This is a genomic window from Janibacter sp. UYMM211 (genome assembly GCF_040547045.1).
GTDB classification, from domain to species: Bacteria; Actinomycetota; Actinomycetes; order Actinomycetales; family Dermatophilaceae; genus Marihabitans; species Marihabitans melonis.
Genome location: NZ_JBEPOY010000002.1, coordinates 555657 through 611053, shown reverse-complemented (window position 1 = coordinate 611053; position 55397 = coordinate 555657). Strand labels below are relative to the sequence as shown.

Annotated in this window: 52 protein-coding genes and 4 tRNA genes (2 of these 56 cut by a window edge); 29 read left to right on the top strand and 27 right to left on the bottom strand. The window is 74.0% G+C overall.

The window, feature by feature from the left end; all coding sequences use genetic code 11:
* Positions 1-687 carry the end of a DNA polymerase Y family protein gene (locus ABIB53_RS08035; RefSeq protein ID WP_354587787.1) on the top strand. Its footprint begins 885 nt before the window's first position, so only the last 687 of its 1572 coding nucleotides appear in the window; its start codon lies off the left edge, out of view; its stop codon occupies positions 685-687.
* 21 nt (positions 688-708) lie between these two features.
* The gene (locus tag ABIB53_RS08030; RefSeq protein WP_354587786.1) at positions 709-4194 is read left to right on the top strand and encodes an error-prone DNA polymerase; all 3486 of its coding nucleotides are present in this window, start codon (positions 709-711) and stop codon (positions 4192-4194) included.
* 36 nt (positions 4195-4230) lie between these two features.
* Here the strand turns inward: ABIB53_RS08030 and ABIB53_RS08025 are convergent, their stop codons facing one another.
* Positions 4231-5607: an APC family permease gene (locus ABIB53_RS08025; RefSeq protein WP_354587785.1), complete on the bottom strand. Its 1377-nt coding sequence runs from the start codon at positions 5605-5607 to the stop codon at positions 4231-4233.
* 166 nt (positions 5608-5773) lie between these two features.
* On the opposite strand from ABIB53_RS08025, the gene ABIB53_RS08020 reads away from it, so the two are divergent.
* Positions 5774-6895: an SGNH/GDSL hydrolase family protein gene (locus ABIB53_RS08020; protein WP_354587784.1), complete on the top strand. Its 1122-nt coding sequence runs from the start codon at positions 5774-5776 to the stop codon at positions 6893-6895.
* On the opposite strand, the gene ABIB53_RS08015 is transcribed toward ABIB53_RS08020, so the two are convergent.
* The gene (locus ABIB53_RS08015) at positions 6853-7947 is read right to left on the bottom strand and encodes a sugar diacid recognition domain-containing protein (RefSeq protein WP_354587783.1); all 1095 of its coding nucleotides are present in this window, start codon (positions 7945-7947) and stop codon (positions 6853-6855) included. The two genes, ABIB53_RS08020 and ABIB53_RS08015, sit on opposite strands and share 43 nt — an antisense overlap.
* A 186-nt stretch (positions 7948-8133) precedes the next feature.
* Between ABIB53_RS08015 and ABIB53_RS08010 the strand changes: the two genes are divergently transcribed.
* Both ABIB53_RS08010 and ABIB53_RS08005 read left to right on the top strand, forming a co-directional pair.
* On the top strand, positions 8134-9510 hold the full coding sequence (locus ABIB53_RS08010) for a GntP family permease (RefSeq protein ID WP_191564338.1): 1377 nt from the start codon (positions 8134-8136) through the stop codon (positions 9508-9510).
* A gap of 11 nt (positions 9511-9521) precedes the next feature.
* Positions 9522-10661, top strand: a complete 1140-nt coding sequence (locus tag ABIB53_RS08005; protein WP_354587782.1) for a glycerate kinase — start codon at positions 9522-9524, stop codon at positions 10659-10661.
* 10 nt (positions 10662-10671) lie between these two features.
* On the opposite strand, the gene ABIB53_RS08000 is transcribed toward ABIB53_RS08005, so the two are convergent.
* Positions 10672-11277, bottom strand: coding sequence for a pentapeptide repeat-containing protein (locus ABIB53_RS08000; protein ID WP_354587780.1), 606 nt, complete (start codon positions 11275-11277; stop codon positions 10672-10674).
* Positions 11278-11312: 35 nt separating this feature from the next.
* Between ABIB53_RS08000 and ABIB53_RS07995 the strand changes: the two genes are divergently transcribed.
* Positions 11313-12704, top strand: a complete 1392-nt coding sequence (locus ABIB53_RS07995; RefSeq protein WP_354587779.1) for a DUF1731 domain-containing protein — start codon at positions 11313-11315, stop codon at positions 12702-12704.
* A gap of 77 nt (positions 12705-12781) precedes the next feature.
* Here the strand turns inward: ABIB53_RS07995 and ettA are convergent, their stop codons facing one another.
* From ettA to ABIB53_RS07975, 4 genes are all read right to left on the bottom strand, one after another.
* Positions 12782-14464, bottom strand: a complete 1683-nt coding sequence (ettA, locus tag ABIB53_RS07990; RefSeq protein WP_123090992.1) for an energy-dependent translational throttle protein EttA — start codon at positions 14462-14464, stop codon at positions 12782-12784.
* Positions 14465-14517: 53 nt separating this feature from the next.
* Positions 14518-15054, bottom strand: coding sequence for a single-stranded DNA-binding protein (locus tag ABIB53_RS07985; protein WP_191564333.1), 537 nt, complete (start codon positions 15052-15054; stop codon positions 14518-14520).
* Between the two features lie 122 nt (positions 15055-15176).
* The gene (locus tag ABIB53_RS07980) at positions 15177-16817 is read right to left on the bottom strand and encodes a GTPase (protein WP_354587777.1); all 1641 of its coding nucleotides are present in this window, start codon (positions 16815-16817) and stop codon (positions 15177-15179) included.
* The gene (locus ABIB53_RS07975) at positions 16814-18535 is read right to left on the bottom strand and encodes a dynamin family protein (RefSeq protein WP_354587776.1); all 1722 of its coding nucleotides are present in this window, start codon (positions 18533-18535) and stop codon (positions 16814-16816) included. Before ABIB53_RS07975 ends, ABIB53_RS07980 begins: the two co-directional genes overlap by 4 nt.
* A 188-nt stretch (positions 18536-18723) precedes the next feature.
* Here ABIB53_RS07975 and ABIB53_RS07970 point away from each other — a divergent pair, with 188 nt between their 5' ends.
* A complete protein-coding gene (locus tag ABIB53_RS07970; protein ID WP_354587775.1) occupies positions 18724-19671 on the top strand; it encodes a cold-shock protein in 948 nt (315 codons plus the stop codon).
* A gap of 136 nt (positions 19672-19807) precedes the next feature.
* Here ABIB53_RS07970 and ABIB53_RS07965 read toward each other — a convergent pair.
* Positions 19808-19881: transfer RNA gene (locus ABIB53_RS07965), tRNA-Arg, on the bottom strand.
* Between the two features lie 62 nt (positions 19882-19943).
* Here ABIB53_RS07965 and ABIB53_RS07960 point away from each other — a divergent pair.
* Positions 19944-20624, top strand: a complete 681-nt coding sequence (locus ABIB53_RS07960; protein WP_354587774.1) for a 4'-phosphopantetheinyl transferase family protein — start codon at positions 19944-19946, stop codon at positions 20622-20624.
* 6 nt (positions 20625-20630) lie between these two features.
* Here the strand turns inward: ABIB53_RS07960 and ABIB53_RS07955 are convergent, their stop codons facing one another.
* Positions 20631-22085: a PrsW family intramembrane metalloprotease gene (locus tag ABIB53_RS07955; RefSeq protein WP_225985960.1), complete on the bottom strand. Its 1455-nt coding sequence runs from the start codon at positions 22083-22085 to the stop codon at positions 20631-20633.
* A gap of 69 nt (positions 22086-22154) precedes the next feature.
* Here ABIB53_RS07955 and orn point away from each other — a divergent pair, with 69 nt between their 5' ends.
* Entirely contained in the window at positions 22155-22799 is a 645-nt protein-coding gene (gene orn / locus ABIB53_RS07950) for an oligoribonuclease (protein ID WP_083968574.1), read from the top strand.
* An 86-nt stretch (positions 22800-22885) separates the two neighbouring features.
* Here orn and ABIB53_RS07945 read toward each other — a convergent pair.
* A tRNA-His gene (locus tag ABIB53_RS07945) sits at positions 22886-22961 on the bottom strand.
* Positions 22962-23076: 115 nt separating this feature from the next.
* Between ABIB53_RS07945 and ABIB53_RS07940 the strand changes: the two genes are divergently transcribed.
* The 3 genes from ABIB53_RS07940 (at position 23077) to ABIB53_RS07930 (ending at position 25311) form a co-directional block, all read left to right on the top strand.
* The gene (locus ABIB53_RS07940; protein ID WP_354587773.1) at positions 23077-23931 is read left to right on the top strand and encodes a copper resistance CopC family protein; all 855 of its coding nucleotides are present in this window, start codon (positions 23077-23079) and stop codon (positions 23929-23931) included.
* 67 nt (positions 23932-23998) lie between these two features.
* A tRNA-Lys gene (locus ABIB53_RS07935) sits at positions 23999-24074 on the top strand.
* Between the two features lie 76 nt (positions 24075-24150).
* Positions 24151-25311 (top strand): GDSL-type esterase/lipase family protein, encoded by a 1161-nt coding sequence (locus tag ABIB53_RS07930; protein ID WP_354587771.1) that lies wholly within the window; start codon positions 24151-24153, stop codon positions 25309-25311.
* A gap of 85 nt (positions 25312-25396) precedes the next feature.
* Here ABIB53_RS07930 and ABIB53_RS07925 read toward each other — a convergent pair whose 3' ends face one another.
* Together ABIB53_RS07925 and bcp are read right to left on the bottom strand one after the other, a co-directional pair.
* Positions 25397-25666 (bottom strand): DUF3618 domain-containing protein, encoded by a 270-nt coding sequence (locus ABIB53_RS07925; RefSeq protein ID WP_068273690.1) that lies wholly within the window; start codon positions 25664-25666, stop codon positions 25397-25399.
* A gap of 54 nt (positions 25667-25720) precedes the next feature.
* A complete protein-coding gene (gene bcp, locus ABIB53_RS07920; RefSeq protein ID WP_191565075.1) occupies positions 25721-26197 on the bottom strand; it encodes a thioredoxin-dependent thiol peroxidase in 477 nt (158 codons plus the stop codon).
* Between the two features lie 88 nt (positions 26198-26285).
* On the opposite strand from bcp, the gene ABIB53_RS07915 reads away from it, so the two are divergent.
* Genes ABIB53_RS07915 through ABIB53_RS07900 form a run of 4 tightly spaced genes read left to right on the top strand, consistent with a single transcriptional unit; the run spans position 26286 to position 28860 of the window.
* A complete protein-coding gene (locus ABIB53_RS07915; RefSeq protein ID WP_123091000.1) occupies positions 26286-26987 on the top strand; it encodes an energy-coupling factor ABC transporter permease in 702 nt (233 codons plus the stop codon).
* Positions 26984-27319 carry a PDGLE domain-containing protein gene (locus tag ABIB53_RS07910; RefSeq protein WP_354587769.1) on the top strand — a complete coding sequence of 112 codons (336 nt, stop codon included), beginning with the start codon at positions 26984-26986 and terminating at the stop codon, positions 27317-27319. Before ABIB53_RS07915 ends, ABIB53_RS07910 begins: the two co-directional genes overlap by 4 nt.
* The gene (cbiQ, locus tag ABIB53_RS07905; protein WP_123091002.1) at positions 27320-28099 is read left to right on the top strand and encodes a cobalt ECF transporter T component CbiQ; all 780 of its coding nucleotides are present in this window, start codon (positions 27320-27322) and stop codon (positions 28097-28099) included.
* The gene (locus ABIB53_RS07900) at positions 28096-28860 is read left to right on the top strand and encodes an energy-coupling factor ABC transporter ATP-binding protein (RefSeq protein WP_068274313.1); all 765 of its coding nucleotides are present in this window, start codon (positions 28096-28098) and stop codon (positions 28858-28860) included. Before cbiQ ends, ABIB53_RS07900 begins: the two co-directional genes overlap by 4 nt.
* Before the next feature lie 106 nt (positions 28861-28966).
* Here ABIB53_RS07900 and ABIB53_RS07895 read toward each other — a convergent pair whose 3' ends face one another.
* The gene (locus ABIB53_RS07895; RefSeq protein WP_192826132.1) at positions 28967-29422 is read right to left on the bottom strand and encodes an OsmC family protein; all 456 of its coding nucleotides are present in this window, start codon (positions 29420-29422) and stop codon (positions 28967-28969) included.
* A 37-nt stretch (positions 29423-29459) separates the two neighbouring features.
* On the opposite strand from ABIB53_RS07895, the gene ABIB53_RS07890 reads away from it, so the two are divergent.
* Positions 29460-29541 (top strand) — tRNA-Leu (locus ABIB53_RS07890).
* Positions 29542-29550: 9 nt separating this feature from the next.
* Here ABIB53_RS07890 and rdgB read toward each other — a convergent pair.
* The 6 genes from rdgB to clpS all read right to left on the bottom strand — a co-directional run bounded on the left by rdgB (position 29551) and on the right by clpS (position 33867).
* A complete protein-coding gene (gene rdgB / locus ABIB53_RS07885; protein WP_354587768.1) occupies positions 29551-30183 on the bottom strand; it encodes an RdgB/HAM1 family non-canonical purine NTP pyrophosphatase in 633 nt (210 codons plus the stop codon).
* On the bottom strand, positions 30180-30950 hold the full coding sequence (rph, locus tag ABIB53_RS07880) for a ribonuclease PH (protein ID WP_354587767.1): 771 nt from the start codon (positions 30948-30950) through the stop codon (positions 30180-30182). The genes rdgB and rph overlap by 4 nt, the downstream gene beginning before the upstream one ends.
* Positions 30951-31309: 359 nt before the next feature.
* Positions 31310-32086 carry an MBL fold metallo-hydrolase gene (locus tag ABIB53_RS07875; RefSeq protein WP_354587766.1) on the bottom strand — a complete coding sequence of 259 codons (777 nt, stop codon included), beginning with the start codon at positions 32084-32086 and terminating at the stop codon, positions 31310-31312.
* Positions 32083-32886 (bottom strand): glutamate racemase, encoded by an 804-nt coding sequence (gene murI, locus ABIB53_RS07870; protein WP_068273673.1) that lies wholly within the window; start codon positions 32884-32886, stop codon positions 32083-32085. Before murI ends, ABIB53_RS07875 begins: the two co-directional genes overlap by 4 nt.
* 10 nt (positions 32887-32896) lie before the next feature.
* On the bottom strand, positions 32897-33577 hold the full coding sequence (locus ABIB53_RS07865; protein ID WP_354587764.1) for a DUF2017 domain-containing protein: 681 nt from the start codon (positions 33575-33577) through the stop codon (positions 32897-32899).
* Complete coding sequence (gene clpS, locus ABIB53_RS07860) at positions 33577-33867, bottom strand: ATP-dependent Clp protease adapter ClpS (RefSeq protein ID WP_224767016.1); 291 nt, start codon at positions 33865-33867, stop codon at positions 33577-33579. The genes ABIB53_RS07865 and clpS overlap by 1 nt, the downstream gene beginning before the upstream one ends.
* A gap of 23 nt (positions 33868-33890) precedes the next feature.
* Here clpS and ABIB53_RS07855 point away from each other — a divergent pair, with 23 nt between their 5' ends.
* The 9 genes from ABIB53_RS07855 (at position 33891) to ABIB53_RS07815 (ending at position 45927) form a co-directional block, all read left to right on the top strand.
* Positions 33891-35216, top strand: coding sequence for a nicotinate phosphoribosyltransferase (locus ABIB53_RS07855; RefSeq protein ID WP_354587763.1), 1326 nt, complete (start codon positions 33891-33893; stop codon positions 35214-35216).
* A gap of 22 nt (positions 35217-35238) precedes the next feature.
* A complete protein-coding gene (locus ABIB53_RS07850; RefSeq protein WP_354587762.1) occupies positions 35239-35811 on the top strand; it encodes an isochorismatase family protein in 573 nt (190 codons plus the stop codon).
* Positions 35812-36000: 189 nt separating this feature from the next.
* Entirely contained in the window at positions 36001-37380 is a 1380-nt protein-coding gene (locus ABIB53_RS07845; RefSeq protein WP_354587761.1) for an MFS transporter, read from the top strand.
* A 1-nt stretch (position 37381) separates the two neighbouring features.
* Positions 37382-39568: a molybdopterin oxidoreductase family protein gene (locus ABIB53_RS07840; RefSeq protein WP_354587760.1), complete on the top strand. Its 2187-nt coding sequence runs from the start codon at positions 37382-37384 to the stop codon at positions 39566-39568.
* Positions 39565-41025: an FAD-dependent oxidoreductase gene (locus tag ABIB53_RS07835; protein WP_354587759.1), complete on the top strand. Its 1461-nt coding sequence runs from the start codon at positions 39565-39567 to the stop codon at positions 41023-41025. The genes ABIB53_RS07840 and ABIB53_RS07835 overlap by 4 nt, the downstream gene beginning before the upstream one ends.
* 67 nt (positions 41026-41092) lie before the next feature.
* Positions 41093-43663 (top strand): nitrite reductase large subunit NirB, encoded by a 2571-nt coding sequence (gene nirB, locus ABIB53_RS07830; protein WP_354587758.1) that lies wholly within the window; start codon positions 41093-41095, stop codon positions 43661-43663.
* A complete protein-coding gene (nirD, locus tag ABIB53_RS07825; protein WP_191564718.1) occupies positions 43660-44046 on the top strand; it encodes a nitrite reductase small subunit NirD in 387 nt (128 codons plus the stop codon). Before nirB ends, nirD begins: the two co-directional genes overlap by 4 nt.
* A 4-nt stretch (positions 44047-44050) precedes the next feature.
* Positions 44051-44812, top strand: coding sequence for a uroporphyrinogen-III C-methyltransferase (cobA, locus tag ABIB53_RS07820; RefSeq protein ID WP_354587757.1), 762 nt, complete (start codon positions 44051-44053; stop codon positions 44810-44812).
* Positions 44809-45927, top strand: coding sequence for a uroporphyrinogen-III synthase (locus ABIB53_RS07815; protein WP_354587756.1), 1119 nt, complete (start codon positions 44809-44811; stop codon positions 45925-45927). Before cobA ends, ABIB53_RS07815 begins: the two co-directional genes overlap by 4 nt.
* Before the next feature lie 24 nt (positions 45928-45951).
* On the opposite strand, the gene ABIB53_RS07810 is transcribed toward ABIB53_RS07815, so the two are convergent.
* Both ABIB53_RS07810 and ABIB53_RS07805 read right to left on the bottom strand, forming a co-directional pair.
* Entirely contained in the window at positions 45952-47190 is a 1239-nt protein-coding gene (locus ABIB53_RS07810) for a homogentisate 1,2-dioxygenase (protein ID WP_191564720.1), read from the bottom strand.
* Between the two features lie 105 nt (positions 47191-47295).
* The gene (locus tag ABIB53_RS07805) at positions 47296-47967 is read right to left on the bottom strand and encodes an IclR family transcriptional regulator (RefSeq protein WP_354587754.1); all 672 of its coding nucleotides are present in this window, start codon (positions 47965-47967) and stop codon (positions 47296-47298) included.
* 117 nt (positions 47968-48084) lie between these two features.
* Between ABIB53_RS07805 and ABIB53_RS07800 the strand changes: the two genes are divergently transcribed.
* A complete protein-coding gene (locus ABIB53_RS07800; RefSeq protein WP_354587753.1) occupies positions 48085-48924 on the top strand; it encodes a hypothetical protein in 840 nt (279 codons plus the stop codon).
* Positions 48921-50120, top strand: coding sequence for a fumarylacetoacetase (gene fahA, locus ABIB53_RS07795; protein WP_354587752.1), 1200 nt, complete (start codon positions 48921-48923; stop codon positions 50118-50120). The genes ABIB53_RS07800 and fahA overlap by 4 nt, the downstream gene beginning before the upstream one ends.
* A gap of 51 nt (positions 50121-50171) precedes the next feature.
* Here fahA and ABIB53_RS07790 read toward each other — a convergent pair whose 3' ends face one another.
* Positions 50172-50960, bottom strand: coding sequence for an RDD family protein (locus tag ABIB53_RS07790; protein WP_354587751.1), 789 nt, complete (start codon positions 50958-50960; stop codon positions 50172-50174).
* Positions 50961-51030: 70 nt separating this feature from the next.
* Between ABIB53_RS07790 and ABIB53_RS07785 the strand changes: the two genes are divergently transcribed.
* On the top strand, positions 51031-52074 hold the full coding sequence (locus ABIB53_RS07785) for a saccharopine dehydrogenase (protein ID WP_354587750.1): 1044 nt from the start codon (positions 51031-51033) through the stop codon (positions 52072-52074).
* A 6-nt stretch (positions 52075-52080) separates the two neighbouring features.
* Here ABIB53_RS07785 and mnhG read toward each other — a convergent pair whose 3' ends face one another.
* The 5 genes in view from mnhG to ABIB53_RS07760 are tightly spaced (each overlapping or abutting the next) and all read right to left on the bottom strand, a layout consistent with a single transcriptional unit that may run on beyond the window.
* Complete coding sequence (gene mnhG / locus ABIB53_RS07780; RefSeq protein ID WP_068273640.1) at positions 52081-52440, bottom strand: monovalent cation/H(+) antiporter subunit G; 360 nt, start codon at positions 52438-52440, stop codon at positions 52081-52083.
* Positions 52437-52802, bottom strand: coding sequence for an MrpF/PhaF family protein (locus ABIB53_RS07775; RefSeq protein ID WP_068273638.1), 366 nt, complete (start codon positions 52800-52802; stop codon positions 52437-52439). The genes mnhG and ABIB53_RS07775 overlap by 4 nt, the downstream gene beginning before the upstream one ends.
* On the bottom strand, positions 52799-53365 hold the full coding sequence (locus tag ABIB53_RS07770) for a Na+/H+ antiporter subunit E (RefSeq protein ID WP_191563042.1): 567 nt from the start codon (positions 53363-53365) through the stop codon (positions 52799-52801). The genes ABIB53_RS07775 and ABIB53_RS07770 overlap by 4 nt, the downstream gene beginning before the upstream one ends.
* The gene (locus ABIB53_RS07765) at positions 53362-55101 is read right to left on the bottom strand and encodes a Na+/H+ antiporter subunit D (RefSeq protein WP_354587748.1); all 1740 of its coding nucleotides are present in this window, start codon (positions 55099-55101) and stop codon (positions 53362-53364) included. The genes ABIB53_RS07770 and ABIB53_RS07765 overlap by 4 nt, the downstream gene beginning before the upstream one ends.
* Positions 55098-55397 carry the 3' portion of a Na(+)/H(+) antiporter subunit C gene (locus ABIB53_RS07760; protein WP_068273633.1) on the bottom strand. The gene runs 204 nt beyond the window's last position, so 300 of the gene's 504 nt are visible here — the last part of the coding sequence; its start codon lies beyond the right edge, outside the window; the stop codon is at positions 55098-55100. The genes ABIB53_RS07765 and ABIB53_RS07760 overlap by 4 nt, the downstream gene beginning before the upstream one ends.

The window sequence follows — 55397 nt, the reverse complement described above, 5'->3', positions numbered from 1 at the left end:
GCGGTGTGGGTCGAGGTCGTCACCGACTCCGGGCGCACGCTCCAGCGACGCTGGGCCCATCCCCGGTTCTTCGACGCCGCGGCGCTGCTCGACCGGCTCGCGTGGACCCTCGACGCCGAGGCCCCCGGCGCCCCGGTGAGCGAGGTGCGTCTCGTGCCCAACGAGACCGCCGACGTCACCGCCGTCGCCGACGGGCTGTGGTCGGACCCGGCCGGCGAGCAGGTGCGCCAGGCCGCCTCGCGCATCCAGTCCGCCCTCGGGCACGACGCCGTCGGTCGGCCCGAGCCCGTCGGCGGGCGGGGGCCGGCCGAGCGGCAGCGGCTCGTCCCGTGGGGCGTGGCCGCGCCACGTGTCGACGACGCGCCCTGGCCCGGGCACCTGCCGGCGCCCGCGCCGGCGAGCGTCTACACCGCCCCCGCCCCCGCCGAGCTGCTCGACCGCGGCGGCCATCTCGTCGGTGTCACCGAGCGCGGGGCCGTGAGCGCCTCGCCCGCCACGGTCCGGGCGACCCCGGGCGGCCCGGCCCGTCCGGTCCAGGGGTGGGCCGGGCCCTGGCCCGCCGACGAGCGCTGGTGGGCGCCCGACGGGCGGCGCACCGCGCGCCTGCAGGTCGTCGACGTCACCGGTCAGGCCTGGCTGCTCCTGCACGCCGACGGGCAGTGGTGGACCGAGGCCCGGTATGACTGACATCTCGCCCGGGATCTCCTGATGGGCTGGCACAACCCCCAGCAGAGCTGGTCGCAGCTCGAGCGGGTCCTCTCCGACACCCGGCTCACCCGCGAGGGCCTGCCGTGGCCCGACGGCGGCGACGCGCCGGGGTGGTCGCGCAAGCGCGAGGCGTACACCCCTCCCCCGCGCATCGACCGGCCCCGTCCCGGGTCGACCCGGCCGTACGCCGAGCTGCACGCGCACTCGCACTTCTCCTTCCTCGACGGCGCGAGCAGCCCCCAGGAGCTCGTCGAGGAGGCGGTGCGGCTCGGGCTCACGGGGCTGGCCGTCACCGACCACGACGGGCTCTACGGCGCGGTGCGCCTCGCCGAGGCCGCCGAGAGCCACGACCTCGGCACGGTCTTCGGCGCCGAGCTCTCCCTCGGGCTGCCCGAGCCGCAGGCCGGGGTCGCCGACCCCGTCGGCGAGCACCTCCTCCTCCTCGCCCGCGGGCCCGAGGGCTACCACCGCCTCTCCGCCACCCTGACGACCGGGCAGCTCGCCGGAGAGAAGGGCCGGCCCGTGCACGACCTGCGCCGGGTCGCCGACGAGCTGGCCGGTCATGTCGTCGTGCTCACCGGCTGTCGCAAGGGCGCGGTGCGCCGGGCCCTCGCCGGACCGGGCGGGGGCGGGTCCCCCGTCGGGCCCCTCGACCTCGACGCCGCCGAGCGGGCGCTGCGCGCCCAGCAGGAGACCTTCGGGCACGACGCCGTGCTCGTCGAGGTGAGCCATCGTGGGCTGCCCGGCGACGACCACCTCGCCGACGCCCTCGCCGAGGTCGCCCGTCGGGCCGGCGCCCCGGTCGTCGCGACGACGGGGGCGCACGTCGCCCGGCCCGACGCCGCCCGGCTCGCCCAGGTCGTCGCCGCGGTGCGCGCCCGGCGCAGCCTCGACGAGCTCGACGGCTGGATCGCCGGCACCGGCGCGGCCCACCTGCGCTCCGGCGAGGAGATGCACCGGCTGCTCGGGCACATCCCCGGCGCGATCGAGCTCACCGTCGACGTCGCCGCAGAGTGCGCCTTCTCGTTGCGCCGGGCCACCCCGCGGCTGCCGCAGCACCACGTGCCCGAGGGCCACACGGCGATGTCGTGGCTGCGCGAGCTCGTCGCCCGGGGCATGCCGCGGCGCTACCCCCACGCGACCGCCGCCCACCACGAGCGGATCGAGCGCGAGCTCTCGGTCATCGAGACCAAGGACTTCGCCGGCTACTTCGTCATCGTCCACGACATCGCCGCCTTCGCCCGCGAGCAGGGGATCCTGCACCAGGGCCGCGGCTCGGCGGCCAACTCCGCGGTCTGCTACGCCCTGGGCATCACGGCGATCGACTCGATCTACTACGACCTGCCCTTCGAGCGCTTCCTCGCGACGACCCGCGACGAGGAGCCCGACATCGACCTCGACCTCGACTCCGACCGCCGCGAGGAGGTCATCCAGTGGGTCTACGCCCGCTACGGCCGGGTCAACGCCGCGCAGGTCGCCAACGTCATCACCTACCGCCCCCGCTCGGCGGTGCGCGACGTCGCCAAGGCGCTCGGCCACTCGACGGGCCAGCAGGACGCGTGGAGCAAGACCATCGACGGGTGGGGTGAGGTCCTCGACGGCCACCACGACATCCCCGCCCCCGTCGTCGAGCTCGCCGAGGAGCTGCTCGGCGCCCCCCGCCACCTCGGCATCCACTCCGGCGGCATGGTGCTCACCGAGCGACCGGTGAGCGAGGTCTGCCCGATCGAGCCGGCCCGGATGGAGGACCGCACCGTCCTGCAGTGGGACAAGGACGACTGCGCGTGGATGGGACTGGTGAAGTTCGACCTGCTCGGGCTGGGGATGCTCGGCTGCATCCAGCACACCTTCGACCACCTGCGTCACCACCTCGGCGAGCAGTGGAGCCTCGAGCGGATCACCAAGGAGGAGGCGGCCGTCTACGACATGCTGTGCCGCGCCGACTCCATCGGCGTCTTCCAGGTCGAGAGCCGGGCGCAGATCGGCACGCTCACCCGGCTGCTGCCGCGCCGCTTCTACGACCTCGTCGTCGAGATCGCGCTCATCCGGCCCGGCCCCATCCAGGGCGGCGCGATCCACCCCTACATCCGCCGGCGCACCGGTGCCGAGCCGGTCACCTACCTCCACCCGAAGCTCGTGCCGGTGCTCGAGCGCACGATGGGCGTCCCGCTCTTCCAGGAGCAGCTCATGCAGATGGCGGTCGCCGTCGGCGGGTGCACCGGTGACGACGCCGACCTGCTGCGCCGGGCGATGGGCTCCAAGCGGGGGGTCGAGAAGATCGCCAGCCTGCGCGAGCGGCTCTACGAGGGCATGGCCGCCAACGGCATCACCGGCGAGGTCGCCGACGACATCTACGCCAAGATCGAGGCCTTCGCGAACTTCGGCTTCGCCGAGAGCCACGCCCTGTCCTTCGGGCTGCTCGTCTACGCGAGCAGCTGGCTCAAGCTGCACTACCCCGCGGCCTTCCTCGCCGGGCTGCTGCGCAGCCAGCCGATGGGCTTCTACTCGCCGCAGACCCTCGTCGCCGACGCCCGCCGGCACGGCGTCGAGGTCGCCCGCCCGTGCCTGCTCGCCTCCTCGGTCCACGCCGATCTCGAGGCGGGCTGCGAGGTGCCCCGGTGGGCGGGTGAGGAGGACCTGCCAGGCGAAGGGGGACCCGCCCCTGCCGGCGGGTACGTCCGCCCGAGCGGGATGGAGAGCTGCCTCGAGCGCGAGCAGCCGGCGATCCCTCCCTTCGACCCCGACGCCCCCGAGCCCGGTGCGGCCCACCGGCGCGACGCCCACCTGCGGGTGCGGCTCGGGCTGAGCGACGTCACGGGCATCGACGTGCCGACGGCGGAGCGGGTCGTCGCCGAGCGCGAGGCGAACGGCCCCTTCGTCTCGCTCGTCGACCTCACCCGGCGGGTCGAGCTCACCGCGCCGCAGGTCGAGGCGCTGGCGACGGCCGGGGCCTTCGACGCGCTCGGGCTGACCCGTCGCCAGGCGCTGTGGGGCGCCGGGGCGGCGGCGCGCGAGCGGCCCGGCCAGCTCGAGGTCGTCACCCCCCACGTCGGGGCGCCGGAGCTGCCGGAGATGAGCGCGCGCGAGAGCACCGTCGCCGACCTGTGGTCGACGGGCATCGCGACGGGCGACCACCCGATCGCGCACGAGCGCGGCTTCCTCGACAGCATGGGGGTGCTCTCCGCGCAGGAGCTGCGCACCGCCGAGAGCGACCAGCGGGTCACGGTCGCCGGTCTCGTCACCCACCGTCAGCGGCCCGCGACCGCGCAGGGCGTGACCTTCCTCAGCCTCGAGGACGAGACGGGGATGATCAACGTCATCTGCTCGGTCGGGGTCTTCCGCCGCTACCGACCGCACTCGCGCACGGCCTCCGCGCTGCTCGTGCGCGGCACGCTCGAGCGGCGCTCCGGCGCGATCAACGTCGTCGCCGACCGGCTCGAGCGCCTGCCGGTCGCAGCAGCCACCCGGTCGCGGGACTTCCGCTGACCGGGTGGCCGGGTGCTGCTCGGAGAGGGCCGGGCCCTAGACGCGGTCCTCCATGGTGCCCTCGGACGCGACCTCACGCTTGCGCGTGGCGCGGGCGGCGAGGAAGAGCACGACGCCGACGACGAGGTAGCCGGCACCGACGAGCCAGACCGTCGACTCCATCTGGGTCAGCAGGAGCAGGCTGGCGAGCAGGGCGAGGACCGGCACGACGCTGGGGATGGTGAAGTGGTCGTGGTCGACCGGGTCCTTCTTCTTGAGGACGAGCACCGAGACGTTGGCCGAGATGAAGACGAGGACGAGCAGGAGCACCGTCGTGTCCGCGAGCTGGCTGACGTCGCCGATCATGCTCATGGCCATCGTCGCGCCGCCCACCACGAGGATCGCGACCCAGGGGGTGCGACGGCCCTCGAGCACCTCGCCGAAGACGCTCGGCAGCAGGCCCACCTCGGCGAGCCCGTAGGTCGCGCGGCTGGCCATGACCATGAAGAGCAGAGCGCCGTTCGTGATCGCGACGAGCGCGATCGCCGAGAACAGCCAGGACGGGACGCCGATGCCCGATGCCTTGACGACCTCGAGCAGCGGTCCGGTCGACTCCGCCATCGTCGTGGGGTCGACGACGATCGCCGCTCCGAGCGCGATGAGCAGGTAGACCGTGGCGGCGGTGAGGATCGCGCCGAAGAGGGCCCTCGGGTAGGCCCGGGTCGGCTCCTTGACCTCCTCGGCCATGTTGGCGGCGGCCTCGAAGCCGAGGAAGGAGAAGAAGGCGGTGATCGACGCCGCGAAGGCCCCGCTCAGCAGCGGCGTGTCCGAGGCCGGGGTGAGGATGCGGCTGGGGTCGCCGTCGCCGCTGCCGAAGACGATCGCGGCGAGCACGATGACGAGGACGAGCCCGGAGACCTCGATGCAGGTGAAGACGACGTTGGCCGACAGCGACTCGCGCACCCCGCGCAGGTTGACCGCGATGAGGACAGCGAGGAAGACCAGCCGCACCGGGATGGCGACCGACGAGGGCAGGCTCTCGTCGCCGAAGAACGAGGCGAGGTAGTCGCCGGCGAAGGCGTTGGCCAGCGCCGCCGACGTCGTGATGCCCGAGGACAGCATGAGGAAGCCGATGATGAAGGTGACGAAGGGCTTGTCGAAGGCCCGGTCGGCGTACCGCGAGGCTCCTCCGGCGTGGGGGTACTTCGTGATGAGCTCGGCGTACGTGCCAGCCGTGAGCAGCGCCAGCACGAGCGCGATGACGAGCGGGAGCCAGAGCATCCCGCCGACATCGGTGGCCATCGTGCCCACGAGCGTGTAGATGCCGGCACCGAGGGTGTCACCGACGATGAAGAAGAAGAGCAGCGTCGTCGTGATGCTGCGACTGAGCCTGGTGTCGTGCTCGGAGCTGCCCGGGGCTGTCGTCGTCGCCATCGGGCGAGCATGGCAGAGCGGAGCGCCCTGATCCGGGTCGCGAAGGGGGGTCGACGAGGTCACGGTATGGGGCCGGTCACGACTTCACCCGGACTTGGCAAGGGCTCGACCGCAGCCGCCGGGGCTGCCCTACGGTGCGACGGAACCCCGCGTCGAAGGAGATGCCGTGCGCCCTGTCCGTACCCTCGCCACGCTGGCCAGCCTCACCCTCGTGAGCACCCTGGCCGTCACCGACGCCGGGGCCGCGGCCACCGGTGGCTACGTCGCCCTCGGCGACTCCTACTCCTCGGGCACCGGCACGCGCGACTACCTCGCCGACGGCACGTCGTGCCAGCGCTCGGCCCGGGCCTACCCCTCGCTCATCGCCTCGGCGCGCGGTCTCGACCTCAACTTCCGGGCCTGCTCGGGGGCGACGACGGCGGACGTCACGAGCACCCAGCTCTCCGCGCTCAGCACGACGACGAGCCGGGTGAGCATCTCCGTCGGCGGCAACGACGCGGGCTTCGCCGACGTGCTCACCGAGTGCGCGCTGCCGGCCTGGGCGAGCAGCTGCAACGCCGCGATCGACAAGGCGACGACCTTCATCAACGGCACCCTGCCCGGCCGGCTCAGCACGCTCTACGGCTCGATCCGCGCCAAGGCCCCCGACGCCACCGTCGTCGTCGTGGGCTATCCCCGGATCTTCATGGGCGAGGACTGCAACGCCCTCACGTGGTTCTCCCCCACCGAGCAGAGCCGCCTCAACGCGACCGCCGACCTGCTCAACTCGCGCATCCGCACGGCGGCGAGCGCGCGGGGCTTCGCCTTCGCCAACCCCACGAGCGCCTTCACCGGTCACGCCGTGTGCGACGACGTCGAGTGGCTCAACGGGCTCTCCAGCCCGATCAGCGAGAGCTACCACCCGAACGTCGCGGGCCACCGCAGCGGGTACACCCCGCTCGTCAGCACGCCGCTCACCGGCACGACGGTGCGCGCCACCAGCACGACCGTGCAGCGCGCCGACTCCCTCGCCGGCGAGCAGGCGCAGCGCCAGCGCGGCTATGCCGAGCAGGACCGCACGATCACCCCGAAGCGGATGCGGCTGCCCGACCTCGACTCGCCGAGGGTGCGCCGGGCCGCCGAGCGCGCCGGTGTCGACCTGGGCTCGCGGCGCAGCATCGACGCCGCCGACCGGACGTGGTCGGCGCGGCAGTCCGCAGCGCTCTGCGCCGCTGACCGCTCCGGTCCAGGTCGAGACCACGCCCCTCAGCTCGAGACGGGTCCCTCGTCGAGCAGCGGACCGAGGTAGAGCTGGAGCAGCGACGGCACGCGCCGCACGTCGAGCCCCGTGATCGTCTCCACGCGGGACAGCCGCAGGCGCAGGGTGTTGCGGTGCACGTGGAGGTCCGCCGCGCACCGGGCGACGTCGAGGTCGTGCGCGAGCCACGAGCGCACCGTGCGCTGCAGCTCGCCGTGGCGGTCGTGCTCGACGAGGCGTCGCCACGGCGCGGCGACACCCGCGCCGCGCCAGTCGCCCCGCAGCCCGACGAGCAGGGCGAGGAGGGCGAGGTCCTGGGGGTCGTAGCCCCCGCCCGGCAGGGTGGTCACCCGCAGGGACTCGTGCGCGGAGACGAAGGCGCGGTGCACCCCTTCGCCACCGCTGTGCTCCTCGCCCGTCACGACGGCGGTGCCCGGCAGCGCCCCGAGGGCCGCTACCGGTGACGGACCCGCCGGCCACCACACCGCGAGCTCCTGGTCACCGACGGCGCCGACCCGCGCCGCGCCCGCCTGCTCCGGGAGCAGACCGGCGACCCTGCGCTGGAGCGCCAGGAGGTCGACGTGGGCCTCGCCCGTGGGCCGCAGGACGGTGCACCTGCGGGGCAGGGCGAGGTCCCAGCCGAGCGTCTCGGCCATCTCGGTCGTCGCGTCCTCGTCGAGCAGGCCGCCCGCGGCCGCGACGAGGAAGTCCTCCCGCCGTCGCTCGCGCCACCGACCGACCTCGAGCGCCGCGGCCTGCTCGACCATCAGCTCGGCGGTGACGCGGATGAGGTCGCCGAGGACCTCGACCTCCTGGGGCGGCCCGGAGATGCCGACGACCCCGACGACGGCGCCGCGGTGGTGCAGGGGCAGGTTGACCCCCGGCTGCACCCCGCGGAGCAAGAGCTCGTGGACGTCGTCGATGACGACCGTGCGGTCCTGCTCGGCGGCGAGCAGCGCGCCCTCGTGCCGGGTGTGCACCCGGTCGGGCTGCCCGCTCGCGAGGATGACGCCCCGCTCGTCCATGACGTTGACGTTGCGGGCGACGACCGCCATCGTCCGCTCGACGATCCGGGCGGCGAGGGCCGCGGTCAGCGTGGTCACGAGGAGACGCTAGCCGTCCGGTGTGCAGATGCATCGCGAAGGGGTCATCAGGTCACCGATCCCTGTGCAGTCGACCATGGTCGACGCGAGCGGTGTCCGCCACGCTGTCCGGGTCCGGTCACCCGGACGTCCCGACGCCCGCCGTGCCCCACGGCCCGGGCGCGACTCAAGGCAAGGAGGCCTCCCATGGTCGACGTCGTCATCCTCGTCGGCGTGGTCGTCGCGCTCGTCGTGGCCGCCAGCGTGCTCAAGCTCCACCCCTTCCTCGCGCTGCTCCTCGCGGCCCTGCTCGGCGGGCTCGCCTTCACGCTGCCGCTCCTGCCCGTCGGCGAGGACCCCGGGCTCATCGGGATCATCAGCACCGGCTTCGGCACGACCCTGGGCAACATCGGTCTCGTCATCGCCCTCGGCACGATCATCGGGGTCGTCCTCGACAAGTCGGGCGCCGCCATCACGATGGCCGACCTCGTCGTGCGCAAGATCGGCGAGAAGCACCCGACGATCACCGTCTCGGTCATCGGCTACATCGTCTCGATCCCCGTCTTCTGCGACTCCGGGTACGTCATCCTCAACTCGCTCAAGGAGTCGATCGCCACCCGGGCGCGCACCTCGCCGGTCGCCATGTCCGTCGCCCTGGCCACCGGCCTGTACGCGACGCACACCCTCGTGCCGCCGACCCCCGGACCGATCGCCGCGGCCGGCAACCTCGGTCTCGAGAGCCAGCTCGGGCTCGTCATCCTCGTCGGCCTGCCCATCGCCGCGGTCTCGGCCGTCGCGGGCAACCTGTGGGCGACCCGCTTCCGCCACGAGACCCCGGACGGCGTGAGCTCGGCCGAGGTCGAGGAGAAGATCCGCGAGTTCGAGAGCATGCGGGAGTCCGCCGGACGGCTGCCCAGCCCCGGCGCGGCCTTCGCCCCGATCTTCGTCCCGCTCGTGCTCATCATGGTCGGGTCGATCGCCGCACTGCCGAGCGCGCCGCTCGGCAGCTCCACCGCCACCGAGGTCCTGCGCTTCGTCGGCCTGCCGGTCGTCGCCCTCCTCATCGGGCTCGTGTGCTCCCTCGCCCTGCTGCCGCGGCGCGGCTTCATGGCGGCCTTCGAGGAGCGCGTCGGCGAGGGCATCGTCGCCGCCGCCCCGATCCTGCTGATCACCGGTGCGGGCGGCGCCTTCGGCGCTGTCATCACCGCGACCGATGTCGGGACCTACCTCGGCGAGCAGCTCTCCGAGCTCGGCATCGGGGTCCTCGTCCCCTTCCTCGTCGCCGCGGCGCTCAAGACCGCGCAGGGCTCCTCGACCGTCGCCCTCGTGACGACCTCGGCGCTCATGGCGCCGCTCGTCGGCGACCTCGGTCTCGACACCGACCTCGGCCGCGTCCTCGTCGTCATGGCGATCGGCGCCGGCGCGATGACCGTCTCGCACGCCAACGACAGCTACTTCTGGGTGGTCAGCCAGTTCAGCCGGATGAGCGTCAAGCAGGCCTACCGGGCGCAGACGATGGCCACCCTCGTGCAGGGTCTCACCGCCATCGCGGTCGTCTGGGTCCTCTCGCTCGTCGTCGTGTGAGCAGGCGGCCCGTGAGAGTCGTCATCGCCCCTGACTCCTTCAAGGAGAGCCTCGGCAGCCCCGCCGTCGCCGCAGCGCTCGCCCAGGGCTGGCGGGAGGGTGATCCCTCGGCGACCGTCGTCGAGGTCCCCATGGCCGACGGCGGCGAGGGCACCGTCGAGGCGGTGCTCGGCGCCACCGGTGGCACGCGTCGCACGGTCGAGGTGCCCGACCCGCTCGGGCGTCCGGTCGCCGCGACCTACGCGCTGCTGCCCGACGGCCGGACGGCTGTCGTCGAGGTCGCCGCCGCCACCGGCCTCGCGCTCGTCGAGCCCGGGCTGCGCGACGCCGGACGCGCGTCGTCCTACGGCACCGGCGCGCTCCTCGCCCGGGCCCTGGACGACGGCGTGAGCAGCGTCGTGCTGGGGCTGGGCGGGAGCGCGTCGACCGACGGCGGTGCCGGTCTGTGCCAGGCGCTGGGCATCCGGCTGCTCGACGACCGGGGCGAGACGATCCCGCCCGGTGGCGACGGGCTCGCCGAGCTCGCGACCGTCGACCTGTCCGGGGCTCACCCGCGTCTGCGGGAGGTCGACCTCGTCGCCGCGTGCGACGTGGACAACCCGCTGTGCGGGACCCGCGGCGCCGCGGCCGTCTTCGGCCCGCAAAAGGGTGCTGACCCCGCGGACGTCGACCGGCTCGACGACGCCCTGCGTCGTCTGGCCGACGTGGTGCAGCGCCACCACCCTCGCGCCGATCCCGAGGTCGCCGGTGCAGGGGCCGCGGGCGGCATCGGCTTCGCGGTCGTCGCGCTGCTCGGAGGGCGCCTCGCGACCGGAGTCGACCTCGTCGCGCAGGCCGTCGGGCTCGAGGACCATGTGCGTGGCGCCGACCTCGTCGTCACCGGCGAGGGGCGGCTCGACGGGCAGAGCCTGTCCGGCAAGACCCCCGTCGGGGTGCTTCGCGTCGCGCAGCGGCACGGGGTGCCGACGATCGCGGTCGCCGGTCAGCTCGGCCCGGACGTCGACCGGCTCGTGGACGCCGGCGTCACCGCCGTCTTCGCCGCCGCCCCCGGCCCGGTGACCCTGGAGCAGGCGATGGCGGACGCCCCGCAGGACCTGCGTCGGCTCGCCCGCCAGCTCGCCGCGACCTGGGCCGCGGCCAGCAGGTCCTGACCGGGTCGGGTCAGCCCACCTCGATGCCGAAGGGGGTGAGCAGCCCCACCGCGCCGACGAGGTCGACCTGCAGCCCCGCGACCTCGTTGTCGCGCGGGTCGAGGACGTAGCCGTGGCTGCCGCGCAGGTCGGCCTCGCGCAGATCGGCCCGGATGACCCGGGTCCCCCGCAGGTCGCAGTCGTCCAGCCGGGCACCGCGCAGGACCACGCCGTCGAGATCGGCCTCGACGAGCGAGCAGCGCTCGAACCGGGCGCCGGTGAGGTCCGCGCCACCGAAGGAGCCGAGGTCGAGCCGGCAGCCGGTCCACGTGCTCGGGTCCGGCGGGATGGTCGGGCGGGCCAAGGAGCTCCAGGCGGCGCCGAGGGCCCGGACGTCGACGAGACGGCAGCCGTCGAGGACGGTGCCCGGCAGACGGGTGCCCGAGAGGTCCACCCCCTCGAAGGTGCAGTCCTCGAAGCGGCACCGCGCGACGACCGCGTGCGCCCAGACCGAGCCGGTGATGGTGCACCCGACGAAGGTCACCCCTTCGAGCCGCTCCTGCTCCGCGAGGTCCCCACGGAGCTCCTCGTCCTCGACGAGGTCCCGTCCTGCCAGCAACTCGTGCAGCCCGCTCATGCCGGCCACGCTACGGCGTGGGACAGGATGGCCGCATGGCGTGGACCCGGACGACCTCAGCCCAGCTCGACCTCCCCCCGGCCCAGGTCTGGTCGGTGATCTCGGACCTCTCGCGCTGGTCTCGGTGGCAGCCGGCGGTGTCCGGGGCCAGGCTCGACGGGCCCGTCGCCGTGGGTGCCACCGGCTCGTACTCCCTGAGCAGCCGGGCCTTCCGCGCCCTGCACGAGCGCACCGCGCCGCCGCTGCAGGTCACCGCGCACGAGGAGGGCCGCGTCCTCGAGATCAGCCAGCCCAACCCGACCGGGGAGATGCGGGTGCGCTGGACCCTCGACGCGGTCGACGACGCGACCCGGCTCGAGCAGGTCGTCTCGGTGCACGGGGCGATGACCCCGGCCGTCGTGCTCGGCGTCGCCGGCGCGCTGGCGCAGGACTTCTCGACGACCGCCGCCCGCCTCGCCCTCGAGTGCGGCCTCTCCCCCGACCCGTCGCGGGTGAAGGTCGTCGTCGCGGGCGGGTCCGGGGCGCTCGGCCGGCTCCTCGCCGGCGACCTGCTGCGCCACCGGCACGAGGTCGTCCTGCTCACCCGGTCGCCCGACGCCTCCCTCCCGTACCGGCAGGTGCAGTGGGACGGCCGCACCGTCGGTGCCTGGGCCGACGAGCTCGAGGCGACCGCAGATGCCGGCGTGGCGCTCGTCAACCTCGCCGGTCGTCTCGTCGACGTGCGTCCCTCCCCTGCGAACATCGCCTCCTTGCGCACCTCCCGCGTCGAGCCGACCCACGCCCTCGTGAGCGCCAGCCAGCAGCTCCAGCGCCCGCTCGTCAGCTGGCTGCAGGCCTCGACGACCGCCATCTGGTCCGACAGCGGCGAGGAGCGCATCACCGAGACCACCCCGCTGCCCGCCGACGGCGGCCTGCCCCAGATGACCGGGGTGGCCCAGCCGTGGGAGGCAGCCGTCGACGGAGCGCGCGCCGAGCACGTGCACCTGCTGCGCACCTCGATCGTCCTCGACCGCGACGCCCCGGCGCTGCAGGTCCTCGCCCGCCTCACGCGGGCCGGTCTCGGCGGCAGGGTCGGGTCCGGGCGGCAGTGGTTCAGCTGGATCCACCGCGACGACTGGGTGCGGGTCGCCCGGGCCGCGCTCGGCCTCGAGCCCGACACGACGCTGCCCGACGGGCCGGTCGTCGCCGCCGCGCCGGAGCCGGTGCGCAACGCCGAGCTCATGGCCGCCCTGCGCCGGGTGCTGCGCCGGCCGGCGGCTCCCCCGACCCCGGCCGCCCTGCTGCGCGTCGGGGCGGTCGCCCTCCGCTCCGACCCGGCGCTGGCCCTCACCGGTCGGCACTGCACCTCGCAGGTGCTCGCCGACGCCGGTTTCGTCTTCGAGCACCCGCATCTCGACGACGCCCTCGCCGAGCTCTACCGGGGCTGACGCCCCTCACCCCGCCGCACGACGACGGCCGCCGCTGCCCGGGTGGGCGGCGGCGGCCGTCGTCGTCGTGAGGCGGGTCAGTCGCGCGTCAGTCGACGGTAGGTGACCCGGTGCGGGCGGGCCGCGTCCTCGCCGAGGCGCTCGACCTTGTTCTTCTCGTAGGCCTCGAAGTTGCCCTCGAACCAGTACCAGCTCGCCGGCGACTGCTCGGTGCCCTCGTAGGCGAGGATGTGCGTCGCGACGCGGTCGAGGAACCACCGGTCGTGGCTGATGACCACGGCGCAGCCCGGGAACTCGAGCAGGGCGTTCTCGAGCGAGCCGAGGGTCTCGACGTCGAGGTCGTTGGTGGGCTCGTCGAGGAGCAGCAGGTTGCCGCCCTCCTTGAGCGTCAGCGCGAGGTTGAGACGGTTGCGCTCACCACCGGAGAGCACCCCGGCCTTCTTCTGCTGGTCCGGGCCCTTGAAGCCGAACTGGCTGACGTAGGCGCGGCTGGGGATCTCGACCTGGCCGACCTGGATGTGGTCGAGACCGTCGGAGACGACCTCCCACAGCGACTTCTCCGGGTCGATGCCGCCGCGGCTCTGGTCGACGTAGCTGATCTCGACGGTGTCGCCGATGTCGACGGTGCCGGAGTCGGGCTGCTCGAAGCCGACGATGGTCTTGAAGAGCGTCGTCTTGCCCACGCCGTTGGGGCCGATGACGCCGACGATGCCGTTGCGCGGCAGGGTGAAGCTCAGGCCGTCGATGAGGACGCGGTCGCCGAAGCCCTTCGTGAGGTCGTGGACCTCGATGACCTTGCTGCCCAGGCGCGGGCCCGGCGGGATCTGGATCTCCTCGAAGTCGAGCTTGCGGGTGCGCTCGGCCTCCGCAGCCATCTCCTCGTAGCGCTGGAGACGGGCCTTGCTCTTCGTCTGCCGCGCCTTGGCGTTGGAGCGGACCCACTCGAGCTCGGAGGCGAGGCGCTTGGCGAGTTTCGCGTCCTTCTTGCCCTGGACCTGCAGACGCTCCTGCTTCTTCTCCAGGTAGGTCGAGTAGTTGCCCTCGTAGGGGTAGAGCCGGCCGCGGTCGACCTCGGCGATCCACTGCGCGACGTTGTCCATGAAGTACCGGTCGTGCGTCACGGCGACGACGGCGCCGGGGTAGGCGGCGAGGTGCTGCTCGAGCCACAGGACCGACTCGGCGTCGAGGTGGTTGGTGGGCTCGTCGAGGAGCAGCAGGTCGGGCTTGGAGAGCAGCAGCTTGCACAGCGCGACGCGACGGCGCTCACCACCGGACAGGACGGTGACGTCGGCGTCCGGCGGCGGGCAGCGCAGCGCGTCCATCGCCTGCTCGAGCTGGGAGTCGAGGTCCCACGCGTCGGCGTGGTCGATCTCCTCCTGCAGCGAGCCCATCTCGGCCATGAGGGCGTCGAAGTCGGCGTCGGGCTCGGTCATCTCCTCGGAGATGGCGTTGTAGCGGTCGAGCTTGGCCTTGATCTCGCCCAGGCCCTCCTCGACGTTGCCGAGGACGGTCTTGTCCTCGGTGAGCGGCGGCTCCTGCAGGAGGATGCCGACGGAGGCACCCTTGGCCAGCTGCGCCTCGCCGTTGCTCGGCTGGTCCAGCCCGGCCATGATCTTGAGGATCGTCGACTTGCCGGCGCCGTTCGGGCCGACCATGCCGATCTTGGCGCCGGGGTAGAACGACATCGTGACGTCGTCGAGGATGACCTTCTCGTTGTGCGCCTTGCGGGCACGGGTCATGGTGTAGATGAACTCGGGCATGGTGCCAGGCTATCGGCCTGGCACCCCGCGCCCGAATCCGCCGACCGCCCCGCTCACGCGCTCTGCGCGACCGGCTCCTCGAGCACCTCCTGCTCGTCCTCGCCCTCGGGCCCGGAGCCCTCGTGCTCGTGCCGCGCCTCGCCGATCTCGCCGCTCAGCCGGTCGACGAGCCCGACGCCGGGGACGGCCTCCTCGCCGCCGAAGCCGGCCTCGACGACATCGCTCTCGTCGCGCACCGGGCGGGAGAAGACCGTCTGGCCCCACAGCAGGTCGTGCCCGACGTGCATCGCCTCGACCTCGACCGAGGTGCCGTAGCTCTCGTCGGAGCGCTGGTACTGACGCACGCGCTGGCGGCCGACGACGACCACCGGCTCGCCCTTGTGCAGCGCCGTGCGCGTGTTGACGCCGAGCGCCCGGTACGCGGCGACGTTGTAGAAGGAGGTCGGCCCGTCCTCGAAGACTCCGTCGCGGGTGCGCCGCCGCTCGCTCGTCGCGAGCCGGAAGGTCGTGAAGACCTGGCCCGCTCGCGTCGTGCGGGTCTCGGGGTCGGCGACGAGCCGGCCGGTGATCGTCACATAGGTCTCGTACATGTCGTGCCCTCACTGCTCGAAGTGGTCCGTGCACGCCCACTGTCCGGCGGTGCACCCGGACGCACCACGGGCCGCCGTCCGGCTGTGGACGGCGGCCCGGGCGAGAGCGGGGCTGTGGACGACTACCGGGCGTGGGCCCGGGCGACCGCCTCGCGAGCGCGGCGGTGGCGGGCGAGCACGGCTCGCACCGGCTCGACGACGACGCGGTCGGCGACCTCGCGGATCGCCTCGCGCAGCCGCTTGTCCGCGGCGGCACCACGCCGTCGGGCCCCGGCCCGGGCCATGACCCGCCCGAGACCGGCGACGAGCAGGCCGCCGATCAGCCCCCCGACGAGCAGGACGAAGGGGGTGGCGAAGGGCCCGATGTCGTAGGTGGGCAGGTCCGGCAGCTGGAGCCAGCCGGCCACCGCGATGACGACGAGCCAGAGCAGCCCGACGACCGCCGCCGCGGCGAGGAGCAGCTGCAGCGCCCCGAGCAGCCCCCACCACAGCGGGTCGCGCCCGCGCAGCGAGGTGCGCAGGACCGACTGGTCGAGCTCGTCGGCGAGACGCTCGTCGTAGGGCGCCGCCGCATCGGCGACGGCGTCGGCCCAGCGCGTCGGCAGGCCCTGCCCGGCGTGCTCGCCGAGCCGGCGAGCAGCGAGGTCGACGGCGGCGCGGGCCGAGCGGGTGGGTGGCGGGATCGAGGAGCGGCCAAGCACGGCGCGCACGTCGGCATCGGTGATGCCGGCCTCGGCGCGGTCGAGGCGTAGCCGCTTCAGCGGCGCGGCCCGCAGGCCCTGCACCCACCGGGTGAGGGGCCAGCCCGTGCGAGCGGCGGACTGCATGAGGTAGTCGCGCTCGACGGCGGCGACGACGGTGGGCACGCCGGCGGCGCGGGCCAGCGCGTCGACGAGCTCGCCGGAGCCGAGCCGGTCGACCTCCACCTCGCGCTCGCCCACCGAGCGGGCGAGACGACGGGCGCTGTCGGCGAGGTCGAGACCGAGGCGGTGGCGGCTCGCGTCGGCCGCGGCGACGGCGACGTGGAGCCGCTCGCCGAGGGCGTCGATGCCCTCACCGGTGCGGGTCGAGGTCGCGATGACCTTCGACCCCGGGATGCCGTCGCGCTCGAGCAGCCGGGCGAGGTCGGCGGTCACCCGGGCGACCCCGTCGCCGCGCAGGCGGTCGGCCTGGTTGAGCACGACGATGGTCACGGCGCCGTACTCGCGCAGCACGGCGACGTACTCGTCGTGGAGCACCGCGTCGGCGTACTTCTGCGGGTCGGTCACCCACACGAAGACGTCGACGAGCTCGAGGACGCGGCGGGCCTCCTCGCGGTTGGCCGACTCCCGCGAGTCGAAGTCGGGCAGGTCGAGCAGCACGAGCCCCTCAAGGTCGTCACGCCCCTGCACCGTGTGCCGGCGGCCGACGCCGAGCCAGTCGAGCAGCTCGCCGACGGGCTCCTCGCCCCAGACCGCCGCGGTCGGCGTCGAGGTCGTCGGGCGGCGCATTCCGGCCTGGGCGACCTCCTCGCCGACGAGCGCGTTGAAGAGCGAAGACTTGCCCGAGCCGGTCGCCCCGGCGAGCGCGACGACGGTGCGACCGCCGACGAGACGGGTGCGCTCGTCGACCTTGTCGCTCACCTCGCGCGCCCGCGCCGACGCCGTCGGGTCGAGGAGGTCTCCCCCTTCGTCCAGCGCCTCGCGCAGGCTCGCCGAGCGGTCGCGCAGCTCCTCGACCGACAGCGCCCTCGCCTTCGACCGGCCCGGCAGCAGCGGGCTCATCGTGCCGCTCGCACGGCCTCGGCGGCCTGGCTCAGCCGGCGGACCTGGCCGTCGGAGATCGTCATCGCGCCGAGCGCCTGCTCGTAGCGCTCGCGCTCGGCGGCGTAGATGCCCTGGACGCGCTCGAGGAGGAGGGTACGAGCCTTCGTCGACATCTCGCGGACCGCCTGGTCGCCGAAGATCGCCTCGAGGACCTTCTGCGCGACGGCGGTCGTCCCGCCGGCGATGGCGACCTCGGGGGCGACGAGGACCCCGCCGGTGTGGGCGAAGCTCACGAGCATGAGGAAGAGCCCGATCCCGTTGACCCCGTAGGCCGCGATCCGGGCGTTGGTGCGACGGTTGCCGCCCTCGGCACGCACGATGTCGAGCACGTCGCCCTGCCAGTCGCGCACCGCCCGCTCGATCTGCTCCTGCAGGTCGGCGGAGGAGCGGGCGAGGTCGGGGCGGGCGTCGAGGAGCGCGGGGCCGGCCTCGGTGCTGCGCCAGCGTCGGGCGACCGTCGCGGCGGCGGCGTCGGCCTCGGCCTGCACGAGGGTGGCGACCCCGTCGTGGAGGGCCTCGTCGAGCGGCTTGGACGGGGCTGGGGCACCGCGGAAGGCGGCGCCGATGCGGTCGCGGACGCGCGAGACGCCGGCCTCGACCTTCTTGAAGAGCTCGCCGGTGCCGACGAACTCCTGCCAGCGCGCGAGGACCTCGCCGCGCAGCAGCTGGCCGTCGCTCATGCCGTCCTTGACCTGCTCCTCGGCCTTGTCGTACGCGGCGAAGGCCGCTCCCTTGAGGTCGAAGACCGCGCTCTGCTGCGTCGACAGGGCGGCCACGAGCTCGCCGGCGCGGGTATCGAGCGAGCGCAGCGCGCCGTCGAGGGTCTGCCTGATGACGATGGTGCGCGCGCGCTGGTCGCCGGCGAGCGCGCCCAGCCACGAGCGCAGGCGCGCGATGTCCGGCTCGGGGATCAGGCCCGCGCGGTCGAGGTCGACCTCGGGCACGGTGAAGACCGGCGAGGTCTGCAGACCCTGCTCCCGCAGCATCTCGACGAGATGGCCACGCACCTCTCCCATCGCAGCCGGGTCGACGCGGTCGAGGACGATCGCGACGGCGGTGCCCCGCTCGGAGGCCTGGCGCAGCAGCTCCCACGGCACGGCGTCGGCATAGCGGGCGGCGGTCGTCACGAAGAGCCAGAGGTCGGCGGCCTGGAGCAGCTGGGTGGCCAGGCTGCGGTTGGCGGCGACGACGGAGTCGATGTCGGGGGCGTCGAGGAGCGCGAGACCCGCCGGGAGGGTGTCGGAGGGGACGAGCCGCACGGTGCCCGGTTGCGGGTCGGAGGGCGAGCCGGTGACCCGGGCGAGCGACGGCAGGACCCGGGCGTCGCGGAACCACCGCTCGTCACCGGGGTGGTGGATGAGCACGGGGCTCGTCGTCGTCGGCCGGATGACGCCGACGGCGCTCACCTCGCGGCGCAGGACGGAGTTGACGAGGGTCGACTTGCCGGCACCCGTCGAGCCTCCGACGACCGCGAGCAGGGGCGCGTCGATCGAGGCCAGTCGCGGGATGACGTAGTCGTCGAGCTGGGCGAGCAGCGCGGCCCGGCCCTCGCGGGCGGCGTCGGTCGAGGGGATGTCGAGGGGGAGCTCGGCGCGCTCCACCTCGTCGCGCAGGACCCTGACCTGAGAGAGGAGGTCGCTGCTCGGGAGCCCCTGCGCAGGGGGTGTGGCGGCCATGGCCCAAACCTAGCCCAGCAGCCCCCCTTCGCCCCGCACGGCACCGTCGCTGACCTGGGCGAAGGGGGGACGCCGCCCGGCGTCTCCCGGCTCACCCCCGCGAGCGGGTGGGCGACGCGGTCGGTCCGGTGCGCCCGCGTCGGGGACACTGGGGTGACAGCAGTGGCAGCACGAAGAAGGAGTCAGCAATGACCGAGGGAACCGTCCGCTGGTTCGACACCGAGCGAGGGTTCGGCTTCATCGCCCTCGCAGACGGGGGCGAGGACCTCTACGTCCACGCCTCCGAGATCGTCGGTGGCGACGGCACGAGGGTGCTCCGAGAGGGGCAGGTCGTCGAGCTCGAGATCGGCGAGGGCGACCGCGGCCCGCAGGCGCGCCGTGTCCGGGTGACCGCAGACCAGGCCGCAGACGCGCTCGGCGTCCTCGGCACCGTGGCCTGGTACGAGCCCGCGAAGGGGTACGGCTTCGTCACGCCCGACGGGGAGAGCACCGAGGTCTTCGTGCACAGCTCGGCCGTCCTCGGGGGCGGCGTGCTTTCCGAGGGCATGCGGGCTGCCTTCTTCGTCGTCGAGGGCGAGAAGGGCCTGCAGGCCGAGAACCTCATCCCCCTGGGGGCGCAGGCCGGCCGCGAGGCCGGGCCGTCCGACGGCGCCGACGGCACGGTGTCCTGGTACGACGACGACAAGGGCTTCGGCTTCATCGAGCCGGACACCGGCGGCGAGGACGTCTTCGCGCACGTCCGGTCGCTGGCCGACGGGCTCCCCGGGCTCGTCGAGGGCGACCGCGTCACCTTCGAGGTCGTCGAGGGCGACCGGGGCCCGCAGGCCCGCGACGTGCGCCTCGTGCGCGAGGCGCCGCGCAGCGCACCCCCGCGCAACGCCCCGCCGTCGCGTGGGCGCTCGGACGGCCGGCGCGGGTCAGACGGTCCCCCGGCACGAGGTGGCGAAGGGGTCGTCGCGCGCTACGACGACGAGCGCGGCTTCGGCTTCATCACCCCCGACGCGGGAGGCGCGGACCTCTTCGTGCACGTCTCGGTGATCCGTGGCGCCGACCCGCTGCGCCCCGGTGACCGGGTGCGCTACCAGGTGCGCCAGAGCGACCGCGGGCCTCAGGCCGACCGCGTCGAGCTGCTCTGACCCGAGGGTCGTGCTGGGCGCAGCCCGCGGAGCGGGCTTGCGCCCAGCGCCCCCGCGGCGCTCCCACTCCGTTCGAGCACCTGTTTGCTTCTGCCCCGCGCGCTGGGCGCAGCCCGCGGAGCGGGCTTGCGCCCAGCGCCCCCGGCAGGACTCGAACCTGCGACCTCGGGATTAGAAGGCCCTTGCTCTGTCCAGCTGAGCTACGGGGGCTCGCGGGCGTGCCCGCGCGAGGGTCAGTGTACGAGCGCGGACGACCTGCCATGATGCGAGCCATGGTCCTGCGTGTGAGCCTCGCCGAGACGGAGGTCGTCGACGACCCCGCCCTGCGGGACCTCCTCGACGACGCCGAGCGCGCGCGGGCCGACCGCAAGCGCGCGCCCTCCCCCTTCGTCACCGCCCACGCGCACGTGCGGCGCGTCCTCGGCGACCTGCTCGGCGTCGACCCGGCGTCCCTCGCCTTCGACCGCCACTGCCCGACGTGCGGCTCGACCCAGCACGGCAAGCCGACGATCGTCGGCCACCCGCAGTGGTCGTACTCCTTGTCCTACACGGACGCCCTGGCCGTCGTCGCGGTGGCCCAGGGGCCCGAGCTCGGCGTCGACGTCGAGCACGTGACGGAGGCCGACTTCGGGGGCTTCGCCCAGGTGACGCTCGCACCGGAGGAGGCCGACGGCTTCGCCGGGCACGAGGGCGAGGCGCTCCTCGCCGCCCGCGCCCAGGTCTGGGCGCGCAAGGAGGCGATCCTCAAGGCCACCGGTCACGGTCTCGTCGTCGACCCCACCGAGGTCGTCGTCACCGGGCCGGACGAGGCCCCGGCGCTCGTCGACTGGCGGGCCCGCGAGGAGCGCCCCACGGCCGTGACGCTCGCCGACGTCGTCCTGCGCTGCCCGGACCACCGGGCGAGCGTCGCCGCGCTCACCGACGAGCCCGTCGAGGTCGTCACCCTCCGCTGACCGAGATCAGCGGATCGACATCCCGGCGAACTCGCGACGGCGGGCCGTCATCGAGTCAAGGAGCACGCGCTCCTTCGAGATCGACGCGTCGTCGACCCGGTGGTTGTGCATCCGGGCGCGCAGCAGCGCCAGCTCGGAGGCGGTGTCCTGGAAGGCGCGCATCGAGCTCAGGCTCTGCGGACCGCCGTTGAGCTTGGCCCACGTGCGCGCCTCGCGCCGCTGACGCATCGAGGACAGCATCGTCACCTCGCCGGGGGCGAGCCAGCCGGTCTGCACGTAGGGCTGGAGGAAGTGACCGATGATCCGGCCCTCACGGCCGCGCGCCCACACGATGAAGATGATGAAGGCGATGAGCAGCAGGAAGCCGACGCCGTAGCCGAGGACGAAGCCGATGAGCCCGTTGCTCGCCGAGAGGTTCCACCCGGCGTGGAGGAGCACCGCGGCGCACCAGCCGACGAAGGGGGCGACGACCTTGACGGCCGTGCTGCGGGTCGACGCGGCCAGGCCGACGCCGATGCCGGTCATCGCCGTGAACATCGGGTGGCAGAAGGGGGACATGACCCCGCGCAGCACGAAGATCGTCGCGAAGGCCTCGCCGCCCATCTCCGAGTAACCACGGGCGAGGTAGAGGATGTTCTCGGTGAAGGCGAAGCCGGCCGCGCACAGCCCGGCGTAGGTCACGCCGTCGGCCAGGCCGTTGAGCTGGTTGCGCCGGAAGAGCAGCATGACGACGAGGAAGAGCCCCTTGAAGGTCTCCTCGACGAGGGGTGCGACGACGACGGCGCCGACCGTGTTGGCCGAGGTCGCGTCGAGGGAGGACGCGACGACGACGGTGGCCGCCGTGTTGAGGACGATGGAGGGCAGCGTGGCGGCGAGCGCCCCCCAGAGGAAGGCGACGAGCAGGTAGCGCCACGGCTCGGCCTCGAAGCGGTCGAGCCACAAGAAGATCGGGATGACGATGCCGAGCGGGATGATCGCGAAGAGCAGGCCGAGCAGGGTCGCGATGACCCCGAAGCTCAGCGAGAAGTACGCGGCGAACATCAGCGCGATGACCGAGAAGGCGGTCGCGATCAGCCCGCCGATGACCCAGCGGCGCACGCCCGGGCGCACAGTCGGGTTGTGCTGGGCCTGCGCGGTGACGTACTGCGGGTCGTAGTGCTGCTGCACGGGCTGCTGGTGGCCGCGCTGCTCGTAGCCCCACGCCTCCTTGAGCGGCTTGCTCCAGTGCTCCTGGGGCTCGGAGTACGGCTCGACCCAGTCGTGCTGGCCGTGCTGGGGCGCGGGCGGGCCCGGGCGCGACGACACCGGCGCGGGGGGACCGCTGCGGGCGGGCGGGCCGCTCGGAGCGGGCGGGCCGGAGGGCGCGGGCGGTCCGCTGCGGGCGGGGGCGCCGGGGGCCGGGGGCTGCCCGGTGGGGGGCTGGGGGTGCCCGCCCGACGGGGGCTGCTGCGGCCAACTCATGCGCGAAGGGTAGTCGAGCCCGCCGACGGCGCCCCGGGCCGCGCCGACCCCAGTGGCTAGAGTCGTCGCGTGACCTCTGATACGCCCGCCCCGTCCGCCCGGTCGACGAACGACCGCATCGTCTGGATCGACTGCGAGATGACCGGGCTGTCTCTCGAGCACGACGCGCTCGTCGAGGTGGCGGCGCTCGTCACCGACTACGAGCTCACGGTGCTCGGCGAGGGTGTCGACGTCGTGGTCCGCCCGCCGGAGGCGGCCCTGGCCCAGATGGGCGACTTCGTGCGCGAGATGCACACGAGCTCGGGCCTGCTCGACCAGCTCGCCGAGGGCACGACCCTGCAGGACGCCCAGGAGCAGGTCCTCGCCTACGTCCGCGAGCACGCGCCCGAGGCCCGCAAGGCCCCGCTCGGCGGCAACACCGTCGCGACCGACCGCGGCTTCCTCGCCCGCGACATGCCCGAGCTCGACGGGCACCTCCACTACCGGATCATCGACGTCTCCTCGATCAAGGAGCTCGCCCGCCGCTGGTACCCCCGCGCCTACTTCGCCTCCCCCGAGAAGCAGGGCGGCCACCGCGCTCTCGCCGACATCACCGAGTCGATCGCCGAGCTGCGCTACTACCGCGAGGCCGTCTTCGTGCCCCCGCCCGGGCTGGACAGCGAGACCCTTCGCGGCATCGCCGCCCGGCACCAGGTCGGCTCGCCGCAGGCCTGATCGGTCGGCCCCGCCGGCACAGGGACGGGGTCTGCACGAGACGCACGAAGGGGACCCGGTCGGCTCGACCGGGTCCCCTTCGTCATTGGGGTGAGTGACGGGGCTTGAACCCGCGACCCCCGCGACCACAACGCGGTGCTCTACCAGCTGAGCTACACCCACCACGACCTGCTGGACGGAGCGCCCAGCACGACGGCGACGATCCTACCTGCTCGTCAGGGGTGCTCCGACCACCCCCTCGCAGGCGCCTGTCAGGGGCCTCGGGCAGGATGGACACGTGACCTCAGCTCGCGCCGTCATCTCGCCCACCAGCGCCCTGCGCGCCTCCCTCGTCGCCTGCGTCGCCGCGGTGCTCGCCCTCGCCGGCGCGCTGCCCGCCTCGGCCCACGCGGCGCTGGTCCGCTCGAGCCCGACCTCGGGCTCGACGCTCACGGCGGTGCCCCCGGAGGTCGCGCTGACCTTCAACGAGGCGATCGACCCCCAGTTCACCTCGGTGACGGTGAAGTCCGGCAGCACGACCGCGAGCACGGGCAAGCCCACGGTCGAGGGCCCGACCGTCTACCAGTCGCTCGACCCCCGGATGGACGAGGGCACCTACACGGTGTCCTACCGGGTGACGAGCGCCGACGGCCACCCCGTGTCGGGGTCGTACACCTTCACCTACAAGTCCTCGGGCGGCGAGGACCCGGAGCCCTCCGGCAGCTCGACCTCGAAGACCCCCACGACCTCGACGCCCTCGACGTCCTCCACGTCCTCGACGAGCGAGCCCTCCGCCTCCTCGACGAGCCAGCCGTCGAGCAGCTCGACGAGCGAGCCCTCCTCGACCTCGACGACGACCTCCAGCTCGTCCTCCACCAGCTCGACGTCGAGCACGTCCGACACCCCGAGCAGCAGCTCGACGACCACCCCGAGCGAGACGACGACCGAGCCGAGCACGACGAGCTCGAGCCCGTCGACCGACGAGCCCGTCGAGAGCACCGCGGACGGCGCCCAGGACGGCACCCCGTGGTGGGTCTGGCTGCTCGTCGCCCTCGGCGGACTGGCCCTCCTCGGCGCCCTCGTGGCCTACCTGCGAGGTCGCAGCGAGCGCCAGGACGACGAGTACGACTTCCGCGACGACGACCTGCGCTGACCGCGAGGAGGCAGGGCCCGCAGCCGATTTCACCCTCCGCTGCACCGGTGCTACTGTCTCTTCTCGCGCGCCATTAGCTCAATTGGCAGAGCAGCTGACTCTTAATCAGCGGGTTCGGGGTTCGAGTCCCTGATGGCGCACCACCCGAAGGGCCCCGGTCGACGACCGGGGCCCTTTCGTCGTCCCGCCCGACGCGTCCCGCCCCGAGGAGCCCACCCGATGAGCACCGTCACCGCCGTCCCCTTCGCCCCCGGCCTGGTCCGCGGTCACGACCACCTCGAGACGACGTCTCGCGGGCTGCGCCCGCACCGCCTGCCCGAGGACGTCACGACGCGCTTCCCCGACCCGCAGCTGCTCTCGATGCAGGCGCAGCCGAGCGGGGTCCGGGTGGCGATGACGACGACCGCCGGCGTCGTCGAGCTCGTCACCCACCCGACGCGGACCGCCTACCGCGGGCTGCCGCGCCCGCGCGGTCAGGTCGACCTCGTCGTCGACGGCGCTCTCGTCGCCTCGGACGAGCTCACCGGCGGCGACACCGTGCTCGTCGACCTCGCGACGCGCAGCACGCAGACGAGCGCGGGCGAGGCGCACGTGTCGCGCTTCGAGGGTCTGCCGGCCGGGGAGAAGCGCGTCGAGCTCTGGCTCCCCCACAACGAGGTCGTCGACCTCGTCGAGCTGCGCGCCGACGCCCCGGTCGCCCCGGCCGAGCCCGTCGGGCCGCGCTGGCTGCACCACGGCAGCTCGATCAGCCAGGGGTCGAACGCGACCTCCCCCGCGCGGACCTGGCCCTCGCTCGTCGCCCGCGGCGCCGGGGTCGAGCTGCGCAACCTCGGCCTGGGCGGCAGCGCCCTCGTCGACCCCTTCATGGCCCGCGTCATGCGGGACACCCCGGCCGACCTCCTCAGCGTCGCGCTCGGCATCAACGTCGTGAACGGCGACGTCATGCGGCTGCGCTCCTTCGTGCCCGCCGTGCACGGCTTCCTCGACACGATCCGCGACGGCCACCCCACGACGCCGCTCGTGCTCGTCACCCCGATCCACTGCGCGATCCACGAGGACACGTCCGGCCCGGGTGCCTTCGACGTCGAGCGGCTGCAGCGTGGTGAGGTGGGCTTCGTCGCCACCGGTCCGGTCGGCGGCGACGAGCTCGGCCGGCTCACCCTGCGCCGCGTGCGCGAGGCCCTCGCCGAGGTCGTCACCCGCCGGGGCGACCCCCACCTGCACCTCCTCGACGGGCTCTCGCTCTACGGGGAGCAGGACGAGGCCGAGCACCCGCTCCCCGACGCCCTCCACCCCGACACGCGGACCCACGAGGTCATCGCCACCCGCTTCGCCGAGCGGGTCTTCGGCGAGGACGGCCCCTTCGCGGGCGGTCGCTGATCCGAGCACGACGAAGGGCCCCGGTCGGCTGACCGGGGCCCCTCGTGCTCCCCCTTCGCGCTGGTGGGCGAAGGGGTGAGCGCGCCTACCAGCGGTTGCGGCGGCTCGAGATGATCTTCAGCGCGACGACGCCGACGACGAGGGCGGCGGCGATCGCGACGCGGTCGGTGCGCAGCTGCCCGTCGGGGGTTCGGGTGGCGTTGTAGAACGACGCCTTCGCCGACTCCTTCTGGCGGGCCACGACGTTCTTCGGGGCGGCGCGGTCGGCCAGCTCGTCGATCGAGCGGGCGAGGCGGTCGCGCAGCGCCGAGATGTCGTTCTCCAGGGCCGTCTGGCTCGGGGTGGTGTTGCTCATGTCAGGCTCGTCCGTCCTTCTCGCGGTGACTTGCGGTCAAGTATGGGGGCTGCGTCAGGCGGTCTGGAGCCCGAGGTCACGCTGGATCTTCGCGACGTGACCGGTCGCCTTGACGTTGTACATCGCGTGCGTCACCTCGCCCTGCTCGTCGACGACGACGGTCGAGCGGATGACCCCGGTGACGGTCTTGCCGTACAGCTTCTTCTCGCCGTAGGCGCCGTACCGGGTCATCACCTCGCGGTCGGGGTCGGAGAGCAGCGTGATCCGCAGGTGCTCCTTCTCACGGAAGGTCGCGAGCTTGTCCGGGCTGTCCGGCGAGATGCCGAGGACCGTGTAGCCCTGGTCCTGAAGGACGTCGATGCGATCGGTGAAGTCGCAGGCCTGCGTCGTGCAGCCCGGCGTCATCGCGGCCGGGTAGAAGTAGACGATGACCTTGCGACCGCGCAGGTCGGACAGCGTGACCTGCTTGCCGCGGTCGTCGGTGAGGGTGAAGTCGGGGGCGGTGTCCCCGGGGCTGAGTCGTGCGGCCATCGGCCGTCTCCCTTCGCTAGGTGCAACAGAACTGCAATAAGATCTCGAGGTCCACCTGCCAACGTACCCAACGCGACGGAGCGACCCTGTGCACGTCCCCGACGGCTTCCTCGACATCCCGACCTCGGTCGGGACCGCAGCGGTCGCGGCCGGCGCGATCGCCCTCTCGCTCGCCCGGTCCCGGCGCGAGCTCGACGACCGCGCCGCCCCGCTCGCCGGGCTCGTCGCGGTCTTCGTCTTCGCCGCGCAGATGCTCAACTTCCCCGTCGGCGTCGGGGTGAGCGGGCACCTCCTCGGCGGCGCCCTCGCCGCCGTGCTCGTGGGGCCCTGGGTGGCGACGCTCGCCGTGACGGTCGTCCTCGTCGTGCAGGCGCTCGTCTTCGCCGACGGCGGCATCACCGCGCTCGGCACCAACGTCCTGCTCATGGCCGTCGCCGGCGTGTGGATCGGCTGGACGGTCTTCGTCGCCGTGCGCTCGGTCCTCCCCCGCCGCCTGGCCATGGTCACCCCCGCGGCCGCCGTCGCCGCGGCCGTCTCCGTGCCGGCGACCGCCCTCGTCTTCACCCTGCTCTTCGCCGTCGGCGGTCAGGCTCCGGTCGACCTCTCCACGATGGTCGGGCTCATGGTGACCTGGCACGCCGTCATCGGCATCGGCGAGGCGGTCATCACCGCGCTCGTCGTCTCCGCCGTGCTCGCCACGCGGCCCGACCTCGTGCGCGGCGCCGTGCCCGCGCTCGCGCGGCAGCGCGAGCAGCGCCTCGCCCCGACGACCCCGGAGGCCACCCGATGACCCGTCCCGCCGTGCAGACCCAGGGCACCAGTCGCCGGGTCTCGACCCGCACCCTCGTCGTCGTCGGCCTCCTCGTCTCGCTCCTGCTCGCCGGGGTCGTCTCCGGCTGGGCCTCCTCGCACCCCGACGGCCTCGAGCACGTCGCGAGCCAGGTCGGCTTCGGCGACACCGCGCAGGAGAGCCCGACCGCCGACTCCCCCATGGCCGAGTACGAGACCCGCGGCGTCGAGGGACGGCTCGGCGGCGCGCTCGCCGGCGTCGTCGGCGTCGGGCTCACCGCGGTCCTCATGGGCGGGCTGCTGCTCCTGCTGCGCCGCCGGCGGGAGGAGTAGGTGGGCGGCCCCCACGGCCACACCCTGCACTTCCACGGCCACTCCCTCCTGCACCGCGCCCCCGCGCACGTCAAGGTCGTCGCCACCCTCGGCTTCGTGCTCGCCGTCGTCGGCACGCCGCGCGAGGCGGTCTGGGCCTTCGCGGTCCACCTCGCGCTGCTCGTCGGCGTCGCCGTCGTCTCGACGGTCCCTCCGCGCTACCTCGCCCGACGGCTCGTCGTCGAGATCCCCTTCGTGCTGCTCGCCGTGACGATGCCCTTCATCGCCACGGGTCCGACGGTGCCGGTCGGCCCCCTCGAGCTCTCGCAGGCCGGCCTGTGGGCCGGGTGGGGGCTCTTCGCGAAGGGGTCGCTCGGCGCCCTCGCCGCGGTCCTGCTCGCCGCGACGACCGAGGCCGGCGACCTCGTGAGCGGGCTGGCCCGGTTGCGCGTCCCGCGCCAGCTCGTGCTCGTCCTGTCCTTCATGATCCGCTACCTCGACGTCGTGAGCGGCGAGATGCGCCGGATGCGCGTCGCCCGCGAGAGCCGCGGCTTCCGCACCGGCGGGCTGCGGTCCTGGCCCGTCCTCGGCTCGACGGCGGGCGCGCTCTTCGTGCGCAGCTACGAGCGCGGCGAGCGCGTGCACCTCGCGATGCTCTCGCGGGGCTTCCAGGGCCGGGTCGACCTCGACGACGGCGTCGCCGTGCGGGCGACGACCTGGTCCGCAGCACTCGTCGTGCCCGCCGCGGCCGTCGTCGTCGCGACGACCGCGTGGGCGCTCACCGGCGGGGGCGTGCGATGAGCGCGCCGGTGCTCGACCTCAGCGGGGTGCACCACGCCTATCCCGACGGCCACCACGCGTTGCGCGGCGTCGACCTGCACGTCCACGCCGGCGAGCGGGTGGCCCTCCTCGGCCCGAACGGCGCCGGCAAGACGACCCTCGTGCTCCACCTCAACGGCATCCTCGTGCCCGAGGCGGGCAGCGTGCGCGTCTCCGGGCTGCCCGTCGACGGCGAGCACATGCTCGAGGTCCGTCGCCGCGTCGGCGTCGTCTTCCAGGACCCCGACGACCAGCTCTTCATGCCGACGGTGCGCCAGGACGTCGCCTTCGGCCCGCGCAACCTCGGCCTGCGCGGCGACGCGCTCGACGCCCGGGTGCACGCGGCGCTCGAGGCGGTCGACATGGGCGACCACGCCGACCGCGCGCCCCACCACCTCTCCTTCGGGCAGCGCCGGCGCGTCGCGGTGGCGACGGTGCTCGCGATGGAGCCGGAGATCCTCGTGCTCGACGAGCCGAGCAGCAACCTCGACCCGGCGTCGCGGCGCGAGCTCGCCGAGATCGTCGACGCGCTCGACGTCACCGTGCTCATGGTCACCCACGACCTCCCGTACGCCCTGCAGCTGTGCGAGCGATCCGTCGTCCTCGCCGCGGGCCAGGTCGTCGCGGACGGCGCGACGGCGCAGGTGCTCGGCGACGACGCGCTGATGACGCGTCACCGTCTCGAGCTGCCCTACGGCTTCGACCCCTCGTCGGTCCCTGCCCGCACCCGTCGGGCCGGCTGACTCCCCCTTCGCCCCCCTTCGCCCCTGCCCGACGGCCACGCCGCGGCCCCCGCTACCACGCAGTACTGGTCGTGATCACGACCAGTACTGCGTCGTAGCGGGCGGTCTAGGTGGCACGGACGACGGTCGCCTCGATGACGACCTCGCTCGTCAGCGAGCGGGCGACGAAGCACTCGCGGTGGGCCACCTCGAGCAGGTGGTGGATGCGGGAGTCGGGCACGTCGCCGCGCACCGTCACCTCGGGGCGAAGGGTGATCCGCCCGACGCGAAGGGGTGGGTCGGCCTCGTCCATGACGGCCTGCGCCGCGTCGCGGTAGCCGACGACGTCGAGCCGCGCCCGCGCGGCGACGGCGAGGAAGGACAGCAGCTGGCAGCTGCTCGCCGCCGCGAGCAGCAGCTGCTCGGGGTTGAGCCGCGCCGGGTCACCGCCGAAGGAGGGGTCGGCGCTCAGCTCGAGCTGCTCACCGCCGACCCCGGCGGCGTGGCCGCGGTCGTAGTGCTCGTAGCCGAGCGCCGTGGATCCCTCCCAGACGAGGGTCGCGGTGTAGTCGTGGGTCGTCACCCCCATAGACTCCCACCGCGCCCACGACGGGCGTCGCGCCGAAGTGGTGGAACTGGCAGACACGCGAGATTTAGGTTCTCGTGCCCTCGGGTGTGCGGGTTCAAGTCCCGCCTTCGGCACCGGTGAGATCAGGCGAGGTGCTCGCGCAGCAGCGGCACCATCGCGCGGAAGGCCGCGCCGCGGTGGCTGATCGCGTTCTTCTCCTCGTCGGAGTGCTCGGCGAGCGTGCGGGTCCCGCCGTCGGGCACGAAGACCGGGTCGTACCCGAAGCCGTTCTCCCCCACGGGCTCCCGCACGACGACGCCCTCGACCCGGCCCTCGGTCGACACGACGTCCTCGGCACCGGGCAGGGCGAGGACCGCGGCGCAGCGGAAGGCCGCCCGGCGGTGCTCGTCGGGCACGTCGGCGAGCTGGTCGAGGAGCAGCTGGAGGTTGCGGCGGTCGCGCTCGGCGCGGCGCAGGTCCTCGCCGCCGTGCAGACCGGACCAGCGCGCGGAGAAGACCCCCGGAGAGCCGCCGAGCACGTCGACGCTGAGGCCGGAGTCGTCGGCGAGAGCCGGCAGACCGGTCGCGGCAGCCACCGCGCGCGCCTTGAGCGTGGCGTTGCCGACGAAGGTCACCTCGGTCTCGGGCACCTCGCCGACCTCGGGGTAGGCGGCCATCGAGACGACCTCGAGACCGAGGTCGCCGAGCGGGCCGGAGAGGATCTGCTGCAGCTCCTCGACCTTGTGCTCGTTGTGCGTGGCGAGGACGACCCTCATCGCACGCGCTCGCGCGCCGGGGTCTCGAGGGCCTGCTGCTGCAGGACGGTGAGCTGGGCGCAGCCGGCCGCGCCGAGGTCGAGCAGCTGGTCGAGGAGCGCGCGGTCGAAGGGGGCGCCCTCGGCCGTGCCCTGCACCTCGACGAAGTCGCCGGTACCGGTCATGACGACGTTCATGTCGGTCTGCGCGGTCGAGTCCTCGGGGTAGTCGAGGTCGCACACGGCGCGGCCGTCGACGACGCCCACCGAGACAGCGGCGAGCGAGCCGGTGAGCGGCTGGGCGGAGGCGGGGATAAGACCGCGGGCGCGGGCGTCGGCCACCGCGTCGGCGAGGGCGACATACGCGCCGGTGATCGCCGCGGTGCGGGTACCGCCGTCGGCCTGGAGCACGTCGCAGTCGACGACGACGGTGTTCTCGCCGAGCGCCGAGGTGTCGATGACGGCGCGCAGGCTGCGCCCGATGAGCCGGCTGATCTCGTGGGTGCGGCCGCCGACCTTGCCGCGGCGCGACTCGCGGTCGCTGCGCGTGTTCGTCGAGCGGGGCAGCATCTCGTACTCGGCGGTGACCCAGCCGGTGCCGCGGCCCTTGAGCCAGCGCGGCACCCCTTCGGTGAAGCTCGCGGCGACGAGCACGCGGGTGCGCCCGAACTCGACGAGCACCGAGCCCTCGGCGTGGTCGAGCCAGTTGCGGGTGATGCGGACCTCGCGGAGGTCGCCGGGGGCGCGGCCGTCGTGGCGCGCAGGTGCTGCGGAGGTGGCGTCGGTCATGCCGTCCAGGCTAAGGGTCCCGTGAGGCTGGACGTGACCCGCCGTGGGCAGCCCCACCGCCCCCTTCGCCCCCTGAGCGACGCCCCACGAACCACAAGTTTCTCGGGTCACCCGATAAACCCCGGGTCAGCATGGGTAAGAGACTCATGCTGAGCAGGGGTAAGTCTTGCTGAGCACCGCCCGCACCGACGCGGCGTCACATGCGTCACAAGATTCTCGGGTGACCCGATAAACGAGGGGTTGGTGTGACGTGCCGAGCGGGGGTGACTCGACGTGCCTGGGCTCGTGCTCGTGCTCGTGCTCGTGCGACTCGAGGCGGGCCGGTGCGGCTCGTCCCCTGGACCCGCCCGAAGGGGGGCTCAGACCTCGTAGGTCGCGTCGGGCTCGGCGAGCTCGACCTCGCGGCCCTCGCCGCACCACACCGCGGCGGCCTGGGCGCGGCAGACCTCGGGGTCGTTCCACGCGGGGATGTGGGTGAGCACGAGGCGCCCCACTCCCCCGGCGTCGACCGCGGCCTGCGCGGCTCGGGACCCCGAGAGGTGGACGTCGGGGATCTGGTCGCGCCCGTCGACGAAGGCGGAGTCGGCGAGCACGAGGTCGGCGTCGCGCATGAGCCGCGACAGCGCCGGGCACGCGTCGGTGTCGCCCGTGTACGCGAGCACCCGCCCACCGCTCTCGACGCGGAAGCCGTACGCCTCGACCGGGTGGTTGACGCGGTACGGGGTGATGACGAAGGGGCCGATGTGCACGGGGATCGTGTCGGAGAGCCGCCGGAAGTCGAGCTCGCGCGTCATCCCGACGTCGTCGATGCCCTCGTACGCCGCGGCGAGGCGGTCGGCCGTGCCGGCGGGGCCGTACACGGGCAGGCGGGTCGGCAGCGGCCCCTGCGGGCGGTAGCGCCGGGTGACGTACAGACCGGTGACGTCCATGCAGTGGTCGGGGTGCAAGTGGGTGAGCAGCAGCGCGTCGAGCGAGGCGGGGTCGACGTGGCGCTGCAGCGCACCGAGCGCGCCGTTGCCGAGGTCGAGCGCGACCCGCCACGTCCGCTGCCCGTCGTCGGCGCTCAGCAGGTAGCACGACGCGGGCGAGGCCGGGCCCGCGAAGGACCCGGAGCACCCGACGACCGTGAGCCTCACGCGACACCTCTCATGTTGCCGAAGACGCTGCCGACCTCGGGCCCGAGGAAGCGACGGGCCAGTCGCCGGAACTCCTCGGCGTCACCGGTCGTGGTGAAGCCGTGCCCCGGCGGCGGGGCGTCGTCGGGTCGCAGCAGGTCCCTATCGGCAAGCACACGGTAGACGTCCTTGGCCGTCTCCTCGGCCGACGAGACGAGCGTCACCCCGTCGCCCATGACGTAGGAGATGACACCGGTGAGCAAGGGGTAGTGCGTGCAGCCGAGCACGAGCGTGTCGACCTCCGCGGCCCGCAGCGGCTCGAGGTACTCGCGGGCGACGGCGATGAGCTCCTGCCCACCAGTCGTCCCCGACTCGACGAACTCGACGAAGCGGGGGCACGGCTGCGAGAGCACCCGCAGGTGCGGCGCCGCCGTGAAGGCGTCGACGTACGCCCCGGACTGGTGCGTGCCGACGGTCGAGATCACCCCGACCCGGTCGGTCCGCGTCGCGAGCACCGCGCGGCGCACCGCCGGGCGGATCACCTCGACGACCGGCACGTCGTAGCGCTCACGGGCGTCATGCAGGACGGCGGCGGAGGCGGTGTTGCACGCGATGACGAGCACCTTGACCCCGTGCTCGACGAGCCGGTCGAGGCACTCGAGCGCGTACTGGCGGGTCTGCGCGATCGGCCGCGGGCCGTACGGCGCCCGGGCAGTGTCGCCGAAGTAGGTCGTCGCCTCCTGCGGCAGCTGGTCGAGGACCGCCCGCAGCACGGTGAGGCCGCCGTACCCGGAGTCGAAGATCCCGATCGGCGCGTCCACGGCGCTCACCCTACGCAGCACCCCCGGTGCGCCCGGCGCCCCCGCGCGGCGGCCCGGCCGGCAGCGTGCGGCCGAGCGACTCCTGCAGCCAGGTGAGGAAGTCGTAGAGCATGAGCGCGAAGGCCGCCGGGTCCTCGTCGTCGAGATCGGCGACGACCCGCTCGAGCCGGTCGGCGTCGTCGTCGGTGCGCAGGCCGAGCCGCTCGCCCATGACAAGCCGGATGTCGGTGAGCGCGACGAGCACGGCGACGGCCTCGCCCCGGTCGAGCACGACCGCCTCGGGGTCGCCCGGGTCGGCCGAGGGCCGCAGGACCGCCTGCGCGAGGGTGCGCAGGTTGCCCGCCTTGCGCTGGCGCAGCCCGCCCTCGGTGAGCCGGCGGAACTCGCGGGCCTCCTCGGGGTCACCGCGGTGACCCGCGGGGAAGAGCCGGTCGAGCGCGGGGTCGCGCTCCTCGTCCAGGCCCGCCGAGCGCTCGGGGTCGGGGGTGCCCGTGTCGGTGCTCAAGGTCCCCAGGCCCGCGACGATCGCGTCGAAGGGGTCGACCTCCCCTTCGCCCGCCGTCACCGGGCCGTCGTCCTGCGGCGAGACGACGTCGAGGACCTGCTCGGCGAGCTGGGCGAGGACCTCGCGCTCGTCGGCGTCGAGCCAGGCGACGACGTCCTCACCACGGCGCTGGAAGGCGCGGGCCATCAGTCGTCCTTCTGGTAGGTGGCCCACAGGCCGTAGCCCTGCATCGCCTCGGTGTCGAGCTCCATCTGCTCCTTCGGCCCGGTGGAGACGACGGCGCGGCCCTTCGTGTGCACGTCCATCATGAGCTTCGTCGCGTGCTGCTCGGTGTAGCCGAAGTGCGTCTGGAAGACCCAGGTCACGTACGACATGAGGTTCACCGGGTCGTTCCACACGAGCGTGATCCACGGGACGTCGGGGTCGACGACGAGATCGGGCTCGTGCACCTGCTGGTCCACCGGCGCTGCACTCACCCGCACAACCATAGAGTGACGCCGTGACGACGACCGACCCCAGCACCGGCCTGCTCACCGACCACTACGAGCTGACGATGCTCCAGGCGGCGCTGCGCAGCGGCGCGGCGAGCCGTCGCTGCGTCTTCGAGGTCTTCGCCCGCCGCCTGCCCGACGGTCGGCGCTACGGCGTCGTCGCGGGCACCGGCCGTCTCCTCGACGCCATCGAGTCCTTCCGCTTCGACGAGGCCGAGATCGCCGACCTGCGCTCGCGCGGCGTCGTCGACGAGGCGACGCTCGACTTCCTCGCCGGCTACCGCTTCGACGGCGACGTGTGGGGCTACGCCGAGGGCGACGCGTACTTCCCGTACTCGCCGATCCTCGTCGTCGAGGCCGACTTCGCCCACGGGGTCATCCTCGAGACGGTCATCCTCTCGATCCTCAACCACGACAGCGCGATCGCCTCCGCGGCCTCGCGGATGACCGGCGCCGCCGGCACCCGCCCGTGCATCGAGATGGGCTCGCGGCGCACGCACGAGGAGGCCGCCGTCGCCGCCGCGCGGGCCGCCTACATCGCCGGCTTCGCCTCGACCTCCAACCTCGAGGCCGGCCGGCGCCACGGCGTGCCGACGGTGGGCACCTCCGCGCACGCCTTCACCCTCTTGCACGACGACGAGCGCGCCGCCTTCCGGGCCCAGGTCGACGCCCTCGGTGCCAGCACCACCCTGCTCGTCGACACCTACGACATCACCGAGGGGGTGCGCACGGCCGTCGAGGTCGCCGGCACCGGGCTCGGGGGCGTGCGCCTGGACTCCGGTGACCTCGTCGTGCAGGCCCAGGAGGTCCGCGACCAGCTCGACTCCTTGGGCGCGACGAGCACCCGGATCACCGTGACCTCCGACCTCGACGAGTACGCGATCGCGGCGCTGGCCGCAGCACCGGTCGACGGCTACGGCGTCGGCACCCGGGTCGTCACCGGCTCGGGCCACCCGACGGCGTCGATGGTCTACAAGCTCGTCGCCCGCGAGGACGAGAGCGGCGAGATGATCGGCGTCGTCAAGAAGAGCAAGGACAAGCAGTCCGTCGGCGGGCGCAAGTACGCCCTGCGCCGCCTCGACGCCCATGGCATCGCCTCCGCCGAGCTCATCGGCGTCGACGAGCTCCCCGAGGACGACGGCGAAGGGGTCGGCGACCGCGAGCTGCTCGTCCCCCTCGTGCGCGACGGCGTCGTCATCGGCCGCGAGAGGTGCACCGTCGTCGCGGCCCGCGAGCGCCACGAGGCCTCGATGGCCGAGCTGCCCCGATCCGCCCACCAGCTGAGCGCCGGCCGCCCCGCGGTCGAGACGGTCTTCGTCACCGAGACCCCCTGAGCCGGGCGGTAGCGTCGGTCGCATGGCCCGTGCGCTCGTGCTCGTCGACATCCAGAACGACTTCTGCGAAGGGGGATCCCTCGCCGTGACCGGGGGCGCCGAGGTGGCCCGCCGGGCCGCCGAGCGGGTCCTGAGCACGAAGGGCGAGTACGCCGCCGTCGTCGCGACGGCCGACTGGCACGTCGACCCGGGCTCGCACTGGGCCACGCCGGGCACCGAGCCGGACTACGTCGACAGCTGGCCCGTGCACTGCGAGGTCGGCACGGCCGGCGCCGACTTCCACCCCGCCCTCGCGCCCGCGCTCCCCCACGTCGACGCCGTCTTCCGCAAGGGCCGCCACGAGGCCGCGTACAGCGGTTTCGAGGGCACGAGCGAGGACGGCACCGGTCTGGCGGCGTGGCTGCGCGATCGCGACGTCGACGCCGTCGACGTGTGCGGCATCGCGACCGACTACTGCGTGCACGCCACGGTCCTCGACGCCGTGGGCGCCGGTCTGCAGGTCCGCCTGCTCGAGGACCTGTGCGCCGGCGTCGCCCCGGAGAGCACGCAGCGGGCGCTCGCCGAGATGGCCGCCGCGGGCGTCGCCCGCGCCTGACCGCGCCCCCGCGCGCCCCCGCGGCGCGACTTCTCACACCGGCGCGCCCGCCGGTGTGCACGCAGCGTTACGCCCCTTTCACCGCGGCACGCGTCGGCCGGTAACACCGGCTCGGCAGTCTCGGCGAGGACAGCCCGCACGACGACGAGGTCAGGTGGGCCCCCCTTCGCACGAGAAGTCGAGGCCAGCATGTCCACCACCGCACTGCCCGGGAGCGCCGCTCCCGACGAGGCGCTCGCGCCGCCGCAGACCTCGCCCGCCCCGACCGGCCCCGTCGTCGGACCGGGCCGGTGGGTCAAGCACTGGGACCCGGAGGACCCGGTCGCCTGGGAGCACGGCGGCCGACGGCTGGCCCGGCGCAACCTCGGGCTCTCGGTCTACGCCGAGTTCCTCGGCTTCTGCGTCTGGGCGCTGTGGAGCGTCGTCGTGCCCCAGCTGCCGGCGGCCGGCATCCCGGTGACGCTCGGCGAGCAGTTCTGGCTCGTCTCGCTCCCCGCGCTCGTCGGCGCGACCCTGCGCGTGCCCTACTCCTTCGCGGTGACGAAGGTCGGCGGGCGCAACTGGACCGTCGTCTCGGCGCTCCTGCTCCTCCTGCCGACCCTCGCGCTCGCCTGGTCGGTGAGCACCCAGCAGGGCTTCGGGGTGCTCCTCGCGTGCGCCGCGCTCGCCGGGCTCGGCGGCGGCAACTTCGCCTCGTCGATGACGAACATCTCCTTCTTCTTCCCCGAGGCCGCGAAGGGCCGGGCGCTCGGCATCAACGCCGCAGGCGGCAACCTCGGCACCGGCATCGTCCAGATGGTCATCCCCGCCGTCGTCGCCGTCGGCGCCGGCATCCACCTCGAGTACGCGGGGCTCGTCATGGTGCCGCTCGTGCTCCTCGCCGCCGTCCTCGCCTGGCGCGGCATGGACAACCTGCGCGAGGCCCGCTCCGACCTCGGCTCCTACCGCGACGCGTGCCGCCGGCGCGACACCTGGGTCATCTCCGTGCTCTACATCGGCACCTTCGGCTCCTTCGTCGGCTACTCCGCCGCCTTCCCCACGCTGCTCGTCAGCCAGTTCCCCGAGCAGTCGCCCTACATCGCCTTCGTCGGCGCGGTCGTCGGTGCGCTCACCCGACCGCTCGGCGGGTCCGTCGCCGACCGGCTCGGCGGCGCCCGGGTGACGATCGCCGCCTTCGCCGTCATGGCCGCCGGGGCGGTCGGGGCGGTCCTCGCGCTCGCCCAGCACTCCTTCGTCCTCTTCGTCGCGAGCTTCGTCGTGATGTTCGCCGGCTCGGGCATCGGCAACGGCGCCACCTACCGGATGATCCCCGCCGTCTTCCGCGCCGGGGTCTCGGCCGCCGACCTGCCCCGGGCCCGTCGCGCCGCCGCCGCCTGCATCGGCATCGCCGGGGCGGTCGGGGCGTACGGCGGCTTCCTCATCCCGCAGGGCCTGCGCCTGGCGCGCACCGAGCTCGGCTCGCTCGTGCCCGCGCTATGGGTCTTCGTCGCCGCCTACGTGCTCATGGGCCTGCTCACCTGGGTGCGCTACGCCCGCCGCGGCAGCGCCCTCGCCGAGCACACCGTCTGACATGACCGACACCCGAGCCACTGACACGCATTGCCCCTACTGCGCGCTGCAGTGCGCGCAGCGGCTCACCGTCGGCGCGGACGGCGTCGTCGAGCCCGCCGGGCGTGCCTTCCCGACGTCGAAGGGAGGGATGTGCCAGAAGGGGTGGACCTCGCCGGCGCTGCTGCGGGCCCCCGACCGTCTCGTCGAGCCGCTCGTGCGCGGCGCCGACGGCGTGCTGGCACCGGCGTCGTGGGACGACGCGCTGGACCTCGTCGCCGACCGGCTGGCGGACCTGCGCCGCGAGCACGGCGCCGACAGCGTCGCCGTCTTCGGCGGCGGAGGGCTGACGAACGAGAAGGCGTACGTCCTGGGCAAGCTCGCCCGGGTCGCCCTCGGCACGGCGATGGTCGACTACAACGGCCGCTTCTGCATGAGCTCGGCGGCCGCGGCCACGAACCGCAGCCTCGGCCTCGACCGCGGCCTGCCCTTCCCCCTCGCCGACCTCGCCGGCGCCGACGCGGTCCTGCTCCTCGGCTCCAACCTCGCCGAGACCTCGCCCCCCGCGGTGGCCCACCTCACCGGGGTGCGCCGGCGGGGTGGCCTCGTCGTCGCCGACCCGCGGCACAGCGCGACCGCCGCGCTCGCCGACGACGGCGCGGGCATCCACCTGCAGCCCCTGCCGGGCACCGACCTCGTCGTCCTGCTGGCGCTGGCCCACGTCGTCCTCGCCGACCGGCTCCTCGACGAGCGGTACGTCACCGAGCGCACGAGCGGGCTCGACGCGCTGCGCTCGGCGGTCGCCCCGTGGTGGCCCGAGCGCGCCGAGCAGGTCTGCGGGGTGCCGGCGCGCACGCTGCGGCGCACCGCCCACCTGCTCGCCGCGGCCTCTCCACACCGCGGCGGCGCGGGCGCCTACGTGCTCACCGGGCGAGGCGTCGAGCAGTCCCGCCAGGGCACCGACACGGTGAGCGCGGCGATCGCGCTCGCGCTCCTCCTCGGTCTCGTCGGCCGGGTCGGCAGCGGCTACGGCGCGATCACCGGTCAGGGCAACGGCCAGGGCGGTCGCGAGCACGGCCAGAAGTGCGACCAGCTGCCCGGGTACCGCTCCATCACCGACCCGGCCGCCCGGGCGCACGTCGCCCAGGTGTGGGGCGTCGACCCCGACGAGCTGCCCGGTCCCGGCATCCCCGCCGTCGCGCTCCTCGACGCCCTCGGGCGACCGGGCGGACCGCGCGCCCTGCTCGTCCACGGCTCGAACCCCGCCGTCAGCGTGCCCGGCAGCTCCGGCGTCCACGAGCGCCTCGCCGCGCTCGACCTGCTCGTCGTGTGCGACCTCGTGCCGTCCGAGACCGCGCTGCTCGCCGACGTCGTCCTGCCGGTGACCCAGTGGGCCGAGGAGGAGGGCACCATGACGAGCCTCGAGGGCCGGGTCCTGCGACGCCGGGCCGCGGTGCTCCCACCGGCCGGCGTGCGCTCCGAGCTGTGGGTGTGGGCCGAGCTGGCCCGCCGGCTCGGGGCGCCCGGCACGTGGTCGAGCGACCCCGCCGAGGTCTTCGACGAGCTGGCCCGCGCCTCCGCCGGGGGCGTCGCCGACTACTCCGGTCTCAGCCACGCCCGGCTCGACGCGGCCGAGGCGAGCGGTGCGGACGACGGCGGCACCGCGCTGCACTGGCCGTGCCCCGCGACGCCGGACGGCACCCCCGACCACCCGGGCACCCCGCGTCTCTTCCTCGACCGCTTCCCCACCCCCGACGGGCGGGCCCGCCTCGTGCCGGTCCGCCACCGCGGGCCCTCCGACGACCTCGGCCCGACCACCCCGGTCTACCTCGTCACCGGTCGGGTGCTCGCGCACTACCAGTCCGGCGCGCAGACCCGTCGGGTGCCCGAGCTCGTGGAGGCGGCCGGTGACCCCTTCGTCGAGGTCCACCCCCTCCTCGCCGAGCGCACCGGCGTCGCCGACGGCGACCTCGTCCACCTCGACGGCCTGCGCGGGCGGGTCACCGCCCGGGTGCGGGTCGACGCCGGGACCCGACCGGACACGGTCTTCATGGCCTTCCACTGGGCCGGGCCGGGCGGCGTCAACGAGATCACCTCGCCCGTCGTCGACCCCGTCTCCTCGATGCCCGAGCTCAAGGTGTGCACGGTCTCGCTCACCCCGGCCGCCGACGCCCCCGGCACGGCCGACCTCGCGGGGGCCGTGCGATGACCCGTGTGCTCGTCGTCGGCGCCGGCATGGTCGGGGCGCGGGTCGCCGACGACCTGCTCGCCGCCGACTCCGCCGGCCGGCTCGACGTCACGGTCCTCGGCGCCGAGGCGACGACGCCCTACAACCGTGTCCTGCTCTCCGACGTCGTCGCCGGGCGGTACGCGGCGAGCGAGATCGGCCTGCCGCCGCTGCCGCACGACCGCCTCGCGGTGCACGAAGGGGTCGCGGTCGCCTCGGTCGACCGGGCGGACCGGTCCGTGACGACGTCCGACGGCCGCCGGCTGCGCTACGACTTCCTCGTCCTCGCCACCGGCGCGAGGGCCCGCGTGCCCGACCTGCCCGGTCTGCGGGGCGGCGAGGGCGGCACGCTGCCGGCCGGCGTCCACCCGCTGCGCACCCTCGGCGACGCGACCGCCGTCGTCGCCGCGAGCCGCACGGCCCGTCACGCCGTCGTCCTCGGCGGTGGGGTCCTCGGGCTCGAGGTCGCGACCGGTCTGCGGCGCCGCGGTCTCGAGGTCGTCGTCGTGCACCCCGGCGCCGGTCTCATGGACCGCCAGCTCGGCAGCCAGGCCGCCGACGTGCTCGCCCGCTCCCTGCACGACCTCGGCGTCGGGCACCGGCTCGGCCGGGGTGCGACGGAGGTCGTCACGACGGCGGGCGCCGACGGCCGGCGCGCCGTCGAGGGAGTGCGCCTCTCCGACGGCGAGGCCGTCCCCGCCGACCTGCTCGTCGTCACGGCGGGCACGGTCCCCGACACCGACCTGGCCCGCGGCGCCGGGCTCGCCGTCGGGCGCGGCGTGCTCGTCGACGAGCACAGCCGCACGGCCGACCCCCGGGTCTTCGCCGTCGGCGACTGCGCCGAGCCGCCCGAGGGCGGCACCGGCCTCGTCGCCCAGGGCTGGGCGCAGTCGGCGCGGCTCGCCGAGCTCCTCACGAGCGGGACGAGACCCCCGGCCCCGGCTCCCACCCCCGCCGGGGACGACGTCGTCCGGGTCAAGGCCCACGGCGTCGACGTCGTGACGATGGGGGTGAGCGGCGGCGCCGACGCGCGCACGCTCGCGCTCAGCGACCCCGCCGCCGGGCGGCACGTCGAGGTGAGCGTCGTCGGCGACCGTCTCGTCGGCGCCACGTGCATCGGCAGCCCGGACGTCGCCGCCGACCTCGTCGTCGCGTACACACGCCGGACCCCGCTGCCCACCGACCCCGCGCGGCTCCTCCTCACCGCCCTCGCCGGCGAGCCCGTCGCCCGCGTGCCCGTCACCGAGATGCCCGACGACCGCGTGGTCTGCCGCTGCTCGAGCGTGACGAAGGGGGCGATCCGCGCCGCCGTCGCCGACGGCGCTCACGACGTCGCCGAGGTCGCCGCCCGCACCCGCGCCAGCACCGGGTGCGGCTCCTGCCGCGCCGACGTCTGCGCCCTCCTCGCCGCCCTCACACCCGCCGACGCCCCCGCGTGAGCACACCGTGACGACGGCGAAACCGCGACCGACACCCGACGACACGTCCGACCGAGAGGCTCCTGCCATGACCCACCACCCGAAGCAGCTCGTCGTCGTCGGCGGCGGCATGGTCGCCCGCCGGCTCGTCGACGCCCTGCGCGAGCGCGACACCGACGGCCGCTGGGCGATCACCCTCCTGTGCGAGGAGCCCCGTGCGCCGTACGACCGCGTCGCGCTGACGTCGTACTTCTCCGGACGCGACCCCGACGACCTCTCCCTCGGCGGCGCGGAGATCTGGGACGACCCGCTCGTGACGATCCGGCGTGGCGTGGCCGCCACCCGGGTCGACCGCGAGATGCGCGAGGTGACGTGCAGCGACGGCAGGGTCCTCCCCTTCGACGAGCTCGTCCTCGCGACCGGCTCCTCGGCAGCGGTGCCCCCGGTGCCCGGCACCGACCTCCAGGGCTGCTTCGTCTACCGCACCATCGACGACGTCGCCGCGCTGCGGCAGTGGGTCGAGGCGCTGCGCGAGCGCCACAACCGGCCGCTGCGCGGTGCGGTCGTCGGCGGCGGCCTGCTCGGGCTCGAGGCGGCCGGCGCCCTGCAGGCGCTCGAGGTCGCCAGCCACGTCGTCGAGTTCGCACCACGGCTCATGCCGATCCAGGTCGACGACGGCGGTGGCGAGGCCCTGCGGCGCCTCATCACCGGGCTCGGCGTCGACGTGCGCACCGGCACGGCCACGTCGCGGATCAGCGGCGAGCGCGGACGGGTGCACCGGATGCACTTCGCCGACGGGCCCGCCCTGCCCGTTGACGTCGTCGTCCTCGCGACGGGGGTCAGGCCCCGCGACGAGCTGGCCCGCGCGTGCGGGCTCGAGACCGGCGAGCGCGGCGGCGTCGTCGTCGACGACGCGTGCCGCACCTCCGACCCGGCGATCTCGGCGATCGGCGAGGTCGCGTGCATCGAGGGCCGGGTGTGGGGCATCGTCGCCCCCGGCTACGCGATGGCCGAGGTCACCGCCGACCGCCTCCTCGGCGGAGCCGCGACCTTCCCGGGCGCCGACACGGCGACGAAGCTCAAGCTGCTCGGTGTCGACGTCGCGAGCTTCGGCGACGCCTTCGGCACCGAGCCCGGCAGCCTCGACGTCGTCGTCTCCGACCCGGTCGCCGGGGTGTACAAGAAGCTCGTCCTGTCCGACGACGCCCGCACCCTGCGCGGCGGCATCCTCGTCGGTGACGCCTCCGCCTACGCCGGGCTGCGCCCGATGCTCGGCCGCGAGCTGCCCGGCGACCCCGTCTCCTACCTCTTGCCCGAGGGCGCGGGCGCTGCTCCCTCGGCCGAGCTGCCCGACGACGCCACGGTGTGCTCGTGCAACAACGTCAGCGCCGGCACCGTGCGCGGGTCGGTCACCGAGCACGCGTGCACCGACCTGCCGGCCGTCAAGGCGTGCACCCGTGCGGGCACGAGCTGCGGGTCCTGCCTGCCGCTCGTCAAGCGCCTCATGACGACCGAGCTCGAGCGCTCCGGCGTCGAGGTGAGCGACGCGCTGTGCGAGCACATCGACCTCTCGCGCGCCCAGCTCTTCGACGTCGTGCGGGTCGGGCGGCTGCGCTCCTTCACCGAGGTCGTCGAGCGGCACGGGCGCGGGCAGGGCTGCGACATCTGCAAGCCGGTCGTCGCCTCGGTGCTCGCGTCCCTGTGGAACGAGCACCCGCTGACGCAGGGGCGTGCCGGCCTGCAGGACACCAACGACCGCTACCTCGCGAACATGCAGAAGGACGGCTCCTACTCCGTCGTCCCGCGCATCCCCGGCGGCGAGATCACCCCGGAGGGGCTCATCGTCATCGGCGAGATCGCCCGCGACTTCGGGCTCTACACGAAGATCACCGGCGGCCAGCGGATCGACCTCTTCGGGGCCCGGCTCGACCAGCTGCCCGACATCTGGCGCCGGCTCGTCGACGCGGGCTTCGAGTCCGGACACGCCTACGGCAAGTCGCTGCGCACGGTGAAGTCCTGCGTCGGCTCGACGTGGTGCCGCTACGGGGTGCAGGACTCGGTCGGCCTGGCCATCGCCCTCGAGGAGCGCTACCGGGGCCTGCGCAGCCCGCACAAGATCAAGCTCGGGGTCTCCGGCTGCGCCCGGGAGTGCGCCGAGGCGCGCGGCAAGGACGTCGGCGTCATCGCCACCGACCACGGCTGGAACCTCTACGTCGGCGGCAACGGCGGCTTCACCCCGCGCCACGCCCAGCTGCTCGCCGAGGACCTCCCCACCGACGAGCTCGTCCGCGCGATCGACCGCTACCTCATGTACTACGTGCGCACGGCAGACCGCCTCCAGCGCACCGCGGCCTGGCAGGAGGACCACGAAGGGGGTCTCGACGCGATCCGGGCGGTCGTCCTCGAGGACTCGCTGGGCATCGCCGCCGACCTCGACGCCGCGATGGCCCAGCACGTCGACACCTACGTCGACGAGTGGGCGGCGGCGCTGGAGGACCCGCAGACCCTGGCGCGCTTCACGACCTTCATCAACGCGCCCGACGCGCACGACGACACCCTCGCCTACGTCGCCGAGCGCGGCCAGGCCCGGCCGGCGACGCCGGCCGAACGATCCGGCCCGGTGCTCGTCGCCGGCACGACCCTGGAGGTGCGCTCATGAGCTGGACGACGGTGTGCGACGTCGAGACCATCGGTCTCGACGAGGCGGTGCTCGCCCTCGTCGACGGCGAGCAGGTCGCCGTCGTGCGCACGGCCGGCGGCGAGGTCTTCGCCGTCGACCAGCGCGACCCGTACAGCGGTGCCCACGTCATGGCTCGCGGCATCGTCGGCACGCGCGGCGACCGGCCGTGCCTCGTGTCGCCGATGTACAAGCAGGTCTTCGACCTGCGCACCGGGGCCTGCCTCGACACCGTCGGCGGGGAGGAGCGGGTGCTGCCGACCTGGCCGGTGCGGGTCGAGGCGGGTCGGGTCCTCGTCGGGAGCGGCCGAAACACCGGCGCAACACCGACGTCATCGCCGGAGCCGTCGTCCGTCGGAGCATGAGGTCATGGCACCTCGACACACGCCGGGCCGCGTCGTCCTCGTCGGCGGCGGACCGGGCGACCCCGACCTGCTGACCGTGCGCGCCCTGCGCCACCTGCGCAGCGCCGATGTCGTCGTCGCCGACCGGCTCGGCCCGACCTCCGTGCTCGACGACCTGCCGCTGCGGGTCGAGATCATCGACGTCGGCAAGGCCCCGGGCCAGCACGCGATGAGCCAGGAGCGGATCGACGAGCTCATCGTCGAGCGGGCCCGGCGCGGTCAGGTGGTGGTGCGGCTCAAGGGCGGCGACCCCTTCGTCCTCGGGCGCGGGGGCGAGGAGGTCCTCGCCTGCCGCGACGCGGGCGTCGAGGTCGAGGTGGTGCCCGGCATCTCCAGCGCCCTCGCGGTCCCCGCGCTCGCCGGGGTGCCGAGCACCCACCGGGGGGTCGTCGGCGCCGTCCACGTCACCCACGGGCACGAGCCCCTCACCGCGACGGCGACGAGCGCCGTCGTCACCGGCGAGGCCACGCTCGTCGTCCTCATGGGCGTCGCCCGCCTGGCCGAGCACGCCGCCTCGCTGCTCGCGGCCGGTGCCGCGCCCTCCACCCCCGTCGCCGTCGTCGAGTCCGGCAGCACGCCCGACGAGCGGGTCACCCGCGCGCCCCTGTCGCAGGTCGCTGCCGTCGCCGCGCAGATCGGTGTGCGCTCCCCCGCGGTGGTCGTCGTCGGGGCGGTGGCTGCGGAGGGCTTCCTCGACGCGCGGGCCCTCGTCGAGGCCGTCGCGTGAGCACCGCGCTCCCGGCAGTCCTCGCCGGCTGCGTCGTCCTCGTCACCGCGGACCGCCGCTCGGCCGACCTCGCCGCCGCGCTGGAGCGTCGCGGCGCGAGCGTGCGGCACGCCCCGGCGCTGACGATCGTGCCGCACACCGACGACGCGCAGCTGCTGCGTGCCACCCGTGACCTCGTCGCGGCCCCGCCCGACGTGCTCGTCGTGACGACCGGGGTCGGCTTCCGCGGCTGGCTCGAGGCCGCCGACGCCGGCGGTCTGGGCGCCGAGCTGCACGAGGTGCTCGCCGGCACGCGCGTCGTCGCCCGCGGCCCGAAGGCCAAGGGCGCGATCATGGCCGCCGGCCTCACCCCCGACTGGGTCGCCGAGTCCGAGACCTCGGCGGAGATCCTGCGTCTGCTCCTCGACGAAGGGGTGAGCGGCCTGCGCGTCGCGATCCAGCACCACGGGGCGGGCGCGGACGGGCTCGACGTCGCGCTCGCCGACGCCGGGGCGGACGTCGCCCCCTTCGTCGTCTACCGCTGGGGACCGCCGCGCGACCCCGAGGCGGTCGCGGCCTCCGTGCGCGACAGCGCCGCCGGGGCGATCGACTGCGTCGTCTTCACCTCTGCCCCGGGGGCGCAGGCCTGGCTCGACGCGGCCCGGGGCGAAGGGGTCCTCGGCGACCTCGTCGCCCGGGCGGCGAGCGGCGGCCTCGTCGCCGCGGCCGTCGGGCCGGTCACCGCAGCGCCCCTGCGCGAGGCGGGCATCGAGCCCGTCGTCCCCGAGCGGGGTCGCCTCGGCGCGCTCGTGCGCGCCGTGCTCGCCCACTACTCCGGCGCCCGGTGCCCGGCCGTGACGACCGTCGCCGGCGAGCTGCAGGTGCGCGGCACGGCGGCCATCCTCGGCGAGCGCGTGCTGCCGCTCTCGCCGAGCGGGCTGGCCGTGCTGCGCGCCCTCGTCGACGCCCAGGGCGCCGTCGTCTCCCGCGAGCAGCTGCTCGGTGTGCTGCCCGGCGACTCCACCGACCCGCACGCGGCCGAGGTCGCCGTGTCACGGGTGCGCGAGGCCGCCGGCCGGCGCGACCTCGTGCAGACCGTCGTCAAGCGGGGCTACCGGCTCGGCGTCCCCGTCTGAGCGCGACCGGGACCGGCCGAGCGGTCAGCGCCCGCCGGTCCAGCTCCAGGCGTACCGGCCGTCGTCGCAGGCCAGTCCCCCTTCGCCGATCTCGAGGGGCCGGAAGGTGTCCACCATGACGGCCGTCTCGTCGAAGTACTCGATGCCGATCGACTTCTCGTAGGCACCCGGCTGCGGCCCGTGGGCGTGCCCGCCGGGGTGCAGGCTGATCGAGCCGCGCCCGATGCCCGAGCCCTTGCGCGCCTCGTAGTCGCCGTCGACGTAGAACATCACCTCGTCGCTGTCGACGTTCGAGTGGTAGTACGGCACCGGGATCGACAGCGGGTGGTAGTCGACCTTGCGCGGCACGAAGTTGCACACGACGAAGTTCCACCCCTCCCACACCTGGTGCACGGGCGGCGGCTGGTGGACCCGGCCGGTGATCGGCTCGTAGTCGGCGATGTTGAAGACGTAGGGGTAGAGGCAGCCGTCCCAGCCGACGACGTCGAGCGGGTGGAAGGGGTAGGTGAAGCGGGTGCCGACGACCCCGCCGGGCCCGTTGCCACGATGGCGCACGAGCACCTCGGTGCTCTCGCCGCGCTCGGCACCGATGTCCTCGGCGAGCAGGGGCCCCTGGGGGCCGCGCAGGTCGCGCTCGCAGTACGGGGCGTGCTCGAGCAGCTGGCCGTGCTTCGAGAGGTAGCGCTTCGGCGGCTGGATGTGGCTGCTCGCCTCGCAGACGTACAGGCGCAGCACGGACCCGTCGGCCGCGTCGGCCGAGGACGCGGGCAGCCAGCGGTGGGTCGTCGCGCGGGGCATGACGACGTAGTCGCCCTTCGCCACCTCGAGCGAGCCGAAGACCGTCTCGACGCGTCCGGCGCCGCGCTCGACGTAGACGAGCTCGTCGCCGACGGCGTTGCGGTACCAGGGGCTCACCGCGCCGGCGACGACGTAGGAGATCCGCACGTCACCGTTGCCGAGGAGGAGGCGGCGGCCCTGCACGGCGTCGACCTCGGCCACTGCGGCGTCGTCCTCGCCGAAGAGGCGGTGCGGCTGCAGGTGCATGGGCTTGAGCGGGTGGTTCGCCGTGAGGGTCTGGTCGGGCAGCTCCCAGATCTCGCTCGCGGTGATCTCGCTGGGGATCTCGCGGTGGTAGAGCAGCGAGCTGTCGCTCGAGAAGCCCTCCTCGCCCATGAGCTCCTCGTAGTAGAGCCCGCCCTCGCCGTCCGGGTGCTGGGTGTGCCGCTTGGGCGGGATGCTGCCCGTCGCGCGGTAGTACGCCATCGCAGACCTCCTGAGCCACCGTCCGACTATCGGACGACTATGTCCTTCTTCCGGACTCATGGTCGCGAGGTCGCCCGGCCCTGTCAAGACGGGGGCGAAGGGGGGTCAGCCCAGTCGCGCGGCGACCTCGGCCGCCGCGGCGACGATCCTCGGGCCGACCGACGCGAGGTCGAGCTCGCCGAGCGAGACGACCCCGACGGAGCCCTCGACACCGCACCCGGGCGGCAGCGGCGCGGCGACCCCGACAGCCCCCGACTGCAGCTCCCCCTTCGTCATCACGGCCCCGAGGTCACCCGCCCGGCCGGCGAGGACCGCCCGGCCGGCGGCGCCCTCGTCGAGGGCGTGCCGGGTGCCGACGCGGTAGGCGACGTGCAGATCGGTCCACGACGGCTCGACGACGACCGCGGCGGCTGCCTCACCGCTCTCGAGGAGGGTGAGGTGGGCGGTCGCACCGATCTCGTCGGCCAGACGGCGCAGGGTCGGGGTGGCGCTCGCCCGGATCCGCGGGCCGAGCGAGCCCGCGAGCTGGGTCAGCCCCATGCCGAGCCGGCAGCGCCCGTCTCCTGCCCGTCCGACGAGGCCGTGGTCGGCGAGGGTCTCGACGAGGCGGTAGACGACGGTGCGCCCCACGCCGAGCTCACGGGCGAGCTCGGCGACGGTCAGGCCACCGGCCGCCTCGGGGCGGGCGAGGACCTCGAGCACACGCAGCCCCCGGTCGAGGGTCTGGACGGACTCGCGCGGCCGCACCGCGCCCTGGCTGTGCTCCGCGTCGGGCATGGGGGCACCCTATGTCCGTGACGGAGGTCGTGCGCTTGACATCGACCCGGGCGGCGCACCACGGTGGAGTCCGCTGCACGGATGATCTCGACCGATAAACGGACACCAGGAGACGCGATGACGCCCGCCCCACCCGCCGCGCTCTTCGCCGGGCTCGTCGACGACGCCGCCGTCTTCCCCCCGGGTCAGGCCCCTCTCCCCCGCGCCCTCGCCGAGCACCACGAGCACCGCGCCGCCTGGTACGCCGCGATGGTCGGGCCGCTCCTCGTCCCCGCCTCCGGCGTCGGCGAGCTCGTGCCCCTCGCCGGCGGCACCCCGGTCGGGGTCGTCGTCGTCGCCCGGCCGGGCACGCCCGCCGCAGACGTGAGCGCCGCGCTCGACGCCACCCACGGCACGGCGCTCGACGTGCGCGGCGTCGAGATCGGCTGGCAGGCCGACTGGCGCTCCCTCCCCTTCGCCGACCGCCCCCTCGTGCTCGAGATCCCGCGCGGCGCCGACCGCGACCGCGCCCTCGCCGACGTCCGCGACGGTCAGCAGGAGGGCCACGCCGTCCAGGCGAAGCTGCGCACCGGCGCCACCCCCACGTGGGAGTGGCCCGACGAGCACGAGCTGGCCCGGCACATCACCGACGTCGTCCAGCTGGGCATCTCGACCAAGCTCACCGGCGGTCTGCACCACGTCGTGCGCGGCGACCACGACGGCGGTCCGCAGCACGGGCTGCTCGACGTGCTCGTCGCCGTCGACGCCGCGATCACCGACGCCCTGGCACCCGACACCGACCGGCTCGCCGAGATCCTCGCCGAGCGCGACCCCGCCGTCCTCGCCGCCGCCGTGCGCACCTGGGACGCCGACCGCACCGACCGCGTCCGCCGCACCCTCACCGCCTACGGGTGCTGCGGCGTCACGGACCCCATCACCGAGCTCGCCGAGCTCGACCTCGTGGCAGGAGCAGCATGACCACCCACCCCTGGCTCGCCGTCGGCACCGACCACCCCTTCGGCCCCCACCACCTGCCCTACGGGTCCTTCTCCGTCGGAGCCGGTGCACCCCGTCTCGGCGTGCGCATCGGCGAGCAGGTGCTCGACGTCGCCGCGGCCGCGCAGGTCTGCCACCGCGACGCACGGCCGTACTCGGGCGGGGACCTCACGGCCCTGCTCGAGGTGCCCCAGGAGTGGGAGCCGACCCGTGCGTGGCTCACCGAGCTCGTCGCCGACGAGGACCGCGCCCCGGTGCTCGCCGAGCACGTGCACGACCTCGACGACGTGACCCTGCACCTGCCCTTCGCCGTCGCCGACTACGTCGACTTCTACGCCAGCGAGCACCACGCCTCGAACGTCGGGCGCATCTTCCGCCCCGACTCCGAGCCGCTCACCCCGAACTGGCGCCACCTGCCGATCGGGTACCACGGCCGCTCGAGCACCGTCGTCGTCTCCGGCACCGACGTGCGTCGCCCCCACGGCCAGCGCAAGGCCCCGGCCGACGCCGCCCCGACCTTCGGCCCGAGCATCAAGCTCGACATCGAGGCCGAGCTCGGTCTCGTCGTCGGCGGGAGCACGCAGATCGGGCAGAGCCTGAGCGTCGACGAGGCCGCCGAGCACCTCTTCGGTGTCGTGCTGCTCGACGACTGGTCGGCCCGTGACATCCAGGCCTGGGAGTACGTGCCGCTCGGCCCCTTCCTCGGCAAGTCCTTCGCGACGACGATCTCGGCGTGGGTCACCCCGATGGTCGCGCTCGAGCCGGCCCGCGTGCCGCTGCCGGCGCAGGACCCGCAGCCGCTGCCCTACCTCACCGGAGCCGCGGCCCGCGGCATCGACCTCGAGTACGAGGTGGAGTGGAACGGCACCGTCGTCTCCCGCCCGCCGTACCGCACGATGTACTGGGCGCCCGAGCAGATGCTCGCCCACCTCAGCGTCAACGGCGCGAAGGTGAGCGCCGGTGACCTCTTCGGGTCGGGCACCATCTCGGGCCCGAAGGCCGGGACCCGTGGCAGCTTCCTCGAGCTGTCGTGGAACGGCACCGAGCCGGTCACCCTCGACGACGGGTCGACCCGCACCTTCCTCGAGGACGGCGACACGGTCACCCTGCGTGCGAGCGCCCCGGGCGCCGGCGGCCGGATCAGTCTCGGCGAGTGCACGGGGACCATCCGCGGCTGACCGGCCCTCCCCCGTCGCCCCGCATGTCGGGCGGCGACGGGGTGGCGGGGCTCAGCGCTGGACGACCTCGGTCCCCGCGAGCTTGTCGTGGATGGTCTGGCGCTGCGGGTCGCGCGCGGCCCACACGTGGTCGACGACGAGCGCCGGCACCGCGAACCAGGAGATCAGCGGCACGCTGCACAGCAGCCACAGCAGGACGACGAGGCTCGTGCGGCGGATCGCCGCGCTCGCCGGGAGCGGGCCGACCGGCTGGCCGACGACGCGCACGGTCGTGCTCGTCGCGAGCTTGCCGACGGTCCCGCCGCGCCGGGTGAGCATGAGCACGTGGTAGATCCAGGCGGTGAGCGCCATGAGCCCGATGGCGATGGTGAACCAGCGCCAGTCGAAGAACGCGACGAGGTCGTCGGGGTCGAGGCGCTGCACCGCGTCGGGGTCACCGACGTTGTCGACGGCGAAGGCGACGTAGTCGGCCATCCACAGCCAGAAGGCCCAGCCCGCCGTGACGACGCCGATCGCCCACACGACGAGCAGGTCGATGAGCCCCGAGGCCAGGCGCAGCCCGAAGCCCGCGAGCGGGCGGCCGTCGGCGGCCACCCCGCCCGCGCCGGGCGCGGTGCGGGGGCCGTCCTGCCACGAGGCCTGCGGTGCCGGCTGCCGCGGGAAGCCGACCGGGGTCGGGTCGACGTGCCCCGGGACGGGCGAAGGGGTGGGCTCGGGCTGCCGGACCGGGGCGCGCTTGGGCACGACCCGCTGCGACCACACGATGCCGTCGAAGTAGCGCAGCTGCTCCGGGTCCTCCGGGTCGTCGTACCAGCCGGCGCGCTCGGGGCTCTGCGTCATGGGCACAGGTTCTCACGACGGCCTGCAGGCCTCCGGCCCGGGCGGCGTCCGGGTGGGGCAGCATGGGCGCGTGACTGACGCGATGCACCTGTGGATGCGGCACGAGACCCGGAGCACGGAACGACGTGCGCCCCTCACCCCGGCCGACGCGGCTCGCGTCGTCGCCGCCGGGCACGCCCTGACCGTCGAGCGCTCCCCGCAGCGGGTCTTCGCCGACGACGAGTACGCCGACGCGGGCGCGACGCTCGCCGACGCGCTGTCCTGGGTGGACGCGCCCGACGACGCCGTCGTCCTCGGTCTCAAGGAGCTGCCCGACGAGCCCGCCGAGCTGCGCCACACCCACGTCTTCTTCGGCCACGCCTACAAGGGCCAGACCGGGGCCCAGGAGCTGCTCGCGCGCTTCCGTCGCGGCGGGGGCCGCCTGCTCGACATCGAGTACCTCACGGTCGAGGGCCGGCGGGTCGTCGCCTTCGGCTACTGGGCCGGCTACGTCGGAGCAGCCCTCGCGGCGCTGAGCACGAGGGGTGCGCTCGAGACGCCGCTGCACCCGATGGAGCGCGAGGAGCTCGACGCGCGCCTGCGCGCGAGCACCGGGCAGGACGAGCGCTACCTGGTGACGGGGGCGCTCGGGCGCAGCGGCACCGGTGCGCGCGACGCGATCGCCGTCGCCGGCTCGCAGGCCACCGCCTGGGACCTCGCGGAGACGGCCGTCCTCGACCGCGAGGCCCTCCTCGCCCACGACGTGCTCGTCAACTGCGTCATGGTCACGGCGCCGGCTCCCCCCTTCGTCACCGACGCAGACCTCGACGACCCGGCACGACGCCTGCGCACGGTCGCCGACGTCACCGCCGACTTCACCAGCGAGCTCAACCTCGTGCCCGTCGTCACGCAGGAGACGACGTGGGAGCAGCCCGTGCGACGGGTCCGCGACGACGGCGCCGGACCGGCCGTCGACGTCATCGCGATCGACAACCTGCCCTCGCTGCTGCCCCGCGAGGCGAGCACGACCTTCTCGGCCGACCTCCTGCCGACCCTGCTGCAGCTGCCCGGTTGCAGCCCGGCGTGGACGGCGGCGCAGCGCTCCTTCGACGAGGCCATGGGCGCACGCGCCTGAGCGGGCTCACGGGGCGCCGCGGGGCTCCTCGCCCTGGAGCGTCTCCGTGAGGTCGTCGACGACGAGGAGGTCGGAGCGCACCTGACGGGCACGGAAGGACGCGCGCCCGACCATGTGCGAGGCGATGGGCGCCGTGACGCCCTGGAAGACCGCGACGAAGACGAGCAGGACCGCGACGGGGATGCTGCGCAACGACAGCGCGAGCCCGAGCAGCGCGAGACCGAGGCCGACGACCTGCGGCTTGGTGCCCGCGTGCATCCGGCTCAGCAGGTCGGGGAAGCGGAACATGCCGATCGCGGAGACGAGGGCGAAGAAGCACGCGAGGACGAAGCACACCGAGGCGAGGACGTCGAGGACCTGGGTCATCGCATCTCCCCTCGGGCCACGCCCTCCACGGGCGAGTCGTCGAGCGCCTCGCCCTCCGCGTCCCGGCCGTCGCCGGCCGGCTGCTCCTCGCCGTCGTCGTCCACGCTCGTCGGGTCGATGAAGCGGGCGACGCTCACCGAGCCGATGAAGCCGACGAGGGTGAGCACGACGAGCAGCACGAGGCTGTCGGTCGAGCGCACGACCGCGGCGTGCAGGCAGATGCCGATGATCGCGAAGGCGACCATGACGTCGAAGCTCACGGTCCGGTCGAGGACCGTCGGGCCGATGGTCATCCGGGCCAGCAGGAGCAGCAGCCCGACGCCGAGCATGGCGACGCAGATGCCGACGACGACGGTGCTCATGAGGGCTCCCGCGGGGTGATGGTCTGGCCGAAGGCCCGGATGAGCTGCTCCTCGGTGCGCAGCACGCGCTCGCGCTCGCGCTCGACCGCCTCGTCGTCGTCGACGCCGAGGGCGTGGATGAAGAGGCTGTGCGTCGAGCGCCGCGCCTCGACGACGACCGAGCCGGGGATGAGCGAGGTGACGATCGCGACGAGCGTGAGGATGAAGTCGGACTCGCTGCGCAGGTCGACCTCCATGACGGCGTTGCGCGGCGTCGTGCGCAGGCTGAGCACGTGCCGCGCGACGACGACGCTCGCGACGAGCGTCTGCCAGACGAAGCCGACGAGGAAGGTCGTCAGGGCCACCGGGTGCACCCGGCCGTCGATGCGCAGCGGCGGCAGCGGCAGGAGCACCTGCACGCCGACGGCGATGAGCAGCCCGGCGACGACGTTGTAGACGTTGAGCTCGCCCCACAGCGCCACCCACAGCGCCGTGAGGACGACGAGGAGGAAGGGGTTGACGCGCGTGCGCCGCGAGGGCGTCTTCGCAGAGGTGGCCACCGCGCCGTGGTCTCGGGTGCTCATCGCGACTCCACCGTCGGCAGGACCGCCTGGACGTAGTCCTGGGGGTCGAGCAGGTCGGCCGAGGCCCGGTCGGCAAGCCCGTACAGCGGCCCGCCGATGACGCTGAGCATGACGCTCGCGGCGACTAGGGCGACCGTCGCCCCCACCATCGAGCGCGGCAGCTGGTGGCTCGCGCCACGCAGCTCGCGCTCGTAGAGCGTCTCGTCGTCCTCGGTGTCGAAGGCCTCGGGCCCCGCCTCGGAGTCCTTGCGACGGCGCTCGTCGTCAGCCTCCTCGCGCTGGAGCGTGAAGGACTCGGCCTCGACGAGGGCGTCGGACTGCCACCGCCCGCTGGTGCCGACCGGGACCGAGGTCGTCTCGACCGCGTCGTCGGTGGTCTGCTCGTGCGCGACGATGGCGACCGCGAGCTCGTGCGCCTGGGCCGGGGTGCGCCAGAAGGCCAGGCTCCACGCCTTGGCGATGGCGTAGAGGGTGAGCAGCGAGGTGACGGCGCTCGCCGCGACGAGGACGTAGGCAAGCGGGGTGCCCGTCTCGACGCCGGCGCTCATCAGCCCGATCTTGCCGATGAAGCCCGACAGCGGCGGGATGCCCGCGAGGTTCATCGCCGGCACGAAGAAGAGCACCGCGATGAGCGGGGCGATCCGGGCGAGACCGCCGAGGCGCACGAGCGAGGTCGAGCCCGCCCGGCGCTCGAGCAGGCCGAGCACGAGGAAGAGCGCGGTCTGGATGGTGATGTGGTGCGCGACGTAGAAGACGGCGCCCGACACTCCCCCCTTCGTCGCCAGCGCGATGCCGAAGATCATGTAGCCGATGTGGCTGACGAGGGTGAAGGACAGCAGTCGCTTGAGGTCGCTCTGCGCGACGGCGCCGAGGATGCCGACGACCATCGTCAGCACCGCGACGACGAGGAGCAGGTCGGTGAGCGGGCGGTCGGGGAAGAGCAGCGTCTGCGTGCGCAGGATCGCGTAGACACCGACCTTCGTCAGCAGCCCCGCGAAGACCGCGGTGACCGGCGCGGGGGCCGTCGGGTAGCTGTCCGGCAGCCAGAAGCCGAGCGGGAACATCGCCGCCTTGACGCCGAAGGTCGTGAGGAGCAGCAGCTGCAGGGTGAGCGCGACGGGGTCGGGCAGCTGGGCGAGGCTCTCGTGGAGCCGGGCGAGGTTGACCGACCCGGTCGCCCCGTAGACCGCCGCGATGGAGATGAGGAAGAGCATCGAGCTGAGCATGTTGACGACGACGTAGATCGTCCCGGCGCGGATCCGGCTCTCGGTTCCGCCGAGGGTGAGCAGCACGTACGAGGCGAAGAGCAGCATCTCGAAGCTGACGAAGATGTTGAAGAGGTCGCCGGCGAGGAAGGCGTTGCTCACCCCGGCGACGAGCACGAGGAAGGTCGGGTGGTAGATCGAGACCGGCGCGCTCTCGTCGTCGTCGATCATGCCCTGGCCGATCGAGTACACGAGGACGGCGAGCGCGACCGAGCTGCTCACGAGGAGCATGAGGGTCGAGAGCCGGTCGGCGACGAGCGAGATGCCGAGCGGCGCCTCCCAGCCGCCGACCCAGACGGCCATCGTGCCGTGCTCGTCGACGGCCCAGAGCAGGTAGGCCGCGAGGGCGACGACGGCCACGAGTACCGCGACCGAGACCGCGCGCTGGGCCCGCGGCCGGTGCACGAGCACGAGCGTCAGGCCCGCGCCGAGCAGCGGCAGCAGGACGGGGACGGGGATCAGGGAATTCATCGGGTCTCCTGGGCGGTCGCGCGCGGACCGGCCCCGTCGTGGTCGGGCCCCTCGGGCTCGTCGCCCTCCTCGTCGAAGACCTCGAGGGCGTCGTCGGTCGTCTCGCCGGCGGCGAGGTCGTAGCCGTCGGACATCTGGTCCTCGTGGGCCAGTCGGCGGATCGCGGCGTCCTCGACGTCGTCCTTGACGTCGTCGTTGCCGCTCAGCTGCCAGCTGCGGTAGGCCATGGCGAGCAGGAAGGCGGTCGTGCCCAGGGTGATGACGATCGCGGTGAGCACGAAGGCCTGGGGCAGCGG

What these genes read in the sequence shown, in the direction of transcription:
- ABIB53_RS07840 (WP_354587760.1), top strand. Translation starts at nt 37,382, where the DNA reads ATGACCGACACCCGAGCCACTGACACGCATTGCCCCTACTGCGCGCTG.
- ABIB53_RS07800 (WP_354587753.1), top strand. Translation starts at nt 48,085, where the DNA reads ATGACGCCCGCCCCACCCGCCGCGCTCTTCGCCGGGCTCGTCGACGAC.
- ABIB53_RS07850 (WP_354587762.1), top strand. Translation starts at nt 35,239, where the DNA reads ATGGCCCGTGCGCTCGTGCTCGTCGACATCCAGAACGACTTCTGCGAA.
- ABIB53_RS07765 (WP_354587748.1), bottom strand. Translation starts at nt 55,101, where the DNA reads ATGAATTCCCTGATCCCCGTCCCCGTCCTGCTGCCGCTGCTCGGCGCG.
- ABIB53_RS08010 (WP_191564338.1), top strand. Translation starts at nt 8,134, where the DNA reads ATGGTCGACGTCGTCATCCTCGTCGGCGTGGTCGTCGCGCTCGTCGTG.
- ABIB53_RS07805 (WP_354587754.1), bottom strand. Translation starts at nt 47,967, where the DNA reads ATGCCCGACGCGGAGCACAGCCAGGGCGCGGTGCGGCCGCGCGAGTCC.
- ABIB53_RS08000 (WP_354587780.1), bottom strand. Translation starts at nt 11,277, where the DNA reads ATGAGCGGGCTGCACGAGTTGCTGGCAGGACGGGACCTCGTCGAGGAC.
- ABIB53_RS07925 (WP_068273690.1), bottom strand. Translation starts at nt 25,666, where the DNA reads ATGAGCAACACCACCCCGAGCCAGACGGCCCTGGAGAACGACATCTCG.
- ABIB53_RS07845 (WP_354587761.1), top strand. Translation starts at nt 36,001, where the DNA reads ATGTCCACCACCGCACTGCCCGGGAGCGCCGCTCCCGACGAGGCGCTC.
- fahA (WP_354587752.1), top strand. Translation starts at nt 48,921, where the DNA reads ATGACCACCCACCCCTGGCTCGCCGTCGGCACCGACCACCCCTTCGGC.
- ABIB53_RS07995 (WP_354587779.1), top strand. Translation starts at nt 11,313, where the DNA reads ATGGCGTGGACCCGGACGACCTCAGCCCAGCTCGACCTCCCCCCGGCC.
- nirD (WP_191564718.1), top strand. Translation starts at nt 43,660, where the DNA reads ATGAGCTGGACGACGGTGTGCGACGTCGAGACCATCGGTCTCGACGAG.
- ABIB53_RS07790 (WP_354587751.1), bottom strand. Translation starts at nt 50,960, where the DNA reads ATGACGCAGAGCCCCGAGCGCGCCGGCTGGTACGACGACCCGGAGGAC.
- ABIB53_RS07975 (WP_354587776.1), bottom strand. Translation starts at nt 18,535, where the DNA reads ATGGCCGCCACACCCCCTGCGCAGGGGCTCCCGAGCAGCGACCTCCTC.
- ABIB53_RS08030 (WP_354587786.1), top strand. Translation starts at nt 709, where the DNA reads ATGGGCTGGCACAACCCCCAGCAGAGCTGGTCGCAGCTCGAGCGGGTC.
- ABIB53_RS07955 (WP_225985960.1), bottom strand. Translation starts at nt 22,085, where the DNA reads ATGAGTTGGCCGCAGCAGCCCCCGTCGGGCGGGCACCCCCAGCCCCCC.
- ABIB53_RS07810 (WP_191564720.1), bottom strand. Translation starts at nt 47,190, where the DNA reads ATGGCGTACTACCGCGCGACGGGCAGCATCCCGCCCAAGCGGCACACC.
- rph (WP_354587767.1), bottom strand. Translation starts at nt 30,950, where the DNA reads ATGACCGACGCCACCTCCGCAGCACCTGCGCGCCACGACGGCCGCGCC.
- ABIB53_RS07910 (WP_354587769.1), top strand. Translation starts at nt 26,984, where the DNA reads ATGACCCGTCCCGCCGTGCAGACCCAGGGCACCAGTCGCCGGGTCTCG.
- ABIB53_RS07835 (WP_354587759.1), top strand. Translation starts at nt 39,565, where the DNA reads ATGACCCGTGTGCTCGTCGTCGGCGCCGGCATGGTCGGGGCGCGGGTC.
- ABIB53_RS07865 (WP_354587764.1), bottom strand. Translation starts at nt 33,577, where the DNA reads ATGGCCCGCGCCTTCCAGCGCCGTGGTGAGGACGTCGTCGCCTGGCTC.
- ABIB53_RS07770 (WP_191563042.1), bottom strand. Translation starts at nt 53,365, where the DNA reads ATGAGCACCCGAGACCACGGCGCGGTGGCCACCTCTGCGAAGACGCCC.
- mnhG (WP_068273640.1), bottom strand. Translation starts at nt 52,440, where the DNA reads ATGACCCAGGTCCTCGACGTCCTCGCCTCGGTGTGCTTCGTCCTCGCG.
- ABIB53_RS08025 (WP_354587785.1), bottom strand. Translation starts at nt 5,607, where the DNA reads ATGGCGACGACGACAGCCCCGGGCAGCTCCGAGCACGACACCAGGCTC.
- ABIB53_RS07960 (WP_354587774.1), top strand. Translation starts at nt 19,944, where the DNA reads ATGGTCCTGCGTGTGAGCCTCGCCGAGACGGAGGTCGTCGACGACCCC.
- nirB (WP_354587758.1), top strand. Translation starts at nt 41,093, where the DNA reads ATGACCCACCACCCGAAGCAGCTCGTCGTCGTCGGCGGCGGCATGGTC.
- cobA (WP_354587757.1), top strand. Translation starts at nt 44,051, where the DNA reads ATGGCACCTCGACACACGCCGGGCCGCGTCGTCCTCGTCGGCGGCGGA.
- ettA (WP_123090992.1), bottom strand. Translation starts at nt 14,464, where the DNA reads ATGCCCGAGTTCATCTACACCATGACCCGTGCCCGCAAGGCGCACAAC.
- ABIB53_RS07980 (WP_354587777.1), bottom strand. Translation starts at nt 16,817, where the DNA reads ATGAGCCCGCTGCTGCCGGGCCGGTCGAAGGCGAGGGCGCTGTCGGTC.
- ABIB53_RS07900 (WP_068274313.1), top strand. Translation starts at nt 28,096, where the DNA reads ATGAGCGCGCCGGTGCTCGACCTCAGCGGGGTGCACCACGCCTATCCC.
- rdgB (WP_354587768.1), bottom strand. Translation starts at nt 30,183, where the DNA reads ATGAGGGTCGTCCTCGCCACGCACAACGAGCACAAGGTCGAGGAGCTG.
- ABIB53_RS07970 (WP_354587775.1), top strand. Translation starts at nt 18,724, where the DNA reads ATGACCGAGGGAACCGTCCGCTGGTTCGACACCGAGCGAGGGTTCGGC.
- bcp (WP_191565075.1), bottom strand. Translation starts at nt 26,197, where the DNA reads ATGGCCGCACGACTCAGCCCCGGGGACACCGCCCCCGACTTCACCCTC.
- ABIB53_RS07775 (WP_068273638.1), bottom strand. Translation starts at nt 52,802, where the DNA reads ATGAGCACCGTCGTCGTCGGCATCTGCGTCGCCATGCTCGGCGTCGGG.
- ABIB53_RS07930 (WP_354587771.1), top strand. Translation starts at nt 24,151, where the DNA reads ATGAGCACCGTCACCGCCGTCCCCTTCGCCCCCGGCCTGGTCCGCGGT.
- ABIB53_RS07985 (WP_191564333.1), bottom strand. Translation starts at nt 15,054, where the DNA reads ATGTACGAGACCTATGTGACGATCACCGGCCGGCTCGTCGCCGACCCC.